Here is a 57,671-nt window from a genome sequence, read left to right on the forward strand (position 1 = left end):
GATCGATGCAGATAATATATCAGATAAATACATCAAGATCATCGTGGATGAGGTAGCTAACATCGGAATCGCAACATACAAGAGAATTTACGGGGACTGGACAAGTGCCCGTCTTTCCTCTTGGAAAAAAGTCCTTCTGGAAGATTCCATCATTCCCATCCAACAGTACAGCTACACAACGGGCAAGAACGCTACGGACTCAGCCATGATCATTGATGCCATGGATATTTTGTATTCTGGAAATGTGGATGGTTATTGTATTGTCTCATCTGACAGTGACTTCACTCGCCTTGCAGCAAGACTTCGTGAATCCGGGATGCTGGTACTGGGAATGGGCGAGGAGAAAACACCGAAACCATTTATCTCTGCCTGCAACCAGTTTAAATATCTGGATCTTCTTTACCGCAACCAGCAGGAAGAGGAGAAGAAAGAAGCCCAGGCAACAGCAGCAGAGGCGAAAAAAGCCGGAAATAATGGCAGCAAGCAGAACAGTTCCGGATCTAAAAAGAATAAAGATCTCAAACGTGTGCGTAAGGCTATCAATGCCATTATCGAGAAGTTTTCAGATGAGGAAGGCTGGCTTTCCTCCGGTCAGCTGGGGGATCAGCTGGGAAAACGTCTGCCTGATTTTGATGTGCGTAATTATGGTTACTCCAAGCTTACTCCATTTATCAAATCACTGGGAAATTATGAGGTTGGCAGGATCCCTACAGGCAGCGGTGGAAGAAAGCAGATCTATTTTCGCATCAGGGAGGAGCAGTGATGAAAAACTATATGGCACCAATGGAGGGTGTTACCAACTGGGTTTACCGCAATGCGTATCATGATTGCTTTTATCCCATGGATAAATATTTTACCCCGTTTATCACTGCCAAGCCAAACAAGAGACTAAGCAGTAAAGAAATAAAAGAAGTATCCCCGGATACGAATGGAAATCTGCCTGTGATCCCACAGATCCTTACCAACAATGCAGAAGATTTTATCAAAACAGCCCATATTTTCCGGGATGAATACGGCCATAAAGAAGTGAATCTGAATCTGGGATGCCCTTCCGGTACTGTGACAGCCAAGGGAAAAGGTGCGGGTTTCCTGGGAGAGCCGGATAAACTGGACAGATTCCTGGATGAGATCTTTAAAGGAACAGATATGGAGATTTCCATCAAGACAAGAGTGGGGACTGACTATGAGGAGGACTGGGAACGTCTTCTTGACATCTATGCAAAATATCCTGTAAAAGAACTGATCATCCATCCACGTCTTCTGAAGGATCATTACAAGGGCACACCAAGATATGAACTGTTTCAGAATGCACAGGAGAAATTAACGGTTCCCCTGGGATATAACGGGGATATTTTTTCTGTGGAAGCATATCAGGAGATCAGGGTAAAGTTTCCAGATGCAGACAGCTTTATGTACGGACGTGGTGTGATCGCCAGGCCGTATCTTCTGGATGAGATTATGAGAACAGACGGAAATGAGGAGAATTTCAACCGCCAGGAAACTTACAAGCAGAAAATGCGCCAGTTCCATGACCGCATCTATTGCGATTATCAGGAATATCTTTCAGGAGAACGAAATGTACTGTTTCGCATGAAAGAACTGTGGAGCTACATGGCTCCAGGATTTACAAATTACGCAAAATATCTGAAAAAGATCAAAAAGTCTCAGCATTTCGGAGATTATGAGGCAGCTGTGATGAGCCTTTTTGGAGAACAGGAGATCATCTGAATATGGATATCAAAGAGAAATTTGAAGAATTTATAGCCCAGTATCCGATTTTTGAGTACAGGCTTTTAAATGCAGCGGATGTTTCTGTACATGAACGTGTGCGGACAATCTGCAGGGAGGAATGTGAGCGCTACGGAAGTACCTGGGCCTGTCCACCGGCAGTGGGAGAGCTGCCGGAATGTGAGAAAAAGATCCACAGTTATTCGAAGGCAATCTTCTTTTCCAGTGTTGCGGAAGTATCAGACATTATGAATATGGAAGAGATGCTTTTAACAAGAAAAGCCCATGAAGAGCTTACAGAGAAGGTTGGAGAATTTTTTAAAGAAGAAGGATATGAAACGTTCATCCTTTCCACAGAATCCTGCGATTACTGTGAACGGTGCGCTTATCTGGATGGCAAACCCTGCCGTTTTCCGGAACACATGCACCCCTGTCTGGAAAGCTATGGTGTTGTGGCAAATGAAATCGTAGAGAGAGAGCAGATGGAGTATAATCTTGGTGGAAATACCATTCTCTGGTTTTCCATGGTGCTGCTCCGGAAATAACAGTCTTAAGGCATTCACTCGAAAAATACATACTGTCAGATCCTCCGGCATAGATTAGTGATAAAGGCCGGGGGATTTTTTATGGGAAAAATAATGAAAATGCTGGAACTTCCCGGTGAGACTGTCTTTCGGGAGACCCAGGTGATCCTCACAGGAAAACGCCAGGCATTGATCGAAAATTATCGGAGTATCTTAAGCTGTACCAGAGAACAGATCGTGGTCCTTACAGCATCCGGCCGGATGGTTATCTCTGGAAAAAGGCTGGAGATCGTCAATTACACGAAACTTGAAATGTGTATCCGCGGGCGGATCGAGAGTATGATTCTGGAGGAGGGGCGGAAAAAATGATCCCAGGTTTTGTGCGGGTGTCCGTCATAGGCGAACAGTGCGAGCGTTTTCTGAATCTCTGCAGAGGCAGGGATATGGAACTTCGAAAGATTATAAGAACCGGGGAAAAAGAATTTCAGGCTACCCTGAAAGTGAAAGATTTCCGAAAGATCAGTCCCCTTCGGCGAAAAACCGGCGTACATATCCATATCCTCCGGAAAAAAGGCCCTGTTTTCTGGCTTCTGGCTGCCAGCCGGCATAAAATGCTTCTGTCCGGGCTTTTACTGGCGGTCTGCGTATTTATTTTTCTTTCCGGAAGACTGTGGAATATACATATTGAGGGGAATGTTATGAATCCTACACAGCAGCTTCTGCAGTTTCTGGAAGAAGAAGGGATCACATATGGAATGAGCAAAAGAAAGATTCGATGTACCAGCCTTGCAGAAGCTATGCGGAGAAAATTTCCGGAGATCACCTGGGTATCCGCGAAGCTTTCGGGAACTCAGCTGATCTTTGAGATCAGGGAAGGTACACTCCCTCCTAAGGAGCAGAAAGAGGAAGACTCCTGCAGCCTTTTTTCGGAGGTGGAAGGCACTGTGGAAAAAATTGTCACTCGCAGGGGGACGCCTCTTGTAAAAGAAGGGGATTCTGTGGAAAGAGGACAGGAACTTGTTTCCGGGATCTTAAATATCACGGATGACAGCCAGGAAGTAATGCGGTACGAATACGTTCATGCAGATGCAGATATTTACATCCGGCATAAAGTTTCGTATTACGACACGTTTCCGCTGGACGTTGAGAAAAAAGTTTCCACTGGAAAAGCAAAGAAATTTTTTTTCCTGCAGATAGGAAACCTGCGGCTGGATCTGTCTCCCGGTGAAAAGAAAAAAGAAGACCGGCTGATCCAGGAATATCCGGCCAGGATCACGGAGAATTTCAGGCTTCCGCTGCTGGCGGGAACTATTATGGTTCAGGAGTATACACTGAAAAAGGAAACTCTTACAGAGCAGGCGGCAAAAAAACAGGCGATTCAGAAGCTTTATATTTATGAAGAAAAATTAATACAAAAGGGGGTTCAAATATCTGAAAATAATGTTAAAATAGAAATAAATCATCAGGACTGTGTCAGCAGAGGGACTCTTTGCGTTATCGAGAAGACCGGAAGAGAAGCCTCCACGGAAAAAAAGACACAGCCAAAAGAAAGGACACCAGAGGATGGCTAGCAGCATTATCGAATTATATGTGGATGTGCCGGCAGACCGCCAGGCGAATATTTTCGGACAGTTTGACGAGCATCTGAAGCTGATTGAACGAACCCTGAACGTAACGATGATTTTCCGCGATGGTTCTCTGAAGATCCTGGGAAGCCAGGAGGGAGCTTTGCAGGCGAAGGCAATCGTAGAGGAACTGAACACTCTTGCGGGAAGGGGCAACACCATCACACAGCAGAATGTGAATTATGCACTCTCCCTTGCCATGGAGAAGATAGGCTCCGTGATGGAGGAGATTGATAAAGATTTTATATGCAACACGATACAGGGAAGGCCCATTAAGCCCAAAACCATGGGACAGAAGGATTACGTGGAGCAGATCCGCAGGAAGATGATCGTTTTCGGTGTAGGACCTGCAGGAACAGGTAAGACATATCTTGCCATGGCTATGGCAGTCACTGCTTTCCGTAATGAGGAGGTTTCCAGGATCATCCTTACAAGACCGGCCATCGAGGCTGGAGAGAAGCTGGGATTTCTTCCGGGAGATCTTCAGAGTAAGGTAGACCCTTATCTCCGCCCTCTTTATGATGCACTTTATCAGATCATGGGAGCAGACAGTTTTGCCAGGAATATGGAGAAAGGTCTAATTGAGGTGGCTCCTCTTGCTTACATGCGAGGACGTACTTTGGATAATGCTTTTATCATTCTGGATGAGGCGCAGAACACCACACCCGCACAGATGAAGATGTTCCTGACCCGAATCGGTTTTGGATCCAAGGTGATCGTCACAGGTGATGCTTCCCAGAAGGATCTTCCAAAGGATGCACAGTCCGGTCTGGATGTGGCAATGAAAGTATTGAAGAAGATCGATGATATCGGTTTCTGCCAGCTGACCAGCAAGGATGTTGTGCGTCACCCGCTTGTGCAGCAGATCGTACAGGCTTATGATGATTATGAGAAGAAACAGAAACCTGTGAAATCCCGTAAAGATGACAGGTACGCGATAAAGAACAAGGAGTACAGAAGATGACCATAAATATCGAATATGAGACAGATCAGGAACTTGGCATCGATTATGCAGCACTGGCATCCCAGGTTGCAGACAAGGTTCTTGAGATGGAGAAATGTCCATATGACGGACAGGTGAATCTTGTCCTTACAGATAACGAGGAGATCAAGAGAGTGAACACAGAATTCAGGAATATCCAGGCACCTACAGATGTCCTGTCATTTCCCATGATCCCTTTTGAGACTCCGGCAGATTATTCTGTTGTGGAAGAGGACGAGTCTTATTTTGACCTGGACAGCGATGAGCTTCTTCTTGGAGATATCATGATCTCTGTTCCGAAGGTTTTTGCCCAGGCAGAGGAATACGGACACAGTGTGACAAGGGAGTTCTGCTTCCTGGTAGCGCACAGTATGCTTCATCTCCTTGGATATGATCATATGACAGAAGACGAAGCAAAAGTTATGGAGGCCAAACAGGCCTCAGCTCTTAAGGAGCTTGGAATCAATCGATAACCCCCGGATGGATAGCAGGAAACATACGCAGTGTTTCTTTTAAGATCCTAAATCAGATTGAAGGAGGTAATATATGAGAATGAGAAAGACAGGTGTTCTGACAGGTATCATGGTGGCATGTGTGTGCATGACCCAGACAGCCCCTGTATTTGGGGCACAGCAGGATCTGGTAGGTTTTGTCCCGAATAAGGAGAACCAGACGGAAACCCAGGTAAAGAGCTATCTTACAGGTGAGAATGTTCCAGAGAGTATCGGCCGCCGGAGACCTGTTGCAGTAATGATGGGCAATAACAGCTCCGGAGCACCGCAGAGCGGAATTGGTCATGCAGGTGTTGTTTATGAAGCACCTGTGGAAGGAAATATTACCCGTCTTATGGGAATTCTCGAGGATTATGATGATCTGGAAAGAATCGGCTCTGTCCGAAGCTGCCGTGATTATTATCTCTTCTATGCCAATGAATTCAATGCGATCTATGCACATTACGGACAGGCAGCCTATGCCCTTCCTTATCTGGATCAGCATGTAATCGATAATCTGAACGGGATCAAGATGGGGAATCTGGCTTTCTTCCGCACAACGGACAGGAAACCGCCGCATAATGCCTATACTGATGCGGCGCATCTTCAGGCAGGCATTGAGGCGATGAAATACAGTCAGGAATATACGGAAGATTATACAGGCCATTATCTTTTTGCAGAGGATGGTGCAGAGACAGTTCCTGCAGATGGCATCACTGCAAATCTTGTAAAGCTTGACAATTTTACAGATAATCATCCATGGTATGAGTATGATGAGGCATCCGGTGAATATAAGCGCTTCCAGTTTGGAAAGGAACATGTGGACCAACTGGATGATAAACAGCTTACCTGCGATAACATCATTTTGCAGTATTCGTCCTGCCCGGCTTACGATGCTAACGGATATCTGAATATTGATGCGATTTCCGGCGGCGAAGGCAGGTTTATCACAAAAGGAAAGGCAATTGATATCCGCTGGGAGAAAGATTCTCCGTGGGGGATCACCCATTACTATGACAAAAATGAACAGGAGATTTGTCTGAATCAGGGTACGACATGGGTAGAGATCGTGCAGAATGACCGGATTGATTCCATCACATATCAGTAAATTTATATTATAAAAAGAACGATCCGGGCAATGGAACAATTGTCCGGATCATGCAATAAATAACAGATATCAGGAGAAACAAAGAACATGAATGCAAATTACAGAGAACGACTGAAAGATAAGAAACGCATCGTAATCAAGATCGGATCTTCTTCCTTGATTCATGCTGAGACAGGAAGATTGGATTTTCGCAAGCTGGAGATCCTTGCAAGAGAGATCAGCGATCTTCACAACCAGGGTAAGGACGTAGTCCTGGTATCTTCCGGAGCCATTGCTGTAGGGGCAGCAGCTCTTGGGATGAAGGGAAAACCGGCAGAACTTGAGAAGAAACAGGCATGTGCGGCAGTAGGACAGGCCAGACTGATGACCATTTACCAGAAACTTTTTGGAGAATATAATCAGATGGTGGCGCAGATCCTTATGACCAAGAACACCATGGTCAATAACACAAACCGCAGAAATGCCCAGAATACGTTTAATGAGCTTCTTGCAGTAGGCGTTATTCCTATCGTAAATGAGAACGACTCCGTATCTTCCTATGAGTTTCAGAATCTTGTAAAATTCGGAGATAATGATACTCTTTCTTCAGTAGTTGCCGCTCTGATCGGTGCAGATCTTCTGATTCTGATGTCTGATATTGACGGACTTTTCACAGATGATCCCAATTCCAATCCTGATGCAGAATTTATTGACATTGTAGAGAACATGGATGATAATATGCGTAAACTTGGCAAGTCCTCAACAGGAAGCAACGTAGGAACCGGTGGAATGGCAACCAAGCTTACAGCTGCTATCATTGCCACAGCAGCGGGAGCTGATATGGTCATTGCAAACGGAAACGATTTCCACAACATTCACAGGATCGTGGATGGCAAGAGCTGCGGAACTTTGTTTGTAGGAAGCAAGAAGGAAGAATTTTTCCTGATTGATTATATTGAGAAATTACTGTAAGAATAATTTTCAGATAGAAAAAAGAGGAGACGGTTTTATTATGATGGACAATATCAAGATTGATAGAATCAATGCACTGGCACATAAGCAGAAGAGTGTAGGCCTTACAGAAGAGGAGAAAGTTGAACAGGCCAAACTTCGAAGGGAATATCTGGATGCGGTAAAAGGCAGCCTGCGTGCACATCTGAACAATATCGATATTAAAGAAAAAGATGGAAGCATTACCAATCTGGGAGAAAAATATGGAAGAAAAAAAGGAAATTAGAAAAAAAATCTTCAAGGCAAGAAAAGAGCATAGTGATGAATGGATTCAGAAAAAAAGCCGCGTGATCACAGAGACGCTGACAGCTCTTCCTGAATATAAAGAGGCAGAGCGGATCATGGCATATGCAGATTACAACCATGAAGTCATCACCCGCTATATCATTGAGCAGGCATGGAAAGACGGCAAGGAAGTGGCAGTTCCCAAGGTATTCGGGAAAGACATGGTGTTTTATAAACTGACTGATTTTTCCCAGCTGGAATCCGGTTACTTTGGGATACCGGAGCCAAAGGAAGACGGCGAGATGGTTTCCTGGGAAGCTGCAATGATGGTCATGCCGGGAGTTGCTTTTGATGTGAACTGCAACCGTGTTGGTTATGGCGGAGGTTTTTATGACCGTTTCCTTGAGAAACATCCACAAATCAGCCGGGTGGCAGTGGGATTTTCTTTCCAGATTCTTCCGGAAGTTCCCACAGAGCCTACAGATATCCGACCGCAGGTGATCGTGACAGAAGAGAAGATATACCGCGACGCACAGTAAAAACTGCTGTAATAAGAGTAAGAAAGGCAGGAATATTTGGAAATGAATGAAATGCTTGAAAAACTGGGACAAAACGCAAAAGATGCAGAAGTTGTCCTTCGAAATCTTTCCACAAATGACAAGAATAGAACACTTGAGATTGTAGCACAGGCGCTTGTAGACCACACAGAAGAGATCCTGAAAGCCAACGCTCTGGATATTGAGAATGGAAAAAATAACCAGATGCCGGAAGGTCTGATCGATAGACTGATGCTGAATGCCGACAGGATCGAGGGAATGGCAGATGGCCTTCGCCAGCTTGTAGGACTGGAAGATCCTATCGGTGAAGTGACAGGCATGAAGAAACGTCCGAACGGACTTCTGATCGGACAGAAAAGGGTTCCTCTTGGTGTGATCGGAATTATCTATGAGGCACGTCCAAATGTAACTTCCGATGCTTTCGGGCTTTGTTTTAAAACCGGAAATGTTGTGATCCTGAAAGGCGGAAGTGATGCTATCTATTCCAATACAGCCATTGTAAAATGTATCCGTGAAGCACTTGTTTCAGTAGGAATCACTGAGAATGCGATCCAGCTGATCGAAGACACTTCCAGAGAGACAGCTGCGGAATTTATGAAAATGAACCAGTATGTAGATGTTCTGATCCCGCGTGGCGGAAGAGGTCTTATCAAGGCTGTTGTGAACCAGAGTACCATTCCTGTCATTGAGACTGGAACAGGTAACTGCCATATCTATGTAGACGAGACTGCGGATCTTCAGATGGCAGCAGATATTGTGATCAATGCCAAAACTCAGAGAGTTGGCGTATGCAATGCCTGTGAATCTCTTCTTGTAAACCGCAAGGTGAAAAATGCTTTCCTTCCGGTACTGGCAGAGCGACTGAAAGAGAAGCATGTGGAAGTGCGTGCAGATAAAGATGCGGGTGAGCTGATGCCAGGAGCAGTTGCTGCAACAGAGGAAGACTGGGGAACTGAGTATCTGGATTACATACTTTCTGTAAAAGTGGTAGATTCTGTAGATGATGCCATTGCCCATATCAATAAATACAATACTAAGCATTCGGAGGCAATCATTACCAACGATTATGCACATTCCCAGAAATTTCTGGATGAGGTGGACGCAGCAGCAGTTTATGTAAACGCATCTACCAGATTTACAGACGGAAACGAATTCGGCTTTGGTGCGGAGATTGGAATCAGCACCCAGAAACTTCATGCAAGAGGGCCGATGGGACTTCTTGCCCTGACAACAACCAAATATATTATTTACGGAAGCGGACAGGTTCGTCCGTAAGAGATTAGGCCGGCAAGGGAGAAGTGGAGCGGATTTTTGTGTCCGCTTTACTTTTTTTCAGTGCTGTGCTATACTTTTTTTAATTATTGATTTAGACAGACTAACTCATAACAGGAGGACATATAAAAATGAAAAAAAAGCAACTTTTTGCAGTCCTGCTTGCCGGTTCCATGACAGTTGGAATGGCACCTTCCGCAGCTTTTGCTGCGGAAGATACAGGAGCTGGGTCAGTAGCCGCAGAGGCGCAGGTCACAGACGATAATACAGATGCTGAAGATACTGCAGATAATACGGACGACACTGCCGCAGCGGAAGCAGAGGCACAGGCTGCAGCAGAAGCACAGGCCGCGGCGGAAGCAGAGGCACAGAAACAGGCAGAAGCACAGGCTGCAGCAGAGGCAGAAGCACAGGCCGCAGCAGAAGCAGAGGCACAGAAACAGGCAGAAGCACAGGCCGCAGCAGAAGCCGCTGCGAAAGAAGCCGCAGAAAAAGGAACGATCGTTACTACAGAGGCAGAACTTCATGCAGCAATCGAAGCTGCGACAGCTGTTGACACTTCTACAACTGCAGTTACAGAGGCAGAGCCGGCCAAAATCGTGATCAGCGGAACAATCGAGCTTACAGGTTCCGTAACGATCCCGGCGAATAAGAGTATTGCTATCTTAGGAGCAGACACTCAGGCGTCTATTGAACGTGCAGACAGCTTCAAGGGCAATCTATTTGAAGTAAGTGCCGCCAGTGCACTCTATATGGCTAAGAAGGATGCCACTGAGACAGATACAACAGTAGGAACACTGACTGTAGACGGATCTGTTACGGACGGTTCAGCAGCAGAGGGCTCTCTGGTCCATGTTGCAGCAGGAGCGAATTTTTCCCTGACAACAGGCGTAACTCTGACCAATAACAATACAACTGCAAGAGGAGCTGCTATTTTCAATGAAGGCGGAAGCGTTCTGATCACAGGTGGTACGATCACCGGTAATAAATGTGACAACGGAGCTGTATACAGCACAGGTACAATTTCCGTGAAGAAAGGTGAAGGAGCAACAGATTCAGAGCCGAGCATCACAGGTAATACCAAAGCAGACGGCACAACTCCAGCCAATATCATTCTTTCAGGCGAAGGAAAGATCGAAGTGAAGGGAGAGATCACAGATCAGGCAAAGATCGGATTTTCTGTGGAGAGTCCGGCAGCAGATCTTACAGTGATTACCAAGGCTGATGATCTGACAGATACAGATGTATTTGCCGCAGCCCTTAAGAATCTTGCATCCCAGTATGAGGGGGATACAACGAAATTTACAGTAGATGCAGCTACAGGTAAGCTGGCAGCAGCAGAGGTAACGAAACCTGTAGTATCTATTGAGAGCTCAGAATGGAAGAGTGGAACAACTGCAACAGCAGTGATCACATCTGATAAGGATGGACAGCTGTATTATAAATGGGTTGCAGAAGGAGCAGAAGCACCAACATTTGATACATCCAAGGATGGTGAAGCTGTTAAGGCCGGTGAGAAACATTCGATCAAGCTTGAGAATCTTACAGGAAAAAAAGTTATCCTCTATGTACAGGTTAAAGACAGTGAGGGTAATCTCAGCGAAGTGAAGAATACTCCTGTTATCTTGTCAGAAACTCCTAAACAGGCTCCGAAGATCACAAAAGCAGCCTTCTCCAAATGGAACAGTATTTCAGAGGCAGTAGTTACGATCACTTCTGACAAGGCTGGTCATTACTATTATAAATTAGTAAAACATGGAACAAAAGTTACATCCATTGATACAAGCGGAAAAGGTACAGCGATCAGTGCAAATAAAGCGACATCTATTAAGCTCAGCAATCTTGATACAAAGACCAGCTATGATGTCTATGTATGTGTTAAGGACAGTGATGGTCTTGTCAGTGATTTGAAGAAGATTGAACTGAATCAGAGCAAACGTCCGACTCCTAAACCGTCACAGGCTGTCAGCATCGATGTTAAGTGGACGGGATTTCAGTGGACTGCACACGATTCTGCATCTGTAACACTTCGTACAAATGTTACAGGTACATGCTACTATACATGGGCAGAACGCGGATCTGACGGAAAATCCGATACTCCGAAGAAAGATGCGATTACTAATAAACAGGCAGTAAGTAAAGATAAGAATTTTACTATTTATCTGAGTGATCTGAACACAGATAATGGTATTGATCTGTATTTCTATATTAAATCAAGCAAAGGTGCGGAAAGCGGCATCAAGAAAGTAAGATTTGATCAGAGCAAACGTCCGGCTAAAGGTGATGATAACCATAAACCAGTAACTCCGAAGGTAAACGAGAGTATATTAAAAGGTCTGAACAGTGCTATGGAATTCTATCCTAATACATTCTACGATTTCCAGGTAATCGGAGCCGGAACAACTAATACCAATCCAGGAGAGGGCGATGTAAAATGGGAGCCACTCTACTGGAGTACATCTGCAAATCCGAAAGATGATCAGAAGCACAGTACCTGGAAGATTGGATCCACAAAAGGAATTAGTAAACAGGGTACATATAACCTGTATGTATTCTTCCAGAAATGGGTTTATACAGGCGGTCAGTGGACAGAGACAGATACTGTCGAGTCAGCAGTATATCAGTTCAGCTCTGTAGCGATCACGATCACACCGTCTGGTACAGGTACTCCGGGATCATCCAACGGAAATGCAGATGGCCAGACAGGTTCTGATCCGGATGCAACTGTAGCAGGAGCAGCATCTGCAACATCCTCCAACGGCGGCGATGGAACTACATCCAAGAATGCTGTTTCCACAGCGGATAATTCACCGATCGGAACTATGTCTGCCCTTGCAGTTGCCTCTATCCTTGCAGGAGGATATGTAATCGTGAGAAGAAGAAAAAAAGACATCTGATCACAGAACAAGTAAGATAACATAAAAAAACACCGGTTATTCCTGATTGAAAAGGAGTAACCGGTGTTTTTTAAGTTATGAAAAAAAAGTACTGAGATTTTAAAGATTCTTTTTCTTATAAATAAACCAGGATGCAGCCACACTGAATGCAACCAGATAAGCGGTCAGTATTAAAATACTGATATAATTTACAGCTCCGCTGGAAGCAATGGTGCGGATCAGGTGACTGGTCTGTGAAAGCGGAAGTGCAGCTACAAAATTTCCAAGAAATCCTGGAATTTTTTCTGTTGAGAAGAAAGTGTTGCACAGAAATGCCATTGGCATAATAATATAATTGGAAAAACGCGGAACATCCGCATGGTTTTTGGCAAGGAAAGAAACCACAACACCAATGGCTGAAAAAACAGCACCATTAAGAAACATTACCAGAAACGACCAACCGTTAAAAACAAGTCCTGTTTCAATCGGCATGGTCAGGAGAAGGATGATTCCTCCTGCATAAAGTCCCCGGAGACTTCCTCCAATGATCTGGCCTGCAATAAACTGCCACAGAGGAGTGGGGGAGATCATAACCTGGTCAAAAGCCTTTTCATAAAGACGCTGCACATTTAAGTTCTGTGCAATGGCGTTAAAACTTCCGTTCATGGTTGTCAGTGAAACCACGCCAGGGATCAGAAAGTTCAGATAAGGTTCTCCGTGGGAAGAAGTCTGGATTCCCATTCCGAAAACAATCAGATACATCAGTGGCGCGATCATGGCTGCCAGCGTGATCTTATAGAAATCCCGTCGAAATTCCACCCATTTTTCCCATAAAATAGTAAGTATTCCCATGATAATTCATCGTCCATTCTTATTAAATTGTATATTTATGCAGTAATCAGATCAACGCTGCATAAGGTGTCTTCCGGCCCGTTCCACAAAAACATCCTCAAGGGTTGTCTCACGCAATGTGCACTGTCCGTCCAGAGAGGACAAAAAAGCAATCGCTTCCGACCGGCTGTGGAAGTAGTGACTCTTTGCACCTTCCGGCGTCTCCTGGTCTACAGTATATTTACCAAGTCTTTCAATCAGGCCTGCAGGAGTGTTGATTTCCTCCAGTTTTCCGTGATCCATAAGTGCCACCCGGTTACAGAGAGACTGTGCCTCTTCCATGTAATGGGTTGTCAGAAGGATGGTAAGGTTCTTGCCGTTAAGCTGGCGGAGAAGATTCCACATCTGTCGTCTGGAAAGAGCATCCATACCTGCTGTAGGCTCATCCAGAAGCAGGATCTCCGGGCTGGTAAGAAGGGCACGGCATACCATTAGCTTACGTTTCATACCGCCGGAAAGCTTGCGCACTGTTCTCTTCCGGAACGGAAGAAGTCCGCAGAAATCAAGAAGCTCTTCAGTTTTTACCTTGATCTCTTTGCGTGGCATAAAGTAAAGACGTCCCTGGTATTCCATGATCTCATCCATGTTCATATCCTGACGCATGGAATATTCCTGTGTGATCACGCTGATCTTGCGTTTCAGATCCGGTCGGTTGCGTCCAAGTGTCTGTCCGTCAATAAGGATCTGACCTTCTGTGGGCAGGAGCAGAGTGGAAAGCAGACTGATCGTGGTGGTTTTTCCGGCACCATTAGGACCGAGAAGACCAAAAAATTCGCCGGTTTCAATGCGAAGATCCAGAGAATCCACAGCAGTAAAATCGTCGAATTTTTTTGTGAGATTTTTAGTTTCGATCATCTCTGTTCATTTCCTTTCTTTTGTATGCAAATTTCTTTTTATTATACTGGATAGCGACCGATAATTCAACAGAGAATCCACTTCTTTACAGAAAACAGGTGGTGTGCTATAGTGATATCATATGTGCAAAACAAATATGAAGAGATGGAGAGCAGTACAATGAAACAAATGATGCGAACGATGGTTATATTTCTTCTGGCTATGATGCTGTTATGCCCGGTTCAGGTTCTGGCAGCAGGTGAAGGCCTGGAGACAGATATGGAGGATGGCGAATATTCCATTCAGGTGGATCTGGAAGGCGGCAGCGGCAAGGCCAGCGTCACGTCACCCGCACTCATGATCGTAAAAGATGGCAGGATGTACGCACAGTTGCAGTGGAGTAGTTCCAACTACGATTATATGATCGTAAATGAAGAAAAGATCCTCAATGAGAGTGAAGAAGGCAGGAATTCGGTTTTTACAGTGCCGGTCACAGTAATGGATGACAAGATGGAAGTGATTGCGGATACGCTGGCAATGGGCGCGCCTCATGAAATCAATTATACGCTGACTTTTTATGAGGATTCCATTGGCTCAAAGGGACAGCTTCCGCAGGAAGCAGCTAAGAGAGTGGTAGCAGTGGCTTTGGCGATTATTGTTGGCGGTGGAATTTTAAATTATTTTGTGAACAAAAGGAATCGGTGTTAACAGCCGGTTCTTTTTTTCTGCTTTCAGGCATACATAAATAATAGCAGCAGATGCAGTAGGTGCAGTAAAATATCTGCAGTGAATTAAGGGACAAGAACGGAGGCAGAAAAATGGAAACAGCACAGGATAAAGCTTATGAGGCTTTGTACTATTCACTTTGGGAACTGGCACAAAGATACAGTGAGTTTACTCAGTTTCGGGTAATCGGAAAAAGCCATGACGAAAGATTGATCCCCATGCTCGAGATCGGTCATGGAGAATCCTGCATTTTCTGTGTGGGAGGATTTTCGGGTACGGATGGAAAAATGTCGGACATGCTTGCACTGGCAGCTGCAGAATACTGCAAAACATATGAATGTAAATGGTCACTGCAGGAACTTTACGAGGTACATAAGCTTCTTGACAAGACAAGACTTTGCATTATTCCATCAGCAAATCCGGATGGTTACGAAATTTTTCGCAGGGGATACAATGCAGTGCGTAATCCTATCTTTCGCCAGATGCTGAAAATGCAGGATGTTCCCTGTGATGAGTTTGTGTGTAATGCAAGAGGGATGGATCCTGCTTTGAATTTTCCTACCAGCTGCTGTACCAGAAAAAAGATCCATCAGCAGCCTGCAAGTGAGAATGAGACAAAGGCACTGATCCGCATTTTTCAGGAATATGGAGGAAGAGGTCTGCTTGTATTTTGCAGCTATGGGAAAAAAGTAATCTACTACCGACAGGATCAGGGATTTGCCAACAATCAGAGATGCTACCGCCTGGCAAGGCATCTTAAAAAATGCTCAGACGGAAGGCTGGAGCGGCTCTCGGCAGGATGTGAAACTCATATGCGGAACCGGAGTACAGGAAGGCCGGAGCAGTATTATGGAGAAGTGATACGTCAGCCGGCCTTTCGGATCGAACTTCCGCTGGGCGAAAATACGAAGGAGGCAGAGAAAAAGGTCCTCCGGGAGTTAATGCTTCTTCCTCTGGAATATATCTATTCGCTGATACAGTAAAAGAATGGCCTGTGCAGATGCTATTTTGGGTTATTAAGCATCTGTGACAGGTTATTTTGACATTGTATCTGAATTATGAAAATTAACGGCATAAACAGATTTTTGCAGTGATAGATGAGTCGAATCTTGTCGGACGAATTTCGTTGACTTATTTAACTGCTGGATTTATAATAACATCATCTGAAACAGATCTTTATATTTATTCTATTTCGTCTTTGACAGACGGACGTTTTCAGGAACGATTCCGTTCCATTTGAATCCTGGAATTTTTATATTTTAACAGAAAACAGATATTGACATATTTATGCAATGAAATAACAGGTTTCTGCTAAGAAACAGGGGATTTTCGCTTGAGTTGATATCTATGGAGGGCAGTTTATGTACCGTTGCGTGTGGAGCAGGTCTCCGCCAGAAATTCTTTTTTGTTTGCTCATGCAGTACTCCTAATAGAATGGATTTATAGAATTAAGAAAAGAAATGAAATTGTTTTTTCGATATGCTTTTAACACAGTTCTGGCTTTGACTTTTGTGACTGCGATGGTACTCCTCCTTCCGGGGCTTTTTGGCATCCGGCCATATGTAGTCTACTCCGGATCCATGGAACCAGGGATCCGGACCGGAGCTGTGGTATTTACAAAGGAGGGAAGTTTTTCTCCGAAAAAAGGAGACATTATCACATTTCGTATTGACGATACAGTTGTCACACACAGAGTTACGGAGAACCGAAACGGTATCTGTACAACAAAAGGCGACGCCAATAAAACAGCAGATCCAGTATCTGTAAAGGAGTCGCAGATCATCGGGCGGGTAGTCTTCAGCCTGCCTTATCTGGGCTATGTGATTCATTTTTTACGTACCCGGATTCCATTTACCGTCGTTGTCATTGCGGCGTGTCTGGCCGTGATCGCAGATCTGGCTTATACCCCAAATAAAAAAAATAATAGAATAGCAGGGAGGAATTAAATTATGATGAAAAACAGAAAAATGGTAAAAGGAATTGCGCTTGCGGCTATGGTCGCAGCTCTGGCGGCAGGAGGAACTGCAGCCTACCTTACAGATTTTGAATCCGCTACCAACAGTTTTACAGTAGGAAAAGTAGATATTGAACTGGATGAGCCGAACTGGAAACCAGATGAAAATACCAAGCTGGTACCAACACAGGTGATCAAGAAAGACCCGTTTGTGAAAAATCTTGGCGTCAATGATGCGTTTGTTTATCTGGAAGTATCGGTTCCTGTGCGAAATGTGATTACCGCAGCTTTAGATGGAACCAGAAATGCCCTGGCAAAAACAGAAGTTTTCAGCTACACGAAGAATAAAGAATGGACACAGATGGAGCGGAAAGAGATTGGACAGAATATGGTCTATACTTATGTTTATAACAGCATTCTGAAGCCGGGAGAAAAGACGGCCACATTATTTAATACAGTAACTTTTGCCAATATCATTGAAGGACAGCTGGATACGCAGCAGCTTGATATGCCGGTAAGAGCTTATGCGATTCAGTCCACCAATACAGGAGATGACAAGACAACTGTTCTGGAGCAGGCAACAGCAGCATACCAGAAGTATGTAAATCAGAATAAAGGGCTGTCCAGCGGTGTCACAAAATGACATTTTAGGCTTTCAGGAAGCGGGGAATGTAAATGAAAGAAAAATTATTAAAAGTACCTATATTCTTTCTTTTTGTTACAGGAGTTCTCTGCGCTTTGAGAACAGCCGCGTATTTTTCAGATTACGATGACAAGATGAATACAGCGGCAGTGGGATCTGTGATCACGGAGATTGATGAAGATTTCCCGGATCCCACTCCCACCCCTATGGGTGATAACCCTTCGTACAAAAAGGAAATCTGGACGGGGAATTTCTCCGGAAATGAGAAAGGTTTCAATGCAGATTGTTATGTACGTATGTCTCTTTCCTATTCAGATGATGATATTGGAAGAGGTGTAGAACTTCTGGGAGTTGATAAGGTAAACTGGGTCTATAATCCGGGAGACGGGTATTATTATTACAGGAACATAGTGGCAGAGGGAGAAACTACAACGCCATTATGTACAGGATTTCGTATCAATTCTGAAAAAATAGATGACACATATAAGGACAGTCTTTTTGATTTTGAAATCAATGTTTATGAGGAAGCTGTTCATGCGGAAGGATTTTCTGATTTTGAAAGTGCATGGAGCTATTTTAAAAACCCGGTATCTGTACAGACAGAGAGGAGGGGAACTGTTGAAAAAAGCTCTTAAAGTTTTGCTGGCAGGAATCCTGGCGGCAGGAAGTCTTGCCGTGTGTGCGGCTGCTTACGGAAGTTTTTCGGATTCTGTAACTGTAACCAATCATATTTCCACAGGAGACATTAACATAGCTCTGAAAGAACTGGAGAAAAAAGACGGCCGTGAAATGGCTTATCAGGATAGAAAGATCATTTTACCTGGAGATGAAATTTCCAAGATTCCAAGAATCACCAACAAGTCAGAGCCATGCTGGGTAAGGGTTAAGATTACTTATACAGATGAACTGGAAGGTCTGAAAGGTCTTGATGATGCCAGTCTTCAGGGAATGTCTTCACGATGGATGAAAAGAGGCGAATATTTTTATTATAATAAATGTCTGAAGCAGGGAGAAAGTGTCGACATTTTTACAGGTGTGAGTATTCCGAAAGAATGGACAGATGTCTATGAGAAGAAAGGGCTTGGAATCACCATTGTGGCAGATGCGATACAGGCGGCGAATTTTGCTCCTGATTTCAGTGCTATGACTCCCTGGGGAAATCAGAAGATCCAGAGATGTGTCCATGATACCAACGGACTTGTTGTAAAGAAAAAGAGTCCGGTGAAGCTGAAAGTGGAATTTGAAGGGAAAGCACATAAACTGATTGCAGCTCCGGATGATTTTTTCTCGGGCTTTTCAGCTGCTATGCCTGGAGATATTTTCAGAGATTCCGTGGAAATCCGAAACACTACAAAGAACAGTGCAGAGATCTTTTTCCGTACATCACCGGAATGTAAATCAGTGAAGGATCAGGAATTTCTGAAGAAATTGAAACTGGAGATTTCCATGGATGGAAAGAAACTGTATACAGGAGATATTCTTGCAGCATCTTTGAATAAAGCTGTTTCACTGGGAAAATTTGACAGTGGAAAAAGTGGACAGATGAATTTTCAGATTACAGTTCCGGCAGAGCTTGATAATACTTATGCACTGCGGGAGGGAGATGTGAAATGGATCTTTTCTGTAGAAGATGATCAGCAGAAGCAGCTGACGGAAACTCCCGGACTTCGACGGCCTGGCGGAAGCGGAACACCAGGAAAAGAAACGGGCAGAATTTATAATAATGAAACTGCTAACTCTACAGGAAAAACAAAACCTGTAAAAACAGGAGACGATACAGAAATCTGGCTGTTTCTGTTTATGGGCGGAGCAGCACTTCTGGCAGGTGTTCTGGCAATCCGGAAAGGAGGGAAAAGAACATGAAAAGAAGAATTGCAGGAATATTGATGGCACTGACTGTTTTTGTTTCCTCCGTTGCTGTCTCGGCCGGCCCGGAAGGAGAACTGACTTATGCATATGGAACTGAGTCTGTATCAGAAAGTGATTTTCATAAGCAAACCGATGATTCGGAGGTGATTTCCCGGGAAGAAATAAAGCTGGATGAAGCGTCTTCAGATATGTCAGAAGAAATTCCAGATATTTCTCAGGATAAAGAGGAATCTTCAGATGAAGAAAATGAAAATCAGGAGGAGCCTATATCTGAAAGCAGCGATTCTGATAGCTCTTCAGAAGAAAATCTATTACAGGAAAGTGATCAGCTGCTGGAAGAAGCGGAAGTATCAGAAGAACCGGGATTCACTGTTTTTTCAGAAGAGAATGCAGATCTTCTGAAAGGTGAAAGTGAGGAAGACAAGGAGCTGATACAGGAAATCGAAGATGGGCAGGTACTTGCATTTTCACCGGCGATTTCGGATGAAGCAGAGCAGAATGATATTGCAGAAGGTTTTTCCGCATCTGAGAATGATATTGCAGTGACAGCATTAAAGCCTGGAGAATATTATGTGGAAAGTGGAGCCAGAGCCTATTGTGATGAGGTCTGGACAGAGGCCAATGACTTTGTGGCAGGAAATCATACACGTATGGCAAGTACTTTCCGTCTCGTGCATTATATTGATGATGCAGGTACAGAGAGGACCTCTCCATTGTATTGTCTGAAAGCAACCAAGACAGGTGTTGACAATGTGAATCTCAAGGAAGAAGCGGTTAAAGTGCTGAAAAATGCTACAATCCAGAAACTGCTGTATTTTGGTCATGGCGGCCCGGGAGATCTGGGAACGAGCTACGATCCTTCCTGCAGTCATATTAACTGGTCCAGATGGCAGAACCGATATATGTTTACACATATTGCTTTGTCCAAAGTTTATTCCGGTGACAAAGGGTATGCAACAGAAGCAGAGGTGGAACATGTAGGAATCAACAAACTGATCACCAAAGTCAAGGCAATGACTATTCCGGCAAGAAATAAAGCTTCTGTATCTGTGTATGGAGACAACGGATGGACAGCAGCAGGAGGACAGACAGTTCCCATGTCTGTGTTCAGATTCAGAGATTCCAGTCATTCTTATGTACCGGACAGTATGAAAGATGGTTTCCAGCTCAGTGCACTTATGAAAGTTACAGATGCGGCAAAAACCGGAAATGGAATTATAGTAACCAGGGCATCCACAGAAAAATGGCAGCTGGCATATTGGGACAGCGGGGCAGAATATAATGCTGATAAAACAAATCCGACAATGATGAAAGGGACAAGGCTGAAATTAAAAGAGGGAGCTTACTTTCTTTTTATTTTTCCGCTGAATACTACTGCATCAAAAAAATTCCAGTATAAGATGATGCTGCAGCCGGTTTCCTATCTTCTGGTAGATGGAAAAACTCAGACTGGAAAAGACGGAATGCAGGATTTTGGTGCATATGTATATCAGGGAACAAGAGGTCTTGTGACATTCACATTAAAGCCAGCAGCTTATGGAAGCATAAAGCTTACTAAAACAGAGGTTAATACAGCAGCTAAAATCGAAGGCGCGCAGTATTCGCTTTATGCAGCTGAAATTATAAAATCCGGTTATCGGACTAAATATCAAAAAGATCAGAAAATAACATCGGCCACTACTGACAGCAACGGTGTGATCACATTCACGAAGCTGGCTCCTGGAAAATATTATATAAAAGAAACGAAAGCTCCGGCAGGATATCTTCTTAGTGCTGCTGTAAAAAATGTTACTGTCACTGGAGGAAAAACAGCAACAGCAAGTGTGAAAGATGAAATGGATATTCATGGAACCGTTTCCATTACAAAGAAAGACGGTGACACAAAAGATCTGCTTGCAGGAGCACAGTTTACGCTTTATGAGTGGAGCAAAACAGGAAAAAGCTACAAAAAAACCGGAAAGCTCCTGAAATATGACAGCCAGAAACGAATCTATACTTCAGATGTATTTTATTACAGTGAAGATAATCAGGGTAAATTCAGAGTAAAAGAAACAAAAGCTCCGGCAGGTTATACAGGAACCTGGCAGAAAGATATCAGACTTACAGAGCCTGGTACAAATAAAAAGTTCTCTTTTGAAGTTTTGAATTACCAGACGAATAAACGAAAAATAGAGATCGTAAAGACAGATGCAGACAAAGGTGACATTCTGGAAAATGCAGAATTTACGCTTTATGAATACAGTGCTGCACTGAAAGGCTATAAAACGGAAGGCGTGCTGCTGAAGTATGACAGAGAAAATCAGCTTTATACCAGTGAAGAGCTTCTGAAAACTGCAGATAACAAAGGCAGGTTCCGTGTTGTGGAAACAAAAAATCCGCCGGGATATGAGGGAACATGGGAAAAAGAGGCAGATATCACAGACGAAGATGCAAGTCTCTTCTACGAAGTTACCAATACGTCCATCTCAAATTATACAGGAACGATCCGGCTTCGAAAGTCAGATATCTATACAGGAGAATTACTGGAAGGCGCAGAGTTCACAGTTTATCAGTGGAATGCTGCAAATAATTCTTATGAGGATGATCTGGAAGAAAAAAGTATTCTGAAATACAACAGTGATACAAAAGAATACTGTTCTGATGATCTGCCTGTTACAGAAGAAAACCAGGGCAAATTCCGCATTGTTGAAACTGAGAATCCGGAAAATTATACAGGAATTTATGAAAAAGAGATCGTATTTGAAAAGAAAGAAAATACTTTTTCTGATGAGATCGTGCTGAATGCAGAGAATACACCGGACACGCTCCCTCTTGGGACGATCACTATTATAAAAAAGATCCGGGAAGAGGACATTACCTGGGCACACGGTAATCCTTCATTTTTCTTTGTTGCAGAAGGAAAAGATCTTACAGGTGCATCGCACAAATATGAAGATTATGTAACATTTGTTCCGGACAGCTATGAAATGGATGATAACGGGTATGCAACGCTGGCTGTTACATTGGCTCATGTTCCTCTTGGACAGTATGAGATCTGGGAGAAACCGGTACTTCGATATTATCTGAAAGATGCTTATGCCAATACAGAAAATGTTAGTATTACAAAAGGCATTTCCCCATCCTATGGAGCAGATCCCAAACAAGTTGCAAAAGGTACAGCAGTGCTTACAGCTGAAAACGGAGATGCTTCCATCACATTTGTAAATGAAAAATCAAGATATGATGGATATTCTCATAACGATTGTATAAAAAATACAATTCCGCTGCTGTTTCCTGAAAAAGAGTAGTAAAAGGGCAAAAGGGCAGAATGCAGAAGGGCTTCTGCCTTTATGTCATAGCTACATATAGGAATAACAGAGCAGGATTCTGTTTTTTGGTAATATTTCCACTAATAAGCTTTTACAATAGAACAGAGAGATTTTCAGTGGGAGTGAGTTTATGAACAGAAAAATCCGGAATGCTTTTGCCGCATGGATCGTGATCATAAGTTTTATCCTGACACCAGCAAAAGTATGGGGGGAAGCAGTACAGTCCGCAGAAAACAGCAGTGAAAAGAGCCTTATTGAGGCACCAGCCGCAGTTCTTATGGAAAAAGAAACCGGTACTGTGATCTATTCCAGAGACCCGGATACCAGAAGAAGCCCGGCCAGTATTACAAAGATCATGACATTGATCCTTATTTTTGATGCTTTAGAAAACGGAAAACTTCATCTGGATGATACCATTACCACAAGTGCTTATGCTAAATCCATGGGTGGTTCCCAGGTATTTCTGGAAGAAGGAGAGACACAGAAAGCAGAGACTATGATCAAGTGCATTGTGATCGCTTCCGGAAATGATGCCAGTGTGGCAATGGCAGAGCATTTGGCTGGAACAGAACAGGCTTTTGTGGAACAGATGAACAAACGGGCATCAGAACTTGGAATGAAAAATACCCATTTTACAGATTGCTGCGGTCTGACAGAATCCCGGGAGCATTATACCACTGCCTATGATATTGCGCTTATGAGCCGTGAGTTAATCAGCAAATATCCAGAGATTCTTACATATTCCGCTATATGGATGGAAGATATCACTCATATCACAAGAAAAGGTTCTTCGAAGTTTACACTGACAAATACCAATAAACTGCTTCGAAGTTATGAAGGATGTATGGGGTTGAAAACAGGGAGTACCAGCATTGCCAAATACTGTTTAAGTGCAGTTGCTGAAAGAAACGGGATTACACTGATCGCATCTGTGATGGCGGCACCGGATCCTAAAACAAGATTCCGTGATGCAGCTTCTCTTCTCAACTACGGATTTTCAAAATGTATATTATACCTGGATGAAGCACTGGAAGAACTTCCATCTGTAAAAGTCCGTAAAGGGCTTAAAGAAGAAGTTTCGCTTACATATGCGGGGAAGTTTCGTTATCTGAGTACAGATGGTACAAAGCCGGACAATATTAAAAAGAAAAGGATTCTTTCCCAAAAAACTACAGCACCTGTAAAAAAAGGAGAAAAAGCAGGGATACAGGAATATTATCAGAATGGAAAGAGGATAGGAACTCTGGATATCCTTTATGCAGAGACAGTAGAAAAGGCCAGATACAGAGACTGGGCCGGACGGGTGGCGAAAGCATTTCTTTTGTAAAAGTTTTTTTCGGTGAAACATACTTTTGACAAAAAGCACTGGCTGGATGTATAATACAACGGAATAGACGCAGGAACAGAAGTGCTTCTGTGTCAATAACGGAAACGAGAAGGGATTTTTAATGAAAGAAATCAGAACAGAGGATGCAGCAGGTCATATTCTGTGTCATGATATCACACAGATCATAAAGGATGAAAAAAAAGGCGTTCTTTTCAAAAAAGGGCATGTGGTTAAGGAAGACGATATCCCGCTTCTGCTCTCAGTAGGAAAAGAGCACCTTTTTGTATGGGAGAAAAAAGAGGGGATCCTTCATGAGAATGAGGCAGCAGAGATTCTATATAAGATATGTGCGGGAGATTCTGACAAGGTACATGGAACAGACATCAAAGAAGGAAAAATAGAAGTTATATCAAAGCTTGACGGGGTTCTGAAGATTCGTAAAGACGCACTTGTAGCTATCAACTCTCTTGGGGAGATGATGATTGCATCCAGGCATGGAAATTTTCCGGTGAAAAAAGGTGATAAGCTGGCAGGAACCAGGATCATTCCCCTTGTTATTGAGAAGGAGAAAATGGATGCAGCAGAAAAAGCAGCGGGAGAGCAGCCTGTTTTTGATATTCTTCCGTATCACCGGAAAAAAGTGGGAATTGTCACAACAGGAAGTGAGATCAAAAAAGGGCTGATCAAGGATACGTTTACACCGGTGCTGCGAGAGAAACTTGCAGAATATCCGACGGAAATTATCGGTCAGGTAATGCCTGGAGATGATAAAGAACAGATCACAGCAGAGATTTTATCTTTTGCAGAGGCAGGTGCAGATCTTATTGTCTGTACTGGAGGAATGAGTGTGGATCCTGATGACCGTACACCAGGCGGCATCCGTGATACAGGGGCTTTTATTGTAACATACGGAGCACCTGTCCTTCCGGGAGCGATGCTTCTGATCGCATATCTTTCCTGTAAAGGCAGAAGGATTCCGGTACTGGGTCTTCCGGGCTGCGTGATGTATGCGAAGAGAACAGTATTTGATCTGATCCTTCCCCGTGTGATGGCAGATGATGAAATAAAAGCTGAGGAGATTGCCAGTCTGGGTGAGGGTGGCCTGTGTCTGAACTGTCCGGTATGTACTTTCCCCAACTGCGGATTTGGAAAATAATATGAATACATTCAGAATCAAAAAATATAAGATTCATACAAATAAGATCCAGAATCCTGACGGAGTACGATTTGTTTTGCTGGCAGATCAGCATGGGGTTTCCTATGGCAGGGATAATTGCCGGCTTTTGGATACGATCCGTGATCTGCAGCCGGAGGCAGTCCTTGCAGCTGGCGATATGGCGGTTCGAACCGAACCGGATACGCTTGTAACAGCCTGTAAGCTTCTTACATCTCTTGCAGAAGAATTTCCGGTATATTATGCACTTGGAAATCATGAATATAAGATGTCTCTTGACGGAGAATTTCAGGAATATTATCGGAAATATGAGAAGGCTGTAAGAAAGGCAGGCGTCCATATTCTTCGCAATACTCATGAAGAGGTGATTATTTGCGGCGATCATTTCTGCTTTTTCGGACTGGAGCTGCCAATTGAGTATTATCATAAACCCAGATCTCCGAAACTTTATACAGAAACCATAAAAGAACTTATCGGATCCCCGGGAACAAATGGCATGCAGATCCTGCTGGCCCACAATCCCAAGTATGGAAAAACTTATTTTAAATGGGGGGCAGATATGATCGTGTCAGGCCATTACCATGGAGGAGTTGTGCGCCTGAGTGAACATCATGGTCTTTCTTCTCCACAGTATCTCGTATTGCCGCCTTTCTGCTGCGGCGATTTTCACAGGGGAGATCAGCATATGTTCGTCAGTGCAGGAATGGGAGAACACACGCTTCCATTGCGGATACACAATCCAAGGGAGCTTCTTGTGATCGATGTAAAACCCTCCGGAAAAAGAAATGAGGAAACAATAAATGGCCATATCCGTTAAGCTGAATGTATTTGAGGGACCGCTGGATCTGCTTCTTCACCTGATTGATAAAAACAAGATCGATATATATGACATTCCAATCGTGGAGATCACAGATCAGTATATGGAGTATCTTCACTCCATGGAAAAAGAAGATCTTGGTGTTATGAGCGAGTTCCTGGTCATGGCAGCTACACTTCTTGATATTAAGTGTAAGATGCTTCTTCCCAAGGAGATTAATGAAGAAGGTGAGGAGGAAGACCCAAGAGCAGAGCTTGTACAGAAGCTTCTGGAATATAAGATGTACAAATATATGTCGTATGAACTGCGAGACAGGCTGGGTGAGGCAGCAGGTGTCTACTACCGTAAGCAGGATCTACCTGCTGAGGTAAAACAGTATGAACCGCCTTCGGATCCCCGGGAACTTTTAAGGGGCCTGACACTTGAGAGGATGAATGCAATATATCGAGCTCTGATCCGTCGCCAGGAAAACAAGATCGACCCGATCCGAAGCAAATTCGGCCGGATTGAAAAAGAGGAGATCAGCCTGTCAGACAAACTTCTGGAAATGAAAGAGTATGCCAGAGGCCACAGGAAATTCAGCTTTCGGCAGCTTATGGAAAATCAGCATTCTAAAATACAGCTGATCGTTACATTTCTGGCAATTCTTGAACTTATGAAGATGGGACACATTCATGCGGAACAGGCAGAACCATTAGATGATATTCATGTAAGGGTGGTGACTGATCCGGATACATGGAAGAATCTGACAGAATTTGCCGATGAATAGATGTATAAATTGTCAGTTGATTATATTTACCAAATCATGTTTATAAATATAATGGAAGTACAGCGGAATAATGATATCCGTTTTATCAATAGAGGAATGAGGAAAATAATTGGAACTGAAACAGACTAAAGGAGAAATCGAAGCAATCCTTTTTGCCATGGGTGAGGCGGTTGAATTAAGTCGTATTGCAAAAGCGATTCAGCAGGATAATACTACAACCAGGAAAATTATCCGGGATATGATGCTGGATTACCAGAGAGAAGAACGAGGCATCCATATCATAGAGCTCGAGAATTCATTTCAGCTCTGCACAAAAAGAGAATACTACGATTCTCTCATAAGGATCGCAGCTCAGCCGAAGAAACCAACTTTGACGGATGTTATGCTGGAGACGCTTTCTATTATTGCCTACAAACAGCCGGTGACAAAAGCAGAGATTGAGAAAATCCGGGGAGTAAAATGCGACCATGCCATCAACAAATTGATGGATTATGATCTGATCAGAGAACTGGGGCGACTCGATGCACCAGGCCGTCCGATTCTTCTGGGAACAACAGAAGAATTTCTGAGATGTTTCGGAGTGCAGGGACTGGAAGAGCTTCCGGAGATGGATCCTGTACAGCTGGAAGATTTCAAAGCAGAGGCAGAAGAAGAGATACAGCTGAAGCTGGATGTATGATCCTGGCCTAGGATTGTGCAGCCAGGTAATGAGTGAATGTCTGCATAAGGCAGGCAAATCGGATGGAAACAAAAGAGGAGGAATACAAAATGCCCACAACATATGCACATGATCTTTTTGGAAAACGGGTTTACAGAAGACTTCCTGATAAATTGCAGCATCTGATCCGCAGCAACGGAAATCTGTACCGTATCGGGCAGCATGGTCCGGATATCCTGTTTTACTATTTCATATCAAAAAATCCGGTCACTCAGTATGGAGTGCGGATGCATGGCCGGAAAGCAAGAGATTTTTTTGAAAAAGGAATGGAATATGTCCGCAGAGAAAAAGATCCGGAGTTAATGGCATATATGCTGGGATTTGGCTGCCACTATATTCTGGATTCAACCTGTCATCCTTACGTAAATCAGGTAGCGAAAGAAGGAAAGGTTTCCCATACTCTTCTTGAGAAAGAACTGGATCGTATGCTGATGTATGAAACCGGAAAAAATCCTCTCCGGTTTTATCCTTCTCATGGCATTAAAGCGAAATATATGGCGGCAAGAACGATCCATAAGGTGCTGCCGGAGATCAGGACTTCTAATATCTATCTTTCTCTTAAAATGATGAAAATCTTTACCAGCCTTCTTGTATGTGATGATGGAGGATTGAGAAAACGCTTATCTGAGCATGCCCTTTCCCCGGCAGGGAAGAGAAGAACGGCTTTTATCACAGAATTTTTCATGAGTCAGGAGCCGGAAGTGGATTGCCATGAAGAACTTCTGAAACTCGACCGCCTTATTGATGAAGCTTTGGGCAAGGCGCCGGACATGCTGGAAGAACTTGCAGCACTGGCAGTTAGACCAGGCCATCTTTCTGACAGATGGAATCTTACCTTTAACGGATAAACAAAAGACTGGTTATTCAGGGATATCCTTTCGCATAAAATTAAAAATATAATGGTTACTGCAAACGGGCATTCGAATGTTTGCTTTATCAGTGTGTGGAGGGATATCATGAAAATCAGGCGAGCAGCCGCTGTCGCTTTTATGGCAGCGGTTCTTATTATTCAGCAGATTTTTCCGGCGCAGGCAGCAGAAGTGCAGGAACTTTATGCACTGTCAGCAGTACTTATGGATGGAGAAACCGGTCGTGTTCTTTATGGAAAAGAAGCCTATAGAGCAAGACCTAATGCAAGTACCACAAAGGTTATGACCTGCATTCTTGCACTGGAGCTGGGAAATGGAGATGATTATGTACAGGTTTCCAAGGAAGCAGCATCGCAGCCTCAGACACATCTGGGAATGAAAGAGGGACAGCAGTTTTATCTGGAGGATCTTCTTTATTCGCTGATGTTAAAAAGTCATAATGATACAGCAGTAGCTATTGCGGAACATATAGGCGGTTCTGTGAAAAAATTTGCAGCACTGATGAATCAGAAAGCAAAAGAGCTTGGATGTACGGATACACATTTTGTAACTCCAAACGGGCTCGACGGTGAGGATGAAGGAGGAAGGCATCATACGACGGCCAGGGATCTGGCGCTTATTATGGCCTATGCAGTAAAGAACAGTACGTTTGTTCATATCACCCAGACCAGGGATTATACATTTTCAGATATTGCCGGAAAGAAATATTATACAGTTCATAATACAAACGCATTTCTGGATATGGAGACAGGTGTGATAACCGGGAAAACAGGATTTACAGGTAATGCAGGATATTGTTATGTATGTGCGGCACGTCAGGATGAAAAGCTTTTTATTGTTGCACTTCTGGGCTGCGGCTGGCCGGGAAACAAAAATTACAAATGGTCGGATGCCAGAAAACTTCTGTCCTATGGGCGGAACAATTACAGATATGCAGTTCTTCCGGAGTTACCCAGACTTCCGGAGATTCCTGTATCAGATGCTGTTCCTGATAACCGTGAGAGAGGCACCGGTACAGGAACATTGCTGAAGCTTCATGCAGCTGTTTCTGAAAAAGCTCTGGTAAAAAGGTATCTTTTGAAGAAAACAGAGACGATTACCTGGGAAACAGAACTTCCCGGCAAACTGGAAGCACCGGTCAGGAAAAATCAGAGGATCGGTTCCCTTCATGCGAAGCTCGATGGTAAAGAAATTTTCACCTGTCCTGTGACAGCAGAAGACAAAATCGGCAGAATCACCTATAAATGGTACGTAGATAAAGTTTTTCAGGATTATTTTCATTAATTTTACAGCCCCTGGCATATGTCAGGGGTTAATTTTTTAACGTTCATGACGAAAAGTATTGAATTTTCTGCAAAAAAAAGGTACAATTATACTCGGCTGAATTTTTGGTTATATTAATAAAAAAATGGAGGGCATAGTATAATGAGTAATGCGACACAAAGCGTAGCGGCTGCAAGGATTAATTCCCTGCTTGACGCCAACAGTTTTGTTGAGATCGGACAGGCTGTCACAGCCAGAGCTACAGATTTCAACATGACTGAAAAAAAAGCACCTTCAGACGGTGTGATCACCGGATATGGTGTGATTGACGGCAGTCTGGTGTATGTATACAGCCAGGATGCATCTGTACTGAACGGAACAGTTGGTGAGATGCATGCCAAAAAGATCGCCAAAATTTATGATCTCGCTCTGAAAGTTGGAGCACCAGTTATCGGTCTTGTAGACTGTGCGGGACTTCGTCTTCAGGAGGCTACCGATGCACTTGAGGCATTTGGTGAGATCTATCTGAAACAGACACTGGCATCCGGTGTTATTCCACAGATCACTGCTGTTTTCGGAACATGCGGCGGTGGAATGGCAGTTGTACCGGCTCTTACAGACTTTACATTTGTAGAGGAAAAGAAGGGCAGACTGTTTGTAAATACTCCGAATGCACTGGAGGGAAACAGAGTGGAGAAATGTGATTCAGCTTCCGCCCAGTTCCAGAGTGAGGAGACAGGACTTGTTGACGGTATCGGAACAGAGGAGGAAATCCTCGGACAGATCCGCACACTTGTCAGCATGCTTCCGGAAAATAATGAAGACAATGACAGCTTCAAAGAATGTACAGACGACCTGAACAGAGTATGTGATGATATCGCAGGCTGCACAGGTGACACAGCTATTGCACTTTCAAAAATCGCTGATGACGGTGAGTTTTTTGAGACAAAGGCAGCTTACGGACAGGATGTTGTAACAGGTTTCCTTCGTCTGAACGGAGCTACTGTTGGTGCTGTTGCAAACAGAAGCGAGTCCTACGATGCTGATGGCAATAAGACAGAGATTTCTGACGGAACTCTTTCTGCCAGAGGTGCAAGAAAAGCTGCAGATTTCATTAAATTCTGTGATGCTTTTGAAATTCCGGTACTTACACTTACCAATGTAACAGGATTTAAAGCAACTCTCTGCAACGAGAAGATGATGGCTAAATCCGTAGGTGAGATGGTACATGCCTTTGCATCTGCAACTGTACCGAAGGTAAATGTTGTAGTTGGTAAAGCTTACGGAACTGCATACGTTGCCATGAACAGCAAATCTGTCGGAGCAGACATGGTTTACGCATGGGATACAGCAGAAATCGGTATGATGGATGCTTCCCTTGCAGCTAAGATCATGTATGAGGGAGCTGATGCTTCTACACTGAACGAGAAGACTGCAGAGTATAAAGAACTCCAGAACGGTATCGCATCCGCAGCAGCAAGAGGATATGTGGATACTGTGATCAAAGCAGAAGATACAAGAAAATATGTAATCGGTGCTTTTGAGATGCTGTTCACAAAAAGGGAAGACCGTCCATCCAAAAAGCATGGAACAGTCTAAGTGAGGTGAGCGTATGAGACAGTTTTATAAAAAGATCTCTTCTGTCTGCATGGCATTTCTTTGCGTGGCTGCACTTCTGATCGGATGCACAGCTACTGCATGGGCTGCTGATGAGGTTGATGATTCTGTAAAGAGTCAGCTTGTCACAACAACCAAAGGTCTGACGGAAGCGATCATCGCAATGTCCGAGGATGATATCCAGGGATATCTGGAATCAGAGGATGCTTTCACACAGAGTGCGGCAAGCGCATGGGACGGCTCCAGAGAAGAGCTCGGTGAGAAAAAAGGTGATATCGATGAGAAGGATATCACAGTAGAGTATTCCGATGACCAGTATACCGTTGTTGTTCCGGTATCCTTCGAGAAAAACAAAGCGAATTTCACTTATGTATTTGATAAATCAGGAACCCCGACTTCTGTTACTGTTGATGTAAATTATACACTGGCTCAGAACATGGAGAAGGCAGCCATGAACACAGTGATGGGTCTTGGAACCGTATTTGTGATTCTGGTATTCCTGATCTTCGTGATCTCTCTTTTCAAATATATTCCCGGACTTGTGGAAGGAAAGAAAAAAGAGAGTGCACCGGCTCCGGCAGCCGCAGCACCGGCTCCGGTTGCAGCACCAGTTGCTGAGCCTGCTGTTGAGGATGTAACAGATGATGGTGAGCTTATTGCCGTGATCGCTGCAGCAATCGCTGCTTCTGAAGGCAAGACAAGCACAGACGGATTTGTAGTACGTTCCATCCGTAAGATCAACCGCAGAAAAAGATAATCATTATTTAGGAGGATTTTAAAATGAAGAGTTATACAATTACTGTTAACGGAACAGCATATGAAGTTACTGTAGAAGAGAACGGAAACGCAGCAGCTCCAGTTGCAGCAACAGCTCCGAAGGCAGCTGCACCTGCACCAAAGGCAGCTCCTGCAGCAGCACCGAAAGCAGCAGCTCCTGCAGCAGGCGCAGGTTCTGTTAAGGTTTCTGCAGCTGTTCCTGGAAAAGTTGTAAAAATCGTTGCATCTGTTGGACAGAGCGTAAAAGCCGGTGACAGTGTAGTCATCGTTGAGTCCATGAAAATGGAGATCCCGGTTGTTGCTCCTTCGGACGGAACAATCGCCAGCATCGATGTTGCAGAGGGTGCTGCCGTTGAAAATGGAGATACTCTTGCAACAATGAACTAAACAGGAGGTAGACAAATGTCTTATGTAACAAATACCCTGTCAAACCTGATCCATCAGACAGCATTTTTCAACCTTACCTGGGGAAACTACCTGATGATCGCAGTGGCATGTGTGTTCTTATATCTTGCCATTAAACATGGTTTTGAGCCGCTGCTGTTGGTTCCGATCGCTTTTGGTATGCTTCTGGTAAATATTTATCCGGACATTATGCTGAGCATTGAGGATTCATCCAATGGCGTTGGCGGACTTCTTCATTATTTTTACTTAATGGATGAGTGGAGTATTCTTCCTTCACTGATCTTCCTGGGTGTCGGTGCGATGACAGACTTCGGTCCGCTGATCGCAAACCCGATCAGCTTCCTGATGGGAGCAGCTGCACAGCTTGGTATTTACCTTGCATACTTCCTTGCAATTTTCCTTGGATTTAATGGAAAAGCAGCAGCAGCGATCTCTATCATTGGTGGTGCTGACGGCCCGACTTCCATTTTCCTTGCAGGTAAGCTTGGACAGTCTTCTCTTATGGGACCGATCGCAGTGGCAGCATATTCCTATATGTCCCTGGTACCGATCATCCAGCCTCCGATCATGAAGGCTTTCACAACAGAGGAAGAGCGTAAGATCAAAATGGCGCAGCTCCGTCCTGTTACAAAACTTGAGAAGATCCTTTTCCCGATCGTTATCACAATCGTTGTTTGCCTGATCCTTCCGACAACAGCTCCCCTTGTTGGTATGCTGATGCTCGGAAACCTGTTCCGTGAGTCCGGAGTTGTTAAACAGCTTTCTGAAACAGCTTCCAACGCTCTTATGTACATCGTAGTAATCCTTCTCGGAACATCTGTAGGTGCTTCCACAAGTGCTGAGGCGTTCCTGAACGTAGATACACTGAAGATCGTAGTTCTTGGTCTTGTTGCCTTTGCCTGCGGTACTTTTGGTGGTGTTATGCTTGGTAAGCTTCTCTGCAAGGTTACTCACGGAAAGATCAATCCTCTGATCGGATCAGCCGGTGTTTCTGCCGTTCCTATGGCAGCCCGTGTATCCCAGAAGGTTGGTGCTGAGGCAGATCCTACAAACTTCCTGCTGATGCATGCGATGGGACCGAACGTTGCTGGTGTTATCGGTACAGCGGTTGCTGCCGGTACATTCATGGCGATCTTTGGTGTCTAACCCATTGTCTTATAAAAATTTGTAAGGAGAATAATTATGGCAGAAATAGAGAAAAAACCTGTGAAAGTTGTGGAAACGATCCTGCGTGACGCTCATCAGTCCCTGATCGCTACACGTATGAGCACAGAGCAGATGCTTCCGATCATTGAGAAGCTTGACAAAGTCGGCTACTATGCAGTAGAGTGCTGGGGCGGTGCTACTTTCGATGCTTCCTTACGTTTCCTGAAAGAGGATCCGTGGGAAAGACTTCGCAAACTTCGTGACGGTTTCAAAAACACAAAGCTTCAGATGCTGTTCCGTGGACAGAACATCCTTGGATATCGTCCATATGCAGATGATGTAGTAGAGTATTTTGTACAGAAATCCGCAGCTAACGGTATCGATATCATCCGTATCTTTGACTGTATGAATGACCTTCGTAACCTTCAGACAGCTGTAAAAGCAGCAAACAAGGAGAAAGCACATGCACAGGTTGCAATGGCTTACACACTTGGTGATGCTTACACACTTGATTACTGGACAGATCTTGCAAAACGTATCGAGGATATGGGTGCAGATTCCATCTGTATCAAAGATATGGCAGGACTTCTTGTTCCGTATAAGGCTACAGAGCTTGTTCGGGCTCTCAAAGAGACTGTTAAGATCCCGATCGATCTTCATTCTCATTATACATCCGGTGTTGCTTCCATGACATATATGAAAGCAGTAGAGGCTGGTGTTGACATCATCGACACAGCAATGTCTCCGTTCGCTCTTGGAACATCCCAGCCGGCAACAGAGGTTATGGTTGAGACATTCAAGGGAACAGCATATGATACAGGATTTGACCAGCAGCTTCTCGCTGAGATCGCTGACTACTTCCGTCCGATGCGTGACGAGGCTCTTGATACAGGTCTTCTCAATCCGAAGAACCTTGGCGTAAACATCAAGACTCTTCTGTACCAGGTACCAGGTGGAATGCTTTCCAACCTGACATCACAGCTGAAAGAGCAGCATGCAGAGGATAAATTCTACGAAGTACTTGAGGAGGTTCCGCGTGTTCGTAAAGACCTCGGAGAGCCGCCGCTTGTTACTCCGTCCTCTCAGATCGTTGGTACACAGGCTGTATTTAACGTAATTATGGGCGAGCGTTACAAGGTTGTGACAAAAGAAACAAGAGATGTATTAAGTGGTAAATATGGCGCAACAGCCAGACCATTTAACCCGGAAGTACAGAAGAAATGCATCGGTGATGTAGAGCCGATCACATGCCGTCCTGCAGACCTTCTGGAAGATGAGCTTGATAAGCTTGAGAGCGAGATGGCGCAGTACAAGGAGCAGGATGAGGATGTTCTGACATACGCACTGTTCCCACAGGTAGCCATGGACTTCTTTAAATATCGTCAGGCTCAGAAAACAAAGGTTGATGAGACTGTAGCTGATACAAAGAACGGCGCATACCCGGTATAAAGCACACACATTAGGAGTGTCGTAAAGACATTCTGATACAACACGAAGGAGCTTGCTGTATGCAGGCTCCTTTGTGCATAAAAAAACAAAAAGATTAAAAAGGCAGGATAACAGGTAATGTCCAAGGTTGCGATCGTAGGCGGCGGTGCCGCCGGAATGCTCTGCGGCGTATATGCTGCGCGCAGAGGACACCAGGTTCACATCCTGGAAAAAAATGAAAAGCTTGGAAAGAAGCTTTTCATTACAGGAAAAGGACGGTGCAATGTCACCAATGATTCTGATACAGAAGAGCTTTTTCCTGCAGTCATGTCAAACCGTAAATTTCTTTACAGTGCTTTTTATACCTATGGAAGCAGAGATGTAATGGAATTTTTTGAGGAAGCAGGTGTGCCGTTGAAAACAGAGCGCGGAAACAGGGTTTTCCCGGTGTCCGATCATTCATCAGATATTATCCGGGCACTGGAGCGGGAATTAAAGAAAGCCGGAGCACAGGTACATCTTCATACAGAGGTGAAGGAAGTTTGCACAGAGGAAGAGAAGGTTACAGGCGTATTACTTGCCGATGGAACTTTTTTTACTGCTGATGCAGTGGTGGTTGCCACAGGCGGGCTTTCTTATCCTTCTACAGGTTCTACAGGAGATGGATACCGTTTTGCAGCTGAAACCGGCCATAAAGTAGTTGCCCAGTCGCCGTCACTGGTACCTCTGGTAGCGAAAGAAGATTATGTATCCAAACTCCAGGGCCTTTCCCTTCGAAATGTCGAGCTGACCGTGAAATCCGGAAAAAAAGTCCTCTATAAAGATTTTGGCGAGATGATGTTTACACATTTCGGAGTTACAGGTCCCCTGATACTTTCTGCAAGTGCTCAGATCGGCAAAAAACTGGAAAAAGAATCTTTGCAGGCTTATCTCGACCTGAAGCCCGCACTTGATGCAGAACAGCTTGATGCCCGGATCCTGCGTGAATTTGATGCAAATCATAACAAACAGTTTAAAAATGTGATCGGTGTTCTTTTTCCGTCTTCTCTGACTCCGATCATGATCGAGATCGGTGGAATTCCGGGAGACAAGCCAGTACATGAAATCTCCAGGGAAGAACGCCAGGCCTTTGGCCGTCTGATCAAGGCTTTCCCTTTTACGATCACAGGAATGGGAGAGTTCAAGGAAGCTATCATCACAAGAGGCGGTGTGTCAGTAAAAGAGATACAGCCATCTACAATGGAATCCAAAAAAGTAAAAAATCTGTATTTTACAGGTGAAGTGCTGGATCTGGATGCTGTGACAGGTGGCTATAATCTTCAGATCGCGTGGTCTACCGCGTATGTTGCAGCGCAGGCGATCGAATAACAGAAAAAGAGGAAGGGGCATTTAATTATGGGTATTAATATTGCAATTGACGGGCCCGCAGGTGCAGGAAAAAGCACAATCGCAAAAAAGGTGGCAAAGGAGCTGTCCTTTATCTATGTAGATACAGGAGCCATGTACCGTGCCATGGCACTTTATCTTCTGGAAAAAGGAATCAACGGTGATGAGAAAATCTCCGAAGCCTGTCACGGTGCGGATATCTCCATCCGCTATGAAAACGGCGAGCAGCAGGTGATCCTTAACGGAAAAAATGTAACTTCATTTCTCCGTAAGGAAGAGGTTGGAAACATGGCATCTGTAAGTTCTGCAAATCCGGAAGTGCGCGCACATCTTCTGAAACTACAGCGAAATCTTGCAGTTGAGAACAATGTGGTCATGGATGGAAGAGATATCGGAACTACCATTCTTCCGAATGCAGAAGTAAAGATCTTTCTGACTGCAAGTGCCAGAACCCGTGCCAACAGACGATATCTGGAGCTTACAGAGAAGGGAGAAGCCTGCGATCTGGAGGCAATCCTGAAAGATATTATTGACAGGGACGAGAGAGATATGAACCGAGCCGTTTCACCGCTGAAGCAGGCAGAAGATGCAGTTCTTGTTGATTCTTCTGAGATGGGAATTGACGAAGTTGTTGATAAAATTCTTTTTGTATACAGAGAAAAGGTGAACAGATGAAGGTAAAAGTTGCGGAAACTGCCGGATTCTGTTTCGGCGTACAAAGAGCAGTGGACCGGGTTTATGATCTGATCGGTTCCGATGCTGCACCTATTTATACATTGGGGCCTATCATCCATAATGAGGAAGTTGTCTCAGATCTGGAAAAAAAAGGCGTAGCTGTGATCAGTGAGGAGGATCTTGCAGATCTAAATGGCGGTACAGTTGTGATTCGTTCTCATGGTGTAGGCCGCAAGGTCTATAACAAGATCAAGAAATACGGTCTGGGATACGTAGATGTTACCTGTCCTTTTGTGCTGAAGATCCACAAGATCGTTGAGAGAGAAAGTGCCAGAGGTGCACATATTATGATTATCGGAGATCCGGATCATCCGGAAGTACAGGGAATCTGCGGATGGTGCCAGGGACCGTTTACAGTAATCAAAAATGCCGAAGATGCTGAAAAATTCAGCATTTCTCCGGATAAAGAAGTGTGCGTAGTATCACAGACGACATTTAATTACAACAAATTTCAAGAATTAGTTGAAATTCTCCGCAAAAAGAGTTATGATAATAATGTTTTAAATATTTTAAATATTTTAAACACTATTTGTAATGCTACCGAAGAACGGCAGAAAGAAGCTAAAGCGATAGCCGGAGAGGTAGACACTATGCTGGTTGTAGGCGGCCGACATAGTTCCAATACTCAAAAGCTGTTTGAAATATGTAAAAAGGAATGTGGAAATACTTACTATATACAAACACCTGTAGACTTGGATTCTGAAATGTTCCAATGCAGTAGTTGTGTAGGTATTACAGCAGGGGCTTCCACCCCAAAGAAAATTATTGAGGAGGTTCAAGAACATGTCAGAATTAAGTTTTGAACAGATGCTGGAAGATTCCGTAAAAACAATCAGAAATGGAGAGATCGTACAGGGTACCGTCATCGATGTAAAAGATGATGAGATCATCCTGAATATCGGCTATAAAGCAGACGGTATCATCACAAAGAACGAGTACACAAACGATTCAAGCGTTGTGCTTACAGACGTTGTTAAACCTGGCGATACCATGGAAGCAAAGGTTCTCAAAGTAAACGACGGAGAGGGACAGGTTACACTGACTTACAAACGTCTTGCAGCAGAGAAGGGAAACAAACGTCTTGAGGAGGCATTTGAGAACCAGGAGGTTCTGAAAGCTCCTGTAACACAGGTACTTGATGGTGGTCTTTGTGTTAACGTAGAGGAAACAAGAGTATTCATTCCTGCAAGCCTTGTATCCGACACATATGAGAAAGACCTTTCCAAATACGCAGATCAGGAGATCGAGTTTGTTATCACAGAGTTCAACCCAAGAAGACGCCGTATCATCGGTAACCGTAAACAGCTTCTTCTTGCTGAGAAAGCCGAGAAACAGAAAGAGCTTCTTGCTAAGATCAAAGCTGGTGACAAGGTTGAGGGTGTTGTTAAGAATGTTACAGATTTCGGTGCATTCATCGATCTCGGTGGAGCAGACGGACTTCTTCACATCTCTGAGATGTCCTGGGGCAGAGTAGAGAATCCGAAGAAGGTATTCAATGTTGGTGATAAAGTTACAGTTCTTATCAAAGAGATCAACGGAGATAAGATTGCACTTTCCCTTAAATTCCCGGAGGAGAACCCATGGCTTACAGCTGCTGAGGACTTCGCAGTAGGAAATGTAGTAAAAGGTAAAGTTGCACGTATGACAGATTTTGGTGCATTTGTTGAGCTTGCACCTGGAGTAGATGCACTTCTTCATGTATCTCAGATTTCCAGAGAGCACGTTGCTAAACCATCTGATGTACTTTCCATCGGACAGGAAATCGAGGCTAAAGTTGTTGATTTTAATGGCGAGGACAGAAAGATCAGCCTTAGCATGAAAGCACTTGAGGATTATTCTGCAGAGCAGACAGAGGAGTAATTTCTATCCGGAAGTTTGAACAGATATTGATATTCTGAGAATTATAAGAGACTGTTTCCATTTTGGCGGCAGTCTCTTTTTTAGTGTTTAATAATTCCTGTAACAGTAAAATGAACAAGCCCCGGGCATATGCTTTTACAGGCATATTCTGCAGTTCAGAAGCAAAATGTTCAGGGCTTTTTGGTTTATGCTGATCCTAGATATAATGAATTCATTTTAAAGTGGAGAGATAATAAGGCAGGCAATGTTTAAGATAAGTTTTCTGTTTGAGCGGATTCCGGACAAAGTCATCTGTTACAGAGAACCAGGTATAGCAGGTATCTTTTTTGGCAGGTTTACGAAGTTTCTTATCCATGCAGACACTTAATGTCTTTGGGATGGCTGTATCTTCTGAAGGAATATAATCATAATCCTTGTAATTGGAATAATACTGTTTTAAACGGCCGTTTTGGTGCTTTATGAGGAAACGAACGCGGTTTTTCTGACCGGTTATGTAGAATTTTTCACTATAATTGGAGAATTCCACAGGTAGACTGCAGGAAAGTACAAGGGTAAAAATTATTTGTTCGTCTAGAAATTCACAATTCAGAGGCTCATAACCTTCTTCGAAAAGACAGAGATAGGAAAGCATTGAGAGGATTTTTCCAAGTCCAAGAAGATCCTCCTGATTGTGGCCAAGTACAATATCAGCGGCCTCTTTTTTTTTGCCTGAAGCAAATTGTTTATAGTGACGGATACATGCCGCGCCATCGCAGTAATCACGCTGATCGATTCCGAGGAAAGCTTCCACAGAAGGCTGGTTCATTTTGGAAAGCTTCAGTAGCCCTTTCACGGGTTTCAGCTGTCGGTAAAGGTCCAGAGAAGGCAGGCTTTCAAAAGGAGAAGGCAATCCGTGAATCTGATAGCGGGCTTCCAGGTAAGGCTGGTCAAAACTGTCGCCGTTATACTGGATCGTGCAGGAAAAATTCTGTAAAAATTCCGAAAAAATTTTCAAAAGTTCGGGTTCTTCTTTCTCATCTTCGATCATCCACTGGTACATCTGCCAGTTTTTTTCTTCATAAGCCACAGCGCCGACAAGATACAGAAAAGTGGAATTTCGTGATAGTCCTGTTGTTTCAATGTCATAGAAAACCGGTACAAAATGCTCTGAAAACGCATGCTTTTTAGTCAATTTTTTAACAGTCTCAAAGTCCGGAAACCCTTGTAAAATCGGCATTTTTTTAACAATCATGTTAATTTCCTCCTTTATGGATTGTATCTAATTATACACAAAAAAACGTTTTTTCCATAGTGCAATTTTAGGTGAAATGAGTTATAGTATATTCGTGGAGTTGATGAAAATAACAGGAAATGGTACTGGATTTATGTGGGAATTGACAGTTATAAAAACTGATTAATATTACTTTATAATTTGATTTTTATCTGCAGTTTTCCTGGAACCGTGATCACTTCTATATGAAAGTATATCATAGTATGACAGATAGAATCAATCTATCATACATATATCAGAAACACGGAAATCAACTTTAAAAAAGAGTATGATGTGCACAGCACGGAAACGCAGCGTGCATGTACATGCAAACAATAAAGGAGGAGATGAGATCTATGGCATTTTTAACCTTCAGAGGTGGTATTCATCCTTATGACGGCAAAGATTTGTCAAAAAACTGTCCTGTTGAGAAGTATCTGCCGAAAGGAGATCTGGCAATTCTTGTATCTCAGCATATCGGAGCTCCGGCCAAGCCGATCGTGAAAAAAGGCGATCATGTGCTCGTAGGACAGAAAATCGCAGAAGCAGGTGGATTCGTTTCTGCACCGATACATTCATCTGTATCAGGAATTGTGAAAGGAATCGAGAAACGCCTGACAGCAGTAGGAGCCATGGGTGATGCGATCATCATTGAAAATGATGGACAATATGAATCGGTGGAATATACACCTGCCAATCTTTCCAACCTTTCCAAAGAAGACATTTTAAAAAGAATTCAGGAAGGCGGAGTTGTAGGACAGGGTGGTGCAGGCTTCCCGACACATGTGAAGCTTTCACCGAAGGAACCGGACAAGATCGACCACATTCTGGTAAATGGTGCGGAGTGCGAGCCTTATATTACCAGTGACTACCGCAGAATGATGGAAGAACCGGAGAATGTTGTAAAAGGACTGGAAGTAATCCTGAAAGTATTCCCGAAAGCATTGGGATGCATCTGTATCGAGGATAACAAGCCTGACTGTATTGCCAGAATGAAGGAAGCTATCAAAGGCAAAGAACGTATGGAAGTAAAAGAACTCAAGACCAAATATCCGCAGGGTGGTGAGCGTACTCTGATCTATGCGGTTACAGGCAGAGAGATCAATTCCACCATGCTTCCGGCAGATGTAGGATGTGTTGTTGATAACGTAGAAACCGTTACCTCTGTTTATAAAGCAGTAATCCTTGGTCAACCGGTCATCAGCCGTAATTTAACAGTTACAGGAGACGGCATCCGCACACCGAAAAACTTTTCCGTTCTTACAGGAACAGATCTGTCAGAACTTGTAGACGCTGCAGGTGGCCTGAAAGAAAAGATCGCGAAAGCAATTTCCGGTGGACCGATGATGGGATTTGCACTGTATGATCTTCACATCCCATGTACAAAGACAACCTCTTCCCTGCTTTTTCTGGAGCATGATGCAGTATCCGAGGCGAAGCAGATTCAGACTGCATGTATCAACTGCGGACGTTGCGTAAGCGTCTGTCCAGGCCATGTGGTTCCCGCCCGTCTTGCAACTCTTGCAGAGAACGGTGATATGGCAGGCTTCGAGAAGATGGATGGTATGGAGTGCTGTGAATGCGGCTGCTGCAGTTACATCTGTCCTGCCAAACGACCTCTGACTCAGAGTATTAAATCTATGAGAAAAATGGTTCTTGCCGAGCGCAAGAAAAAGAAATAGGGGGAGGAAAAACAATGGAACAAATGTATAACGTATCATCTAATCCCCATATCAGGGATAAAATGACTACCAGTCGTATCATGCAGCTGGTTGTGATCGCACTTCTGCCTGCGACATTATTTGGTATCTGGAATTTTGGTGTGCATGCACTTCTTGTAATTCTTGCAACGATTGCATCCAGTGTATTTTTTGAGTGGCTTTATGACCGTCTGATGCACAAGAAGAACACGACCAAAGATTTCAGTGCAGTTGTAACAGGTCTTCTGCTTGCTTTAAACATGCCGCCCCAGATTCCAATCTGGATGCCGATCCTTGGCAGTGCCTTTGCGATTATTGTTGTAAAACAGCTGTTCGGCGGACTTGGCCAGAACTTTATGAACCCGGCTCTTGCAGGAAGATGTTTCCTTATGATCTCTTTTGCCGGAAAGATGACTAACTTTGCAGTTTCCAAGAGCTCTCATGCAGTTGTGGATACTGTTACACAGGCAACACCTCTGGCGGCTCTGAAGAGCCAGGGATTTGTTGCGGGAACTTCCATTCCGGTAAAAAATCTCTTCCTTGGTAATATCCAGGGAACCATCGGTGAAACCTCCGCACTGGCAATCCTGATCGGTGCCGTGATCCTTCTTGCATTTAAGATCATTGATCTGAAAGTGCCACTTACATATATCGGAAGCTTCGCCGTATTTGTGATCCTTTATATGCTGGGAACAGGCAAAGGATTTGACGTGAACTATCTTTTCAGCCATATCTTCGGCGGCGGTCTGATGCTTGGCGCATGGTTCATGGCAACCGATTATGTAACCACACCGATCACACCGAAGGGACAGCTGGTATATGGATGCTGCCTTGGTATTGTAACAGCAGTGTTCCGTCTCTTTGGCGGTTCTGCAGAGGGTGTTTCCTATGCGATCATTTTCTGCAACCTTCTGGTTCCGCTTATTGAGAAAGTAACAAAACCGGTTGCTTTTGGAAAAGGAGGCAGGAAATAATGAGTAAGATTATCAGAAATACATTGATCCTTACGATCATTACAGTAGTTGCCGGACTTGGACTTGGACTGGTTTATGAAGTTACAAAAGAACCGATCGCAAGAACTGAAGAGCAGGCAAAAAAAGAAGCATGGCAGACAGTATTCAGTGATGTAAGCCTGGAAGATTTTAAAGCTGTAGATGTAGACCAGGAAGCAGCAGATAAAATAGTAGCAGATCTTGGGATAAAGGCAACAGTAGACGAGGTCTGCGAAGCAGCAGATGAGGGATATGTGGTAACTGTAACAGATAAACAGGGTTACGGCGGTGATATCCAGATTACAGTTGGCGTAACAAAAGACGGCACAGTCAGCGGCGTTTCCATTCTTTCCATCAGCGAGACTGCCGGTCTTGGAATGCGTGCTACAGAAGCTCAGTTCCAGGAGCAGTACGTTGGAAAGACTACCGATAAATTCTATGTATCCAAGGATGGCGGCGAGGGTGAGCCGATTGATGCCATCAGCGGTGCGACCATCACATCCAGAGCTTTTACCGGTGCAGTCAATACAGCTATCGGCTATTGCAAAAACGCATTTTAGGAGGGTAGTTGAATATGAATAAATGTGGTGAAAGATTAAAAAACGGTATTATAACCGAGAATCCGATTTTCGTTCTGATGCTGGGAATGTGTCCGACACTTGCGGTAACAACTTCAGCTATCAATGGTATTGGTATGGGACTTTCCACAACGATCGTTCTGGTCATGTCAAACCTGCTGATTTCCCTGCTTCGTAAAGTAATCCCGGATTCTGTCAGAATGCCGGCCTTTATCGTAGTTGTAGCATCTTTTGTAACGATCGTGCAGTTCCTTATGGAAGGTTTTACTCCTTCCCTTTATGATTCACTTGGAATTTATATTCCGCTGATCGTAGTTAACTGTATCATTCTGGGACGTGCAGAGAGCTATGCTTCCAAGAACCCGGTCCTTCCTTCTATTTTTGACGGACTTGGAATGGGACTTGGATTTACAGTTGGTCTGGTTGCCATTGGTCTTGTAAGAGAGATCCTTGGTTCCGGAAAAGCTTTCGGGGCACAGATCATTCCGGTTGCCGATGCAGCTACCGGTGCTGCCGGTTATACCCCGATCACTATCTTTATCCTTGCACCTGGAGCATTCCTGGTTCTTGCAGGACTTGCAGCAATCCAGAACAAAGTAAAGATCAACATGGCAAAGAAGGGCAAGGATGTTTCCAAGATCCAGTCCGGCTGCGGTTCCAACTGTGCAACCTGCGGCGGCTGTCCTTCTGAGAAAGAATAAAGGGGGAGTAGAAGATGGCAAGCTTAATGTTAATTGCTATTGGTTCTGCACTTTGCAGTAACGTTGTATTAAGCCAGTTCCTTGGAATCTGTTCTTTCCTGGGAGTTTCCAAGAAGACTGAAACTGCAGTCGGCATGGGAGGCGCGGTTGTATTCGTTATTACGATCGCATCTTTTGTTGCTTCGTTGTTATATAAATTTATCCTGGTACCGACACATTTTGAGTACCTGAAAACAATCGTATTTATCCTTGTTATCGCAGCACTGGTACAGATCGTAGAGATGTTCCTCAAGAAATTTGTTCCATCTCTTTACAAGGCGCTTGGTGTATACCTTCCGCTGATCACAACAAACTGTGCAGTTCTTGGTGTGGCGCTTAATAACGTAAAATATGAATACAGCATTCTTGAAAGTGTTGTAAACGGATTTGCAACAGGCGTGGGGTATCTGATCGCTATCGTATTACTTGCGGGAATCCGTGAAAAAATGGAGTACAACGATATTCCGGAATCCTTCCAGGGTATGCCGATCGTTCTGCTTACAGCAGCATTGATGGCTATTGCATTCTTTGGATTCTCCGGAATCGTATAGGAGGAAGAAGAGCATGAGTATAACAGGAATTATTATGGCTGCAGTCATTGTCGGCGGTACTGGTTTATTCATTGGTATCTTCCTTGGACTGGCAGATAAGAAATTAACTGTAAAGGTAGATGAAAAAGAAGAAGCCATTCTTGGCGTTCTTCCAGGTAATAACTGTGGTGGCTGCGGATATCCGGGATGTTCCGGACTTGCGGCAGCCATTGCCAAAGGAGAGGCTCCGGTTGATCAGTGTCCGGTCGGCGGCGCTCCGGTAGCTGCCAAGATTGGCGCGATCATGGGACAGGAAGTAAAAGAAACCGCACGTCAGGTTGCTTTTGTAAAATGTGCCGGAACCTGCGACAAGACAACTGAAAAGTATGAGTACACAGGCGTGGAAGACTGTGAGATGATGGCATTCATTCCTGGCAGTGGAGCAAAAAATTGTACTTTCGGATGTATGGGATTCGGAAGCTGTGTAAAGGCATGTCCGTTTGATGCCATCCATGTAGTAAATGGTGTTGCAGTAGTAGATCAGGAAGCATGTAAGGCCTGCGGCAAATGCGTCGCAAAATGCCCGCGTCATCTCATCGAGCTGGTGCCATATGACAAACAGATCCGTGTGGCCTGCAGCTCCCATGCAAAAGGAAAAGCTGTTACAACAGCCTGCGAGCTTGGCTGTATCGGCTGTAAGAAATGTGAGAAGAACTGTCCGTCAGAGGCGATTACAGTCACTGATTTCTGTGCACACATTGATTATGATAAGTGTACAGGCTGTGGTAAATGTAAAGAAGTCTGCCCGAGACATGTAATTCTGTAAAGAACGAAGTAACAAATGAGAACTGTCATCACAGAAATTTTTCTGTAAAATGGCAGTTCTTTTTTCTATGAAGTAAATCTTGGAGCTGTCCCTCCTGCTTGACAAAGAAATTATTGTTCAGTATAGTGAACGCATGAACAATAGGTAACAATTATCGGAGGTATCATAAAATATGGGATTTTCAGAAAATTTTGTATGGGGAGCAGCGACCAACTCCTATCAGATCGAAGGAATGGGGCGAGATTCCGGAAAAGGCATGAATTATTTAAAGAAGATGTAGCGCATATGAAAGAACTGGGGCTGAAAGGATATCGTTTTTCCATTGACTGGTCCCGGGTGCTGCCGGATGGTTTTGGAATCATTTATGTTGATTTCGAGACACAGGAGAGGATCTGGAAGGATTCTGCGTACTGGTCCAGAGAACTTATCAGCAGAAACGGGAATGATCTGTGAAAATTTTAAAAGGATAGTGTATGAATAAAATATTTAAAACAGCAATGTTTTTTACCGCATTTATTCCGTTATGGTTTACAGTTGTATTTATAGATGGAATGAGTATTGCGGATAAGACGAACACTACTATAGGTGCAGAGATAGCTGGAATAAGTGGAATTGTTGCTGGACTTATTATATCTGGAATAGTTATAGTTGGCTCGATGAAAGGAATAAGAAAAGAAAGTTTTAAGAAATATAAAATATTATCCGTACAACAGGAAAAGGGGATTACGTCAGAATTTTTACTATCATATATTCTTCCGCTATTTGCATTTGATTTTACAAAGTGGGTCAGCTTGGCGGAATTTTTGATCTATTTTCTGATTCTCATGTTTTTATGTGTCAGGAATAACAATGTATATGCAAATCTGTTTTTTGAAGTAAAAAAATATAAATTCTATACATGCGAAGTTCAGTGGGTGGCAGAAGGTGAAACTGATCCTCTGCAGATAATAGTTATCAGTAAGAAACCATTATCCGCATATAAGGAAAATGTAATTGAAATAGCACCGCTCGATAAACCGTTCTTCTTAGGAAAATGAAATTGGAACAGAGGATGGCACTTCGCAGACCCCTTTATCAAACATGTTAAGTTTGGTTTTACCGCAGATTGCAAGTGTGAAATTACGTGCGTTTTGCGGTTTGCTTAAATCGAATTTATGTGTGGCGGGATTAACAGGAATACGAAGTTCTTTTTTTAAGAGATCTTTATATTCCTGTTTTTGTAATTTCGCAACAATTTGCGCATCGTAAGTGATGAATTTTTTGGAGTTTTGCCCGGAGACAGCAAAAGTTTTATAGGATTCCATATCATCTATAAGATCAGCTGTTTCCAATTCGGCAAGGTGTTCCCGGCAGACGATTTTATGGGAATATTCAATGTTGAATATACTTTCAAAATTGTTATTTACAGAATAAAGCGTATGATCGGTTATTAAAATATCACAGCACCTGCCAAACTGAATCATTGGTTCCTGTGCTTCGACAACAGTATTATGACGGCTGACAAAGATTGGCGTACGCTTTTTGAAAGAAAGAACAGGATTCTTCTGAGTGAGAAAATAGAGATTCTTATCATTTCCATTTTCATCCTGATAGTTTCCGACAAAAATAAAAGCATTGGCAGAGATATTTTTTAGCTTGCATGTGTCATCACTGGTATTGATGTGATTAAGCAGAGAAGCCCAGGTTTTATGTATAAGTGAACTGTTAAGACTTAGCTTTTCAATTGTGCCTTTAGGATTCTGAGCCGTATATTCAAGAACACGCTCTTGATTTTTTACTTTATTAAAAAAATTAGAAGACATAGAATTTACTATGTTATTAAGTAATTCTTTAGGTTCAAAATGGAAAGCGTAGCATACGTATTCATTAGGATTTTTTTTATGATCGTATTCAATTAGATAGGCTTCCCAATGTGCAATGCGCTGGGCTGTGAGGATTGCCTTTTCAATTTTCTGAAGCGACATAAAGTACCTCCTGGTATTGGTGTGTAATCATAAATTAATCTTTTGTACGTGATGAAATATATTCAAAAAGGAATTCGTCACATTTTGAAGATATTTTATTATATTTATCTGATGTTGAAGCCTCACGCAATAAGCTGATACCATTGATCTTGGTACCCACAGGGATGTTGATTCCAAGCAGTGTGGATTCCTCAATTTCGTAATATTCTTCCTGTTCAGCGAGATTTTGAAAAGAAGAGAAAAACTTCTTCAAACTGACATCCGAATCAGAAGCATATTTTTTCAGCAATGCCTGAAACTCCTTTTTGGAAATCAGTACTCTGGAACTGTTAAGCTTTAACTGACCTTTTAAAAAGTGCAGATCTTCACTGTCCTCGTCCAGATTAAATTCATATTTACTGATAACCATCCGGTGAAGAGTTGGCCGCCTGTTGCCGCCGCTGGAAGTTGTCAGTACGGCACCGATCCTGCACAGAATATCCTGGGAGAATAAAAACATATGGTGAAATGAAAGAAAACATAATTCACCAATCTCAGCATTAGTCAGAGTGCAGTAACAGGAACCCATAGAGATTGAGATAACCATATCTCCTGTATATACTTTCCTGATAGGAGTGCCGGATACATCGATTTTTCCTGTATAGATTTCCAGGTTGACCCTGCAGCGGTTCTCATCAGATGCAGAAAGTGTGAGTTCGCCGTGGATCAATTTAGCCTCAGAGGAGATGGTCGAGTAGAAATATAGATAATACTTATTCCCGATATACCCTTTAAAAGCCGGTCGGTTAATCGAACATACCAGATTATCATTCTCTGGAATATAATGAGAAGAAAAACAGGTATTTGTAATGACTGTGCCGGGGCGAAAAGAGACAAGGTCAGCAGCATCTATATTTAGTGCACGTGCGATTTTCGCAATGTGTTCCAGGGTGAAGCTGGCCTTTCCAGACAGAAGTTTGGATAAGGTGGACTGGTTGATACCTGAATTCTCTGCCAGGATTTTTTGTGTAATTCCATGTTCTTGCATGATATGCCGTATGTTCTTCATGACTTTTTTTTCATATTTTATATAAAAGCCTTCATTTGATTCCATAAAAATCTCCAATCTACGGTAATAAAAAAGATAAAATTGTGATATAAAAATTATAACATTTCTTATGAGCTGCGTAAATGAAATAATTATATATCTAAATAAAATTTCTAAAATAGAATACAGATGACAATATAAGAACAAATAATTTCTATATACATAATTAAGTGCACATATTGAATAGAGGTAACGAGTGTGGTACAATAATATCCCGAGAAAAAAGCGAGGAAGAAAAAGTAACCCGGTCAGTAAGTGCATTTATGGAGCGTTGTGTGGAAACACACAATGAAAAAACAAATGAGTGTAGCAGTTGAGAGTGAATATGAAAGAGACGAACAGTATTTTGAAAACCGGAATACTGAGAATATAGAACTTGAAAAGGTTGCAGCGTGGATTAAAGGAGATCAGTTTGATTACGGTGAATGGGGCAGGATTGAATTAAGACCTGGGAGTATCCGGACAGAGGAAGATTCCAGAGCAAAGCCAAATGTATTCTCCAGTACAATCGCAGTTCAGACATTGCATGTATTAGGGGGTGATGCACCAGAAGAAGAAAAAAAGATGTGCGAATGGATGACTAAACTGAGGGATAAAAAAGGATACTTTCTCGGTGCTGGAGGTAAAAAAGAACCATATGGACAGCCAGAGACAGATCGAGTTAAGAATATCCGCCATACAGCAAGAGGACTGGATTATCTGCTCCGGACAGGACGGTTTATTGACCGCAAAGATGCAAAAGTACTGCGAAAGATATTGAAAGCCCAGAACTCAAAAGATGGTGGCTTTCCTCAGTTTTTTGAAGAAGACTCGGAGATATGGTCGACTTCTTATTTTGTGAACCTGATGATAACATTAAAAGGACCAAAGGGAGTAGCATTGTTAAGAAAAACGCCGGAGGAAAGTGAGGCCGAGATAATAAATGAGATAGAAGGAAAGATAAGAGACGCGATTCAATTCCTTCGAAAAAATAAAAATAAGAATAAAATATGGGGAAGATGCAAGGAACGTTATGAGGCAACAACCACGGGAGTTATGATTCAAATAGGTCCATATCTTGTGGAGGAATGGCCTGAAGAATACAGGGAGATCATGTATCAGCTGGGCAAAATCCCGGTCAAACGCAGATATACCAGGTTGTATCTCGCACTTATAGGAATGCATTTGTTTAGGAAGGAAGAACAGCAGAGGATTTTTTGCGCTCTTCGGGAGGATGAGAGAAGATTTGAAGAGGTTGAAAAAGTGGACTTTGTTGAGGTTCTGGCATATGGCTGGATCCAGAAGTTCGGAAATAATATAGGAATGCTTGACTATTATAACAGCCTGAATCATGGACATGAACTGGTACTGCCAGAAGAATTAACCGGAAAAGACGAGAGAAAGATTCAGACAGAATATATGAAATGGTGTCTGCAGCAGTACAGGGAATTCCAGGAATATAAGAAAAATATTGAAATTGAGACGGCAGTAAATGAGACTGCGATCATAGACAAAACCAAATTATGGATATTCTGCCAGAGATTATTTCAGAAATACAAATTTTATATTGAAGAAAAAGGCGGCTGGAAAGACTTCTGGGATGGAGATAAGCACGTACTGGAAAAGGAAACACAAAACAAGTTCTGGAGTTATGCAGATGCGTTTCTTGACGGACATGAGATTATCACAAACAGGGAAAAGTATACCGGATGCGGAATGGTTGATTTTGAATTCAGCAATGGATACCAAAAAAGCATATTGGTAGAATTCAAGCTTCTTTCCAACAGAGGCCTGCAAAGTGACGGCGGTCTCAGCCAGATCCAGCAGTATATGGTCAGTACGAAGACGGATACGGCATTCCTGGTCGTGTTCGGGTTTGATGAAAAAGATGCAGAGATGGTAGGAAAAATAGAAGCTGCAATAAAACAATTCCAAATGCGCGAGACAGACAAATTTATAGAATTGGTATACATAGATGCTTCAAAGAAGCTCAGTGCCAGTAAATTGTACACAGTTTAGAAGCGAATTGAACAAAAAAACAAACTTGACACATAATCCCATTTTCGACAGTTAAATAAAAATAAAGTGGCAGAATCCTTTGATTTTACTCAATATCATGATGCTGGGGTCAAAAGGTGACCTCATAGTACCTTGCTACAAGTTTTATTTTTGTAGCAAGGATCTAAGAAATATGTCATTCATAGAGATATTAAAAAACTATGTTTTGACCCCGGCATCATGACATTGCCTCTGAACAGTAACATAAAATACGGAAAATTACAGTTTCCAGCTAAAAATATTTGACCAGTGAATTTCCAGGGGCTATAATAAAGTATAAAATATTCAGTACACTTCAAGGAGAACAATTCATGAGCAAGATTATTTTAACTGGCGACCGCCCGACGGGACGCCTTCATGTAGGTCATTATGTTGGATCACTGGCAGAGCGTGTGAAACTGCAGAATTCCGGCTTATATGACGAAATTTATATTATGATCGCAGATGCGCAGGCACTTACAGATAATGCGGAACATCCGGAGAAAGTACGTCAGAACATCCTTCAGGTTTCACTGGACTATCTGGCTTGCGGACTTGACCCGGCGAAATCCAACATTTTCATTCAGTCTATGGTGCCGGAGCTTACTGAGCTTACTTTCTATTATATGAATCTGGTAACAGTGGCACGTGTACAGCGTAACCCTACTGTTAAATCTGAGATCAAGATGCGTAATTTTGAAGCCAGCATTCCGGTTGGATTCTTCTGCTATCCGATCAGCCAGGCAGCAGATATCACAGCTTTCCGTGCAACACATGTGCCGGTAGGTGAGGATCAGCTTCCGATGCTTGAGCAGTGCAAGGAGATCGTTCATAAGTTTAATACCGTTTATGGTGAGACTTTAACAGATCCGGAGATCGTTCTTTCTTCCAATAAGGCATGTTTACGTCTTCCTGGTATCGACGGAAAGGCTAAGATGAGTAAGTCTCTCGGAAACTGCATCTATCTTTCTGATGAGGAGGATGTTGTTAAGAAGAAGATCATGTCCATGTTTACAGACCCGAACCATCTTCGTGTTCAGGATCCGGGTCGTGTAGAAGGTAACCCGGTATTTATCTATCTGGATGCATTCAGCCGTCCGGAGCATTTCTCTGAGTTCCTTCCTGAGTACCAGAATCTGGACGAGCTTAAAGAGCATTACCAGAGAGGCGGCCTTGGCGACGTGAAGGTCAAGAAATTCCTGAACAACGTAATGCAGGCAGAGCTGGGACCGATCCGCGAGAGAAGAAAAATGTGGGAACAGCGTACTGCTGATGTATTTGACATCCTGAAAGCAGGTACAGAAGTTGCAAGAGAGAAGGCAGCAGCAACTCTTCACGATGTACGTTCTTCCATGAGGATCAACTATTTCGAGGATCAGGATTTCCTGAATCAGTAATAGAATAGTTACTGTTCACTGGTAATATCCCGCGAGGTGTTTTTTGTGAGCAAAGGTCACAGAAAACCCGAGACATACCGCGCGAATTTATGCAATCAGCATAAATTCTGTGCATCGCGAAGCGTGTTACTGAGAACGGAGTGAACAGTAACATAGAATAATGATCAGCCCGGGACATATGTATTCCGGGTTGATTTTTTTTTCAAATTGTGTTAGTATTTCATCCATATGGGAAACAGATGTTCAGCTATTGTTGTGTACAGGTAACACACTGTTCCCGGGAAGGAGCAGTTGATTTTGATTTCTTTTGTAAAAGGTAAGGTAGCGGATATCAGTGAGAACAACCTGGTGGTGGAAAACGGCGGCATTGGTTATGAGATCTATATGACAGGACAGGATCTTAGGAAAGCACGTGTTGGTGAAGAGAAGAAGATAAATACGTTTCTGTATGTAAGAGAAGATATTCTTCAGTTATACGGATTTTTTTCAAAGGATGATCTTGGGATGTTCAGGCTTCTTCTGGGAGTGAATGGTGTAGGACCTAAGGGAGCACTTGGCATTCTTTCCGGGATCAGTGCAGATGAGCTGCGTTTTGCAGTGCTTTCCGATGATGTGAAGACAATCTCGAAAGCACCTGGAATCGGTAAGAAAACAGCTCAGAAGATGATTCTGGAGCTGAAAGATAAACTGAAGCTGGAAGATGCCTTTGAGATGAAGCTTGCTCATCAGCAGGAGGATGCAATGGAGGGGGCAGCAGATCTTCGGGACAGCCGTCAGGAAGCTGTGGAAGCACTGGTTGCCCTTGGATATAGTTCGGCAGATTCGCTTCGTGCAGTACGTAAGGTTCCGGACGATGTTCCCGCAGACGATGTGGAGGCGATTCTCCGCGCTGCATTGAAGAATTTTTGATATTTAGTAGAACGGAGCATAACAGATGGAGAACAGGATCATTACAACAGACGTTACAGAAGAGGATTTTTCCCTGGAGGGGAATTTAAGGCCTCAGAGTCTGGATGAGTATATTGGTCAGCAGAAAACCAAGGATACCCTGAAAATCTATATTGAAGCTGCAAAACAGAGACACGATTCTCTGGATCACGTGCTTTTTTACGGCCCTCCGGGTCTTGGAAAGACGACACTTTCTGCCATCATCGCCAATGAGATGGGTACACATATGAAAGTTACATCCGGCCCAGCTATTGAGAAGCCGGGAGAGATGGCTGCGATTCTGAATAATCTTCAGGAAGGAGATGTGCTGTTTGTGGATGAGATCCACAGGCTGAATCGCCAGGTAGAAGAGGTTCTTTATCCGGCAATGGAAGATTTTGCTATTGATATTATGATCGGAAAAGGCGCATCTGCACGTTCCATCCGACTGGATCTTCCGAAATTTACCCTTGTAGGAGCAACTACCAGGGCAGGACTTCTCTCTGCACCGCTCCGTGACCGTTTTGGTGTCACCCAGCGCCTGGAATTTTATGATAAGAAAGAACTGACGACGATTATCCTGCGTTCTGCACAGGTTCTGGGCGTGGATATTGAGCCGAAAGGTGCTGCGGAAATCGCCAAACGTTCCAGAGGAACACCGCGACTGGCTAACCGTCTCCTGAAACGTGTGAGAGATTTTGCCCAGGTGAAATATGATGGTGTGATCACCTATGATGTAGCCTGTTTTGCACTGGATCTTCTCGAGGTGGATCAGTATGGACTGGATAAGACGGATCGACGTATTTTACAAACTTTAATCCTGAATTTTCAGGGCGGTCCGGTAGGTCTTGAGACGCTTGCAGCCTCTATTGGAGAGGATTCCGGAACCCTGGAAGATGTGTATGAACCATACCTTCTGCAGAATGGTTTCCTGAACAGAACTCCCCGTGGAAGGATGGCTTCTGTGCTGGCATACACCCATCTTGGATATCCTCGTCCCGATTTATCGACAAAATAATAGAAAAACTTCTATACATTTTAGCTGTAATCAGTTATAATATAGACAGTTGTGAGCCAGCAGAGCTGACAACAGAGAGGAATGTTGCTGAGAGAACAGGCAGCAGATGAATTCAGGAGGCTTTACGAATGGCGGTAAAGAATACAGCACAGGTTGTTATCGACGGAAAGATCATTACTCTGGGCGGATATGAGTCTGAGGAGTATTTCCAGAAGGTTGCGGCCTATATGAATAATAAGATTGGTGAACTGAGTCAGATGCCGGGATATTCCAGACAGGCCATGGAAACCAAGCATACACTTCTCAGTTTGAATATTACAGATGATTACTTCAAGGCGAAGAAGCAGGCAGAGATCTTTGAGCAGGATCTGCAGCAGAAGGATCAGGAGATGTATGACCTGAAACATGAGCTGATCTCATTGAAGATGCAGATTGAAGAGGCGAAGAAAGCAGAGCAGGAAGCTCAGGACCAGAAGAATCTTCTGGACGGTAAGGTTAAGGAACTGGAGAAAGAGCTTGATGAATTGCTCAAATAAGAATGGGGGGATTGCTTCGGTAATCCTCTTTTGTTTTACAGATTAACAGACAGGAGATGAGGGAATACTTTGAAAAAGATAGTAACAGAGCTGCTTTCGCCAGCTGGCTCCTATGAGAGTTTTGAGGCGGCGATAGGTGCGGGCGCAGATGCTGTATATGTAGGCGGTCCGGCTTTTGGAGCGAGGGCATATGCCAGGAATTTTACCCAGGAGGAGCTGATTGCTGCTATTGAGACAGCACATCTCCATAATCGTAAATTATATCTTACAGTGAACACACTTTTAAAAAACAGAGAGATGGAAGGACAGCTTTTTGAGTATCTGGCCCCTTATTATGAGGCAGGGCTCGATGCTGTGATCGTACAGGATCTGGGTGTGTTTTCTTTTATCCGCAGGAATTTCCCGGATCTTGATATCCATGCCAGCACACAGATGACTGTGACTGGTCCGGAGGGAATGAAATTTCTGGAAGAAAAAGGAGCTACCCGTGTAGTTCCTGCAAGAGAGCTTTCGCTGGAAGAAATTTCTGCCATGCATCAGGCCAGTCCTCTGGAAATTGAGACTTTTATCCACGGGGCATTGTGTTACAGCTATTCCGGTCAGTGTCTTATGAGCAGTATTTTTGGCGGAAGAAGTGGAAACAGAGGTCGCTGCGCTCAGCCTTGCAGACTTCCATACAGCGCAACTTGTGATCACCATAAATATAAAGGGGACAAAGATTTCTGTGCTTTAAGTCTTAAGGATATCTGTACGCTGGATATTCTTCCGGATATACTGGAGGCTGGTGTAATGTCTCTGAAGATTGAGGGGCGTATGAAGCAGCCTGGTTATACCGCAGGAGTTACCTCTGTATACAGAAAATATCTGGATCTTTATCTCAGCGGAAAAGAATACCGCGTGCAGGATACAGACAGGAAATATCTTCTGGAACTTTTCAGCAGAGGCGGTTCCTGCAGGGGATATTACGATATGTATCGTGGTCCTGAGATGATGGCTTTTGCCAATGAGAAGAAATCCGGCAATATCCAGCCGGAGATCAGAAAAATAAAAGAAAAAATTCATGGGAATTTAATACTTTCTCCAGAAAGTCCTGTTATACTGGAAATAACCTGTGGAGATAAAACAGTGACTGCCATGGGCGGTGAAGTGCAGTTTGCCAAGAACCAGCCTATGGAAGAGCAGAGGATCCGTCAGCAGCTGGAAAAACTGGGAAATACAGAATTTCAGTGGGAAAGCCTTAACATTGAGATCAATGGAAGGATTTTCGTTCCTGTAAAGGTTCTCAATGAAGTGCGCAGAGCTGCGCTGGAACAGCTGCGTGAAGAAATGATCGGAACCAGACGGAGAGAACCTGCTGAAAAGCAACCTTTCTCTGGAAAAAATCTTCCGGTTTGTACAGAAAAGAATTCCTGTAATGAGAAGCTTCCGCTGTATGTCTCCTGTGAAAGGACAGATGTTGCAGAGGTACTTCTGGAAGAAGAGGGGATTACAGGCTTTTATCTTTCTTTTGATACCATGAAGAAATGTTTTTCACCGGAACTTGCGGGGCGAAAGGAGCTTTATCTTTCTACGCCGCATATCCATCGCGGAGAGATTCCAGAGGTATGGATCCGAAATGCGAAGGAGTGGCTTGATCAGGGAATGAGAGGTTTTCTGGTACGCAGCCTGGAATCTTATGCAGCACTGAAAGAACTGGGATATAAAGAGAAATGTGTGCTGGATGCTTCCATGTATACCTGGAATGATGAAGCCGAGGCGTTCTGGAGAGAAGAGGGCGTTCTTAAGAATACCATTCCTCTGGAACTGAATGAGGGAGAACTTAAGCACAGGGATAATCGTTCTTCCGAACTTCATCTGTATGGATATATTCCGCTGATGATCTCAGCCCAGTGTGTACGTAAGAATCTGTTCGGATGCACAGGAAAATGCGAGACTATCTATCTGAAAGACCGGTACAACAGCGAATTTTCAGTGAAATGCTGCTGTGCTCCGTGGGAAAGTGCCTGTCCTGAAGCTGCGAAATACTGTTATAATATTATATATAACAGTATTCCCTATGGACTTCCCGGGGAAAAGGAGCGCGTAGAGAAACTAAAATTACAGTCACTGCGACTTGCTTTTACCATCGAGAAACCATCAGAGGCAAGAGCAGTACTGGAGGAATTCAAGGGTATTTACCATGGAAATGCAAAACCTTCCGGACGCAGGTATACAAAAGGCCATTTTAAAAGAGGAGCCGAGTAAAAGTGTATGATTAATGTTATTACAGAATTATCCAAGTATGTGATCCTCACGCTGATGATCGTCTACACCTTTCACTGTTTTTATATGGTGTGGCGTCAGGACGAGGAGGAAAAAAAGGAGTTGCTCCATCAGCAGCTGACCATGATCTTTTTTATAGATTTCACAGCTTTTCTCGTGATCTATCTTAAGAGCATGGATTTCAAGGTCATCCTGTTTTATATTGAGATGATGATCTTTTTTGCGGCAGTTCAGATCCTGTACAGGATTTTTTATGAAGATGCATCGCTGTTGCTTCTGAACAATATGTGCATGCTGCTGAGCGTGGGTTTTATCATGCTCTGCCGTCTGTCGCTTCCTTCTGCAAATAAGCAGCTTCTGATCGTTGCAGCAGGAAGTGCCGTATCACTGGTGATCCCGGTGATGATCCGGAAGATGAAATTTCTCAAGGATCTTACATGGGTTTATGCAGGCGTTGGTGTTGTTCTTCTTGCAGCAGTTCTTGTTCTTGCAAGTACAAGTTATGGAGCCAAGCTTTCCCTTATGGGCATTCAGCCTTCCGAGGTAATCAAGATTACATTCGTATTTTTTATGGCATCCCTGCTCTGCGGAAAAGTGAATTTCCGTAAAGTAGTGCTGGCGACCATTGTAGCAGTGCTTCATGTGGGTATCCTGGTTCTTTCCAGAGATCTTGGAAGTGCAGTGATCTTTTTTGTCACCTATCTTGTACTGATCTATGTATCTACCAGAAATCCGGGATATATGTTTCTGGGGCTTGGCGGCGGATGTGTGGGTGCAGTGATCGCCTATCATCTTTTTGGCCATGTACGCCAGAGAGTCAGTGCATGGAGAGATCCTATGGCTGTTTATCAGAATGAGGGCTATCAGATCGTGCAGTCGCTGTTTGCCATCGGAACCGGCGGCTGGTTTGGAATGGGACTCTGCCAGGGTTCACCTGAGAAGATCCCTGTTGTAA

At 43.6% G+C, this 57,671-nt stretch carries 56 protein-coding genes and 1 pseudogene (2 of these 57 cut by a window edge); 52 read left to right on the forward strand and 5 right to left on the reverse strand.

The window, feature by feature from the left end; genetic code table 11:
* From HFM85_RS08295 to HFM85_RS08355, 13 genes are all read left to right on the forward strand, one after another.
* Positions 1–763: the 3' portion of an NYN domain-containing protein gene (locus HFM85_RS08295; protein ID WP_173737775.1), read on the forward strand. The gene continues 29 nt to the left of window position 1, outside the view; 763 of the gene's 792 nt are visible here — the last part of the coding sequence; its start codon lies beyond the left edge, outside the window; its stop codon occupies positions 761–763.
* The gene (locus HFM85_RS08300) at positions 763–1,728 is read left to right on the forward strand and encodes a tRNA dihydrouridine synthase (protein ID WP_173737776.1); all 966 of its coding nucleotides are present in this window, start codon (positions 763–765) and stop codon (positions 1,726–1,728) included. Before HFM85_RS08295 ends, HFM85_RS08300 begins: the two co-directional genes overlap by 1 nt.
* A gap of 2 nt (positions 1,729–1,730) precedes the next feature.
* Positions 1,731–2,273 carry a DUF2284 domain-containing protein gene (locus tag HFM85_RS08305; protein WP_173737777.1) on the forward strand — a complete coding sequence of 181 codons (543 nt, stop codon included), beginning with the start codon at positions 1,731–1,733 and terminating at the stop codon, positions 2,271–2,273.
* 81 nt (positions 2,274–2,354) lie between these two features.
* Positions 2,355–2,621: a YabP/YqfC family sporulation protein gene (locus HFM85_RS08310; RefSeq protein ID WP_173737778.1), complete on the forward strand. Its 267-nt coding sequence runs from the start codon at positions 2,355–2,357 to the stop codon at positions 2,619–2,621.
* Positions 2,618–3,823, forward strand: a complete 1,206-nt coding sequence (locus HFM85_RS08315) for a sporulation protein YqfD (RefSeq protein ID WP_173737779.1) — start codon at positions 2,618–2,620, stop codon at positions 3,821–3,823. Before HFM85_RS08310 ends, HFM85_RS08315 begins: the two co-directional genes overlap by 4 nt.
* Positions 3,816–4,841 (forward strand): PhoH family protein, encoded by a 1,026-nt coding sequence (locus HFM85_RS08320; protein WP_173737780.1) that lies wholly within the window; start codon positions 3,816–3,818, stop codon positions 4,839–4,841. The genes HFM85_RS08315 and HFM85_RS08320 overlap by 8 nt, the downstream gene beginning before the upstream one ends.
* The gene (ybeY, locus tag HFM85_RS08325) at positions 4,838–5,332 is read left to right on the forward strand and encodes an rRNA maturation RNase YbeY (protein WP_173737781.1); all 495 of its coding nucleotides are present in this window, start codon (positions 4,838–4,840) and stop codon (positions 5,330–5,332) included. The genes HFM85_RS08320 and ybeY overlap by 4 nt, the downstream gene beginning before the upstream one ends.
* Positions 5,333–5,405: 73 nt before the next feature.
* Complete coding sequence (locus HFM85_RS08330; protein ID WP_243873842.1) at positions 5,406–6,458, forward strand: DUF3048 domain-containing protein; 1,053 nt, start codon at positions 5,406–5,408, stop codon at positions 6,456–6,458.
* A gap of 87 nt (positions 6,459–6,545) precedes the next feature.
* Positions 6,546–7,409: a glutamate 5-kinase gene (gene proB / locus HFM85_RS08335; RefSeq protein WP_173737782.1), complete on the forward strand. Its 864-nt coding sequence runs from the start codon at positions 6,546–6,548 to the stop codon at positions 7,407–7,409.
* Between the two features lie 43 nt (positions 7,410–7,452).
* Positions 7,453–7,674, forward strand: coding sequence for a DUF896 domain-containing protein (locus HFM85_RS08340; RefSeq protein WP_119238923.1), 222 nt, complete (start codon positions 7,453–7,455; stop codon positions 7,672–7,674).
* A complete protein-coding gene (locus tag HFM85_RS08345) occupies positions 7,652–8,212 on the forward strand; it encodes a 5-formyltetrahydrofolate cyclo-ligase (protein ID WP_173737783.1) in 561 nt (186 codons plus the stop codon). Before HFM85_RS08340 ends, HFM85_RS08345 begins: the two co-directional genes overlap by 23 nt.
* Positions 8,213–8,254: 42 nt before the next feature.
* Positions 8,255–9,505: a glutamate-5-semialdehyde dehydrogenase gene (locus HFM85_RS08350; RefSeq protein WP_173737784.1), complete on the forward strand. Its 1,251-nt coding sequence runs from the start codon at positions 8,255–8,257 to the stop codon at positions 9,503–9,505.
* A gap of 128 nt (positions 9,506–9,633) precedes the next feature.
* Positions 9,634–12,399: a hypothetical protein gene (locus HFM85_RS08355; protein ID WP_173737735.1), complete on the forward strand. Its 2,766-nt coding sequence runs from the start codon at positions 9,634–9,636 to the stop codon at positions 12,397–12,399.
* A gap of 99 nt (positions 12,400–12,498) precedes the next feature.
* Here the strand turns inward: HFM85_RS08355 and HFM85_RS08360 are convergent, their stop codons facing one another.
* A complete protein-coding gene (locus HFM85_RS08360; RefSeq protein ID WP_173737785.1) occupies positions 12,499–13,230 on the reverse strand; it encodes an ABC transporter permease in 732 nt (243 codons plus the stop codon).
* Between the two features lie 51 nt (positions 13,231–13,281).
* Complete coding sequence (locus HFM85_RS08365) at positions 13,282–14,124, reverse strand: ABC transporter ATP-binding protein (RefSeq protein WP_173737786.1); 843 nt, start codon at positions 14,122–14,124, stop codon at positions 13,282–13,284.
* Between the two features lie 159 nt (positions 14,125–14,283).
* Here HFM85_RS08365 and HFM85_RS08370 point away from each other — a divergent pair, with 159 nt between their 5' ends.
* The 23 genes from HFM85_RS08370 to rpsA all read left to right on the forward strand — a co-directional run bounded on the left by HFM85_RS08370 (position 14,284) and on the right by rpsA (position 38,894).
* Positions 14,284–14,811: a hypothetical protein gene (locus HFM85_RS08370; protein WP_330594802.1), complete on the forward strand. Its 528-nt coding sequence runs from the start codon at positions 14,284–14,286 to the stop codon at positions 14,809–14,811.
* A gap of 110 nt (positions 14,812–14,921) precedes the next feature.
* Positions 14,922–15,812 carry a M14 family zinc carboxypeptidase gene (locus HFM85_RS08375; RefSeq protein ID WP_173737787.1) on the forward strand — a complete coding sequence of 297 codons (891 nt, stop codon included), beginning with the start codon at positions 14,922–14,924 and terminating at the stop codon, positions 15,810–15,812.
* Positions 15,813–16,289: 477 nt separating this feature from the next.
* Entirely contained in the window at positions 16,290–16,775 is a 486-nt protein-coding gene (locus tag HFM85_RS08380) for a signal peptidase I (RefSeq protein WP_173737788.1), read from the forward strand.
* Positions 16,776–16,778: 3 nt separating this feature from the next.
* The gene (locus tag HFM85_RS08385; RefSeq protein ID WP_173737789.1) at positions 16,779–17,426 is read left to right on the forward strand and encodes a TasA family protein; all 648 of its coding nucleotides are present in this window, start codon (positions 16,779–16,781) and stop codon (positions 17,424–17,426) included.
* Between the two features lie 32 nt (positions 17,427–17,458).
* Positions 17,459–18,061 carry a hypothetical protein gene (locus HFM85_RS08390; RefSeq protein ID WP_173737790.1) on the forward strand — a complete coding sequence of 201 codons (603 nt, stop codon included), beginning with the start codon at positions 17,459–17,461 and terminating at the stop codon, positions 18,059–18,061.
* Entirely contained in the window at positions 18,045–19,289 is a 1,245-nt protein-coding gene (locus HFM85_RS08395) for a hypothetical protein (RefSeq protein ID WP_173737791.1), read from the forward strand. The genes HFM85_RS08390 and HFM85_RS08395 overlap by 17 nt, the downstream gene beginning before the upstream one ends.
* Positions 19,286–22,582, forward strand: coding sequence for a SpaA isopeptide-forming pilin-related protein (locus HFM85_RS08400; RefSeq protein WP_173737792.1), 3,297 nt, complete (start codon positions 19,286–19,288; stop codon positions 22,580–22,582). Before HFM85_RS08395 ends, HFM85_RS08400 begins: the two co-directional genes overlap by 4 nt.
* 151 nt (positions 22,583–22,733) lie before the next feature.
* A complete protein-coding gene (locus HFM85_RS08405; protein ID WP_173737793.1) occupies positions 22,734–23,930 on the forward strand; it encodes a D-alanyl-D-alanine carboxypeptidase family protein in 1,197 nt (398 codons plus the stop codon).
* 121 nt (positions 23,931–24,051) lie between these two features.
* Positions 24,052–25,086, forward strand: a complete 1,035-nt coding sequence (locus tag HFM85_RS08410; protein WP_173737794.1) for a molybdopterin-binding protein — start codon at positions 24,052–24,054, stop codon at positions 25,084–25,086.
* A 1-nt stretch (position 25,087) separates the two neighbouring features.
* Positions 25,088–25,921, forward strand: coding sequence for a metallophosphoesterase (locus HFM85_RS08415; RefSeq protein ID WP_173737795.1), 834 nt, complete (start codon positions 25,088–25,090; stop codon positions 25,919–25,921).
* Positions 25,905–26,690 carry a segregation and condensation protein A gene (locus tag HFM85_RS08420; RefSeq protein ID WP_173737796.1) on the forward strand — a complete coding sequence of 262 codons (786 nt, stop codon included), beginning with the start codon at positions 25,905–25,907 and terminating at the stop codon, positions 26,688–26,690. Before HFM85_RS08415 ends, HFM85_RS08420 begins: the two co-directional genes overlap by 17 nt.
* Positions 26,691–26,799: 109 nt before the next feature.
* The gene (gene scpB, locus HFM85_RS08425) at positions 26,800–27,369 is read left to right on the forward strand and encodes an SMC-Scp complex subunit ScpB (protein WP_173737797.1); all 570 of its coding nucleotides are present in this window, start codon (positions 26,800–26,802) and stop codon (positions 27,367–27,369) included.
* Between the two features lie 89 nt (positions 27,370–27,458).
* Entirely contained in the window at positions 27,459–28,256 is a 798-nt protein-coding gene (locus HFM85_RS08430; RefSeq protein ID WP_173737798.1) for a zinc dependent phospholipase C family protein, read from the forward strand.
* Between the two features lie 108 nt (positions 28,257–28,364).
* Entirely contained in the window at positions 28,365–29,561 is a 1,197-nt protein-coding gene (locus tag HFM85_RS08435) for a D-alanyl-D-alanine carboxypeptidase family protein (protein WP_173737799.1), read from the forward strand.
* A 141-nt stretch (positions 29,562–29,702) separates the two neighbouring features.
* On the forward strand, positions 29,703–31,139 hold the full coding sequence (locus tag HFM85_RS08440; protein WP_173737800.1) for an acyl-CoA carboxylase subunit beta: 1,437 nt from the start codon (positions 29,703–29,705) through the stop codon (positions 31,137–31,139).
* A 13-nt stretch (positions 31,140–31,152) separates the two neighbouring features.
* The gene (locus HFM85_RS08445) at positions 31,153–31,914 is read left to right on the forward strand and encodes an OadG family transporter subunit (protein ID WP_173737801.1); all 762 of its coding nucleotides are present in this window, start codon (positions 31,153–31,155) and stop codon (positions 31,912–31,914) included.
* A gap of 23 nt (positions 31,915–31,937) precedes the next feature.
* The gene (locus tag HFM85_RS08450; RefSeq protein ID WP_173737802.1) at positions 31,938–32,321 is read left to right on the forward strand and encodes a biotin/lipoyl-containing protein; all 384 of its coding nucleotides are present in this window, start codon (positions 31,938–31,940) and stop codon (positions 32,319–32,321) included.
* Positions 32,322–32,336: 15 nt separating this feature from the next.
* A complete protein-coding gene (locus HFM85_RS08455; RefSeq protein WP_118168967.1) occupies positions 32,337–33,485 on the forward strand; it encodes a sodium ion-translocating decarboxylase subunit beta in 1,149 nt (382 codons plus the stop codon).
* Positions 33,486–33,521: 36 nt separating this feature from the next.
* Positions 33,522–34,934 carry an oxaloacetate decarboxylase subunit alpha gene (locus HFM85_RS08460; protein ID WP_173737803.1) on the forward strand — a complete coding sequence of 471 codons (1,413 nt, stop codon included), beginning with the start codon at positions 33,522–33,524 and terminating at the stop codon, positions 34,932–34,934.
* Between the two features lie 117 nt (positions 34,935–35,051).
* Positions 35,052–36,281 (forward strand): BaiN/RdsA family NAD(P)/FAD-dependent oxidoreductase, encoded by a 1,230-nt coding sequence (locus HFM85_RS08465; protein ID WP_173737804.1) that lies wholly within the window; start codon positions 35,052–35,054, stop codon positions 36,279–36,281.
* 27 nt (positions 36,282–36,308) lie between these two features.
* Entirely contained in the window at positions 36,309–36,974 is a 666-nt protein-coding gene (gene cmk / locus HFM85_RS08470) for a (d)CMP kinase (RefSeq protein WP_173737805.1), read from the forward strand.
* On the forward strand, positions 36,971–37,837 hold the full coding sequence (gene ispH, locus HFM85_RS08475; protein WP_173737806.1) for a 4-hydroxy-3-methylbut-2-enyl diphosphate reductase: 867 nt from the start codon (positions 36,971–36,973) through the stop codon (positions 37,835–37,837). The genes cmk and ispH overlap by 4 nt, the downstream gene beginning before the upstream one ends.
* Entirely contained in the window at positions 37,818–38,894 is a 1,077-nt protein-coding gene (rpsA, locus tag HFM85_RS08480) for a 30S ribosomal protein S1 (RefSeq protein WP_173737807.1), read from the forward strand. Before ispH ends, rpsA begins: the two co-directional genes overlap by 20 nt.
* Before the next feature lie 211 nt (positions 38,895–39,105).
* Here the strand turns inward: rpsA and HFM85_RS08485 are convergent, their stop codons facing one another.
* Positions 39,106–40,125 (reverse strand): ribonuclease H-like domain-containing protein, encoded by a 1,020-nt coding sequence (locus tag HFM85_RS08485; protein ID WP_173737808.1) that lies wholly within the window; start codon positions 40,123–40,125, stop codon positions 39,106–39,108.
* Between the two features lie 374 nt (positions 40,126–40,499).
* Between HFM85_RS08485 and rsxC the strand changes: the two genes are divergently transcribed.
* The 9 genes and pseudogenes from rsxC (at position 40,500) to HFM85_RS08525 (ending at position 46,546) form a co-directional block, all read left to right on the forward strand.
* A complete protein-coding gene (gene rsxC / locus HFM85_RS08490; RefSeq protein WP_173737809.1) occupies positions 40,500–41,825 on the forward strand; it encodes an electron transport complex subunit RsxC in 1,326 nt (441 codons plus the stop codon).
* Positions 41,826–41,839: 14 nt separating this feature from the next.
* On the forward strand, positions 41,840–42,817 hold the full coding sequence (locus HFM85_RS08495) for an RnfABCDGE type electron transport complex subunit D (RefSeq protein ID WP_173737810.1): 978 nt from the start codon (positions 41,840–41,842) through the stop codon (positions 42,815–42,817).
* On the forward strand, positions 42,817–43,395 hold the full coding sequence (locus tag HFM85_RS08500) for an RnfABCDGE type electron transport complex subunit G (RefSeq protein ID WP_173737811.1): 579 nt from the start codon (positions 42,817–42,819) through the stop codon (positions 43,393–43,395). Before HFM85_RS08495 ends, HFM85_RS08500 begins: the two co-directional genes overlap by 1 nt.
* Positions 43,396–43,409: 14 nt before the next feature.
* The gene (gene rsxE / locus HFM85_RS08505; RefSeq protein WP_173737812.1) at positions 43,410–44,114 is read left to right on the forward strand and encodes an electron transport complex subunit RsxE; all 705 of its coding nucleotides are present in this window, start codon (positions 43,410–43,412) and stop codon (positions 44,112–44,114) included.
* Between the two features lie 14 nt (positions 44,115–44,128).
* Complete coding sequence (locus HFM85_RS08510; RefSeq protein ID WP_119238810.1) at positions 44,129–44,704, forward strand: electron transport complex protein RnfA; 576 nt, start codon at positions 44,129–44,131, stop codon at positions 44,702–44,704.
* A 13-nt stretch (positions 44,705–44,717) separates the two neighbouring features.
* Positions 44,718–45,509, forward strand: coding sequence for an RnfABCDGE type electron transport complex subunit B (locus tag HFM85_RS08515; RefSeq protein ID WP_173737813.1), 792 nt, complete (start codon positions 44,718–44,720; stop codon positions 45,507–45,509).
* A 172-nt stretch (positions 45,510–45,681) separates the two neighbouring features.
* Positions 45,682–45,866 (forward strand): annotated as a pseudogene (locus HFM85_RS16780) (family 1 glycosylhydrolase); the annotation flags it as partial.
* Positions 45,846–45,962: a family 1 glycosylhydrolase gene (locus HFM85_RS16245; RefSeq protein ID WP_408609588.1), complete on the forward strand. Its 117-nt coding sequence runs from the start codon at positions 45,846–45,848 to the stop codon at positions 45,960–45,962. The pseudogene HFM85_RS16780 and the gene HFM85_RS16245, both read left to right, overlap by 21 nt.
* A gap of 20 nt (positions 45,963–45,982) precedes the next feature.
* Positions 45,983–46,546, forward strand: coding sequence for a hypothetical protein (locus HFM85_RS08525; protein ID WP_173737814.1), 564 nt, complete (start codon positions 45,983–45,985; stop codon positions 46,544–46,546).
* On the opposite strand, the gene HFM85_RS08530 is transcribed toward HFM85_RS08525, so the two are convergent.
* Both HFM85_RS08530 and HFM85_RS08535 read right to left on the reverse strand, forming a co-directional pair.
* Positions 46,535–47,473, reverse strand: coding sequence for a DUF4868 domain-containing protein (locus HFM85_RS08530; protein ID WP_173737815.1), 939 nt, complete (start codon positions 47,471–47,473; stop codon positions 46,535–46,537). The two genes, HFM85_RS08525 and HFM85_RS08530, sit on opposite strands and share 12 nt — an antisense overlap.
* A gap of 34 nt (positions 47,474–47,507) precedes the next feature.
* A complete protein-coding gene (locus HFM85_RS08535; RefSeq protein WP_173737816.1) occupies positions 47,508–48,566 on the reverse strand; it encodes a helix-turn-helix domain-containing protein in 1,059 nt (352 codons plus the stop codon).
* Positions 48,567–48,848: 282 nt separating this feature from the next.
* Here HFM85_RS08535 and HFM85_RS08540 point away from each other — a divergent pair, with 282 nt between their 5' ends.
* The 7 genes from HFM85_RS08540 to HFM85_RS08570 all read left to right on the forward strand — a co-directional run.
* Complete coding sequence (locus tag HFM85_RS08540; protein WP_173737817.1) at positions 48,849–50,558, forward strand: prenyltransferase/squalene oxidase repeat-containing protein; 1,710 nt, start codon at positions 48,849–48,851, stop codon at positions 50,556–50,558.
* 350 nt (positions 50,559–50,908) lie between these two features.
* A complete protein-coding gene (trpS, locus tag HFM85_RS08545; RefSeq protein ID WP_173737818.1) occupies positions 50,909–51,973 on the forward strand; it encodes a tryptophan--tRNA ligase in 1,065 nt (354 codons plus the stop codon).
* A 297-nt stretch (positions 51,974–52,270) separates the two neighbouring features.
* The gene (gene ruvA / locus HFM85_RS08550) at positions 52,271–52,882 is read left to right on the forward strand and encodes a Holliday junction branch migration protein RuvA (protein ID WP_173737819.1); all 612 of its coding nucleotides are present in this window, start codon (positions 52,271–52,273) and stop codon (positions 52,880–52,882) included.
* Positions 52,883–52,907: 25 nt separating this feature from the next.
* Entirely contained in the window at positions 52,908–53,918 is a 1,011-nt protein-coding gene (gene ruvB, locus HFM85_RS08555) for a Holliday junction branch migration DNA helicase RuvB (protein ID WP_173737820.1), read from the forward strand.
* A gap of 128 nt (positions 53,919–54,046) precedes the next feature.
* Positions 54,047–54,454: a cell division protein ZapA gene (locus HFM85_RS08560; RefSeq protein WP_119238804.1), complete on the forward strand. Its 408-nt coding sequence runs from the start codon at positions 54,047–54,049 to the stop codon at positions 54,452–54,454.
* 69 nt (positions 54,455–54,523) lie between these two features.
* On the forward strand, positions 54,524–56,698 hold the full coding sequence (locus HFM85_RS08565; RefSeq protein WP_173737821.1) for a peptidase U32 family protein: 2,175 nt from the start codon (positions 54,524–54,526) through the stop codon (positions 56,696–56,698).
* Between the two features lie 6 nt (positions 56,699–56,704).
* Positions 56,705–57,671, forward strand: the 5' portion of a protein-coding gene (locus HFM85_RS08570; RefSeq protein ID WP_173737822.1) for an FtsW/RodA/SpoVE family cell cycle protein. It continues 413 nt past the right edge of the window; only the first 967 of its 1,380 coding nucleotides appear in the window; its start codon is at positions 56,705–56,707; the stop codon falls past the right edge of the window.

It is taken from the genome of Blautia schinkii (assembly GCF_013304825.1).
Taxonomy (GTDB): Bacteria; Bacillota; Clostridia; order Lachnospirales; family Lachnospiraceae; genus Blautia_A; species Blautia_A schinkii_B.

Bases quoted from the DNA above. Each gene is read 5' to 3' on its own strand.
- HFM85_RS08300 (WP_173737776.1), top strand. From the start codon at position 763: ATGAAAAACTATATGGCACCAATGGAGGGTGTTACCAACTGGGTTTAC.
- HFM85_RS08305 (WP_173737777.1), top strand. From the start codon at position 1,731: ATGGATATCAAAGAGAAATTTGAAGAATTTATAGCCCAGTATCCGATT.
- HFM85_RS08310 (WP_173737778.1), top strand. From the start codon at position 2,355: ATGGGAAAAATAATGAAAATGCTGGAACTTCCCGGTGAGACTGTCTTT.
- HFM85_RS08315 (WP_173737779.1), top strand. From the start codon at position 2,618: ATGATCCCAGGTTTTGTGCGGGTGTCCGTCATAGGCGAACAGTGCGAG.
- HFM85_RS08320 (WP_173737780.1), top strand. From the start codon at position 3,816: ATGGCTAGCAGCATTATCGAATTATATGTGGATGTGCCGGCAGACCGC.
- ybeY (WP_173737781.1), top strand. From the start codon at position 4,838: ATGACCATAAATATCGAATATGAGACAGATCAGGAACTTGGCATCGAT.
- HFM85_RS08330 (WP_243873842.1), top strand. From the start codon at position 5,406: ATGAGAATGAGAAAGACAGGTGTTCTGACAGGTATCATGGTGGCATGT.
- proB (WP_173737782.1), top strand. From the start codon at position 6,546: ATGAATGCAAATTACAGAGAACGACTGAAAGATAAGAAACGCATCGTA.
- HFM85_RS08340 (WP_119238923.1), top strand. From the start codon at position 7,453: ATGGACAATATCAAGATTGATAGAATCAATGCACTGGCACATAAGCAG.
- HFM85_RS08345 (WP_173737783.1), top strand. From the start codon at position 7,652: ATGGAAGAAAAAAAGGAAATTAGAAAAAAAATCTTCAAGGCAAGAAAA.
- HFM85_RS08350 (WP_173737784.1), top strand. From the start codon at position 8,255: ATGAATGAAATGCTTGAAAAACTGGGACAAAACGCAAAAGATGCAGAA.
- HFM85_RS08355 (WP_173737735.1), top strand. From the start codon at position 9,634: ATGAAAAAAAAGCAACTTTTTGCAGTCCTGCTTGCCGGTTCCATGACA.
- HFM85_RS08360 (WP_173737785.1), bottom strand. From the start codon at position 13,230: ATGGGAATACTTACTATTTTATGGGAAAAATGGGTGGAATTTCGACGG.
- HFM85_RS08365 (WP_173737786.1), bottom strand. From the start codon at position 14,124: ATGATCGAAACTAAAAATCTCACAAAAAAATTCGACGATTTTACTGCT.
- HFM85_RS08370 (WP_330594802.1), top strand. From the start codon at position 14,284: ATGAAACAAATGATGCGAACGATGGTTATATTTCTTCTGGCTATGATG.
- HFM85_RS08375 (WP_173737787.1), top strand. From the start codon at position 14,922: ATGGAAACAGCACAGGATAAAGCTTATGAGGCTTTGTACTATTCACTT.
- HFM85_RS08380 (WP_173737788.1), top strand. From the start codon at position 16,290: ATGAAATTGTTTTTTCGATATGCTTTTAACACAGTTCTGGCTTTGACT.
- HFM85_RS08385 (WP_173737789.1), top strand. From the start codon at position 16,779: ATGATGAAAAACAGAAAAATGGTAAAAGGAATTGCGCTTGCGGCTATG.
- HFM85_RS08390 (WP_173737790.1), top strand. From the start codon at position 17,459: ATGAAAGAAAAATTATTAAAAGTACCTATATTCTTTCTTTTTGTTACA.
- HFM85_RS08400 (WP_173737792.1), top strand. From the start codon at position 19,286: ATGAAAAGAAGAATTGCAGGAATATTGATGGCACTGACTGTTTTTGTT.
- HFM85_RS08405 (WP_173737793.1), top strand. From the start codon at position 22,734: ATGAACAGAAAAATCCGGAATGCTTTTGCCGCATGGATCGTGATCATA.
- HFM85_RS08410 (WP_173737794.1), top strand. From the start codon at position 24,052: ATGAAAGAAATCAGAACAGAGGATGCAGCAGGTCATATTCTGTGTCAT.
- HFM85_RS08415 (WP_173737795.1), top strand. From the start codon at position 25,088: ATGAATACATTCAGAATCAAAAAATATAAGATTCATACAAATAAGATC.
- HFM85_RS08420 (WP_173737796.1), top strand. From the start codon at position 25,905: ATGGCCATATCCGTTAAGCTGAATGTATTTGAGGGACCGCTGGATCTG.
- HFM85_RS08430 (WP_173737798.1), top strand. From the start codon at position 27,459: ATGCCCACAACATATGCACATGATCTTTTTGGAAAACGGGTTTACAGA.
- HFM85_RS08435 (WP_173737799.1), top strand. From the start codon at position 28,365: ATGAAAATCAGGCGAGCAGCCGCTGTCGCTTTTATGGCAGCGGTTCTT.
- HFM85_RS08440 (WP_173737800.1), top strand. From the start codon at position 29,703: ATGAGTAATGCGACACAAAGCGTAGCGGCTGCAAGGATTAATTCCCTG.
- HFM85_RS08445 (WP_173737801.1), top strand. From the start codon at position 31,153: ATGAGACAGTTTTATAAAAAGATCTCTTCTGTCTGCATGGCATTTCTT.
- HFM85_RS08450 (WP_173737802.1), top strand. From the start codon at position 31,938: ATGAAGAGTTATACAATTACTGTTAACGGAACAGCATATGAAGTTACT.
- HFM85_RS08455 (WP_118168967.1), top strand. From the start codon at position 32,337: ATGTCTTATGTAACAAATACCCTGTCAAACCTGATCCATCAGACAGCA.
- HFM85_RS08460 (WP_173737803.1), top strand. From the start codon at position 33,522: ATGGCAGAAATAGAGAAAAAACCTGTGAAAGTTGTGGAAACGATCCTG.
- HFM85_RS08465 (WP_173737804.1), top strand. From the start codon at position 35,052: ATGTCCAAGGTTGCGATCGTAGGCGGCGGTGCCGCCGGAATGCTCTGC.
- cmk (WP_173737805.1), top strand. From the start codon at position 36,309: ATGGGTATTAATATTGCAATTGACGGGCCCGCAGGTGCAGGAAAAAGC.
- ispH (WP_173737806.1), top strand. From the start codon at position 36,971: ATGAAGGTAAAAGTTGCGGAAACTGCCGGATTCTGTTTCGGCGTACAA.
- rpsA (WP_173737807.1), top strand. From the start codon at position 37,818: ATGTCAGAATTAAGTTTTGAACAGATGCTGGAAGATTCCGTAAAAACA.
- HFM85_RS08485 (WP_173737808.1), bottom strand. From the start codon at position 40,125: ATGATTGTTAAAAAAATGCCGATTTTACAAGGGTTTCCGGACTTTGAG.
- rsxC (WP_173737809.1), top strand. From the start codon at position 40,500: ATGGCATTTTTAACCTTCAGAGGTGGTATTCATCCTTATGACGGCAAA.
- HFM85_RS08495 (WP_173737810.1), top strand. From the start codon at position 41,840: ATGGAACAAATGTATAACGTATCATCTAATCCCCATATCAGGGATAAA.
- HFM85_RS08500 (WP_173737811.1), top strand. From the start codon at position 42,817: ATGAGTAAGATTATCAGAAATACATTGATCCTTACGATCATTACAGTA.
- rsxE (WP_173737812.1), top strand. From the start codon at position 43,410: ATGAATAAATGTGGTGAAAGATTAAAAAACGGTATTATAACCGAGAAT.
- HFM85_RS08510 (WP_119238810.1), top strand. From the start codon at position 44,129: ATGGCAAGCTTAATGTTAATTGCTATTGGTTCTGCACTTTGCAGTAAC.
- HFM85_RS08515 (WP_173737813.1), top strand. From the start codon at position 44,718: ATGAGTATAACAGGAATTATTATGGCTGCAGTCATTGTCGGCGGTACT.
- HFM85_RS08525 (WP_173737814.1), top strand. From the start codon at position 45,983: ATGAATAAAATATTTAAAACAGCAATGTTTTTTACCGCATTTATTCCG.
- HFM85_RS08530 (WP_173737815.1), bottom strand. From the start codon at position 47,473: ATGTCGCTTCAGAAAATTGAAAAGGCAATCCTCACAGCCCAGCGCATT.
- HFM85_RS08535 (WP_173737816.1), bottom strand. From the start codon at position 48,566: ATGGAATCAAATGAAGGCTTTTATATAAAATATGAAAAAAAAGTCATG.
- HFM85_RS08540 (WP_173737817.1), top strand. From the start codon at position 48,849: ATGAAAAAACAAATGAGTGTAGCAGTTGAGAGTGAATATGAAAGAGAC.
- trpS (WP_173737818.1), top strand. From the start codon at position 50,909: ATGAGCAAGATTATTTTAACTGGCGACCGCCCGACGGGACGCCTTCAT.
- ruvB (WP_173737820.1), top strand. From the start codon at position 52,908: ATGGAGAACAGGATCATTACAACAGACGTTACAGAAGAGGATTTTTCC.
- HFM85_RS08560 (WP_119238804.1), top strand. From the start codon at position 54,047: ATGGCGGTAAAGAATACAGCACAGGTTGTTATCGACGGAAAGATCATT.